Source organism: Streptomyces narbonensis (assembly GCF_014649015.1).
In the GTDB taxonomy this organism is placed as follows: Bacteria; Actinomycetota; Actinomycetes; order Streptomycetales; family Streptomycetaceae; genus Streptomyces; species Streptomyces narbonensis.
On the sequence record NZ_BMSF01000001.1, the window covers coordinates 799,946 to 848,830 of the forward strand.

The 48,885-nt window shown below is 74.1% G+C and carries 32 protein-coding genes and 1 pseudogene (1 of these 33 running past the window's edge); 24 read left to right on the forward strand and 9 right to left on the reverse strand.

The window, feature by feature from the left end:
- Together IE124_RS03490 and IE124_RS03495 are read left to right on the forward strand one after the other, a co-directional pair.
- Positions 1–1,039, forward strand: the 3' portion of a protein-coding gene (locus IE124_RS03490) for an acyltransferase domain-containing protein (RefSeq protein ID WP_189504599.1). The gene continues 92 nt to the left of window position 1, outside the view; only the last 1,039 of its 1,131 coding nucleotides appear in the window; its start codon lies beyond the left edge, outside the window; it ends in the stop codon at positions 1,037–1,039.
- Between the two features lie 26 nt (positions 1,040–1,065).
- Positions 1,066–2,037, forward strand: a complete 972-nt coding sequence (locus tag IE124_RS03495; protein ID WP_229832076.1) for an aromatase/cyclase — start codon at positions 1,066–1,068, stop codon at positions 2,035–2,037.
- A gap of 124 nt (positions 2,038–2,161) precedes the next feature.
- On the opposite strand, the gene IE124_RS03500 is transcribed toward IE124_RS03495, so the two are convergent.
- The 6 genes from IE124_RS03500 to IE124_RS03525 all read right to left on the reverse strand — a co-directional run bounded on the left by IE124_RS03500 (position 2,162) and on the right by IE124_RS03525 (position 8,123).
- Positions 2,162–2,419 (reverse strand): acyl-CoA carboxylase epsilon subunit, encoded by a 258-nt coding sequence (locus IE124_RS03500; RefSeq protein WP_189504604.1) that lies wholly within the window; start codon positions 2,417–2,419, stop codon positions 2,162–2,164.
- 274 nt (positions 2,420–2,693) lie between these two features.
- Positions 2,694–3,656: a nucleotide disphospho-sugar-binding domain-containing protein gene (locus IE124_RS03505; protein ID WP_189504605.1), complete on the reverse strand. Its 963-nt coding sequence runs from the start codon at positions 3,654–3,656 to the stop codon at positions 2,694–2,696.
- Between the two features lie 104 nt (positions 3,657–3,760).
- Positions 3,761–4,537 (reverse strand): AfsR/SARP family transcriptional regulator, encoded by a 777-nt coding sequence (locus tag IE124_RS03510; RefSeq protein ID WP_189504607.1) that lies wholly within the window; start codon positions 4,535–4,537, stop codon positions 3,761–3,763.
- A gap of 166 nt (positions 4,538–4,703) precedes the next feature.
- Positions 4,704–5,309 (reverse strand): response regulator transcription factor, encoded by a 606-nt coding sequence (locus tag IE124_RS03515; protein WP_189504609.1) that lies wholly within the window; start codon positions 5,307–5,309, stop codon positions 4,704–4,706.
- Between the two features lie 209 nt (positions 5,310–5,518).
- Positions 5,519–7,768, reverse strand: a complete 2,250-nt coding sequence (locus IE124_RS03520; protein WP_189504611.1) for a TOMM precursor leader peptide-binding protein — start codon at positions 7,766–7,768, stop codon at positions 5,519–5,521.
- 37 nt (positions 7,769–7,805) lie between these two features.
- Positions 7,806–8,123: a hypothetical protein gene (locus IE124_RS03525; RefSeq protein WP_189504614.1), complete on the reverse strand. Its 318-nt coding sequence runs from the start codon at positions 8,121–8,123 to the stop codon at positions 7,806–7,808.
- A gap of 354 nt (positions 8,124–8,477) precedes the next feature.
- Here IE124_RS03525 and IE124_RS03530 point away from each other — a divergent pair, with 354 nt between their 5' ends.
- The gene (locus IE124_RS03530; protein WP_189504616.1) at positions 8,478–9,719 is read left to right on the forward strand and encodes a histidine kinase; all 1,242 of its coding nucleotides are present in this window, start codon (positions 8,478–8,480) and stop codon (positions 9,717–9,719) included.
- A 14-nt stretch (positions 9,720–9,733) separates the two neighbouring features.
- Here IE124_RS03530 and IE124_RS03535 read toward each other — a convergent pair whose 3' ends face one another.
- Positions 9,734–10,234 carry a DUF6059 family protein gene (locus IE124_RS03535; RefSeq protein ID WP_189504618.1) on the reverse strand — a complete coding sequence of 167 codons (501 nt, stop codon included), beginning with the start codon at positions 10,232–10,234 and terminating at the stop codon, positions 9,734–9,736.
- Between the two features lie 282 nt (positions 10,235–10,516).
- Between IE124_RS03535 and IE124_RS03540 the strand changes: the two genes are divergently transcribed.
- The 14 genes from IE124_RS03540 (at position 10,517) to IE124_RS03605 (ending at position 39,567) form a co-directional block, all read left to right on the forward strand.
- Positions 10,517–11,242: an alpha/beta fold hydrolase gene (locus tag IE124_RS03540; protein WP_189504620.1), complete on the forward strand. Its 726-nt coding sequence runs from the start codon at positions 10,517–10,519 to the stop codon at positions 11,240–11,242.
- Between the two features lie 127 nt (positions 11,243–11,369).
- Complete coding sequence (locus tag IE124_RS03545; protein ID WP_189504622.1) at positions 11,370–13,145, forward strand: acyl-CoA dehydrogenase family protein; 1,776 nt, start codon at positions 11,370–11,372, stop codon at positions 13,143–13,145.
- Positions 13,142–14,020, forward strand: coding sequence for a 4'-phosphopantetheinyl transferase family protein (locus IE124_RS03550; protein WP_189504624.1), 879 nt, complete (start codon positions 13,142–13,144; stop codon positions 14,018–14,020). Before IE124_RS03545 ends, IE124_RS03550 begins: the two co-directional genes overlap by 4 nt.
- Before the next feature lie 193 nt (positions 14,021–14,213).
- Positions 14,214–14,480, forward strand: coding sequence for an acyl carrier protein (locus IE124_RS03555; protein ID WP_189504626.1), 267 nt, complete (start codon positions 14,214–14,216; stop codon positions 14,478–14,480).
- On the forward strand, positions 14,477–15,529 hold the full coding sequence (locus tag IE124_RS03560; protein WP_189504628.1) for a 3-oxoacyl-ACP synthase III family protein: 1,053 nt from the start codon (positions 14,477–14,479) through the stop codon (positions 15,527–15,529). Before IE124_RS03555 ends, IE124_RS03560 begins: the two co-directional genes overlap by 4 nt.
- Positions 15,529–17,394 (forward strand): HAD-IIIC family phosphatase, encoded by a 1,866-nt coding sequence (locus IE124_RS03565; RefSeq protein WP_189504630.1) that lies wholly within the window; start codon positions 15,529–15,531, stop codon positions 17,392–17,394. Before IE124_RS03560 ends, IE124_RS03565 begins: the two co-directional genes overlap by 1 nt.
- A complete protein-coding gene (locus tag IE124_RS03570; RefSeq protein ID WP_189504632.1) occupies positions 17,387–17,677 on the forward strand; it encodes an acyl carrier protein in 291 nt (96 codons plus the stop codon). Before IE124_RS03565 ends, IE124_RS03570 begins: the two co-directional genes overlap by 8 nt.
- The gene (locus IE124_RS03575; RefSeq protein WP_189504634.1) at positions 17,674–18,429 is read left to right on the forward strand and encodes a 2-oxo acid dehydrogenase subunit E2; all 756 of its coding nucleotides are present in this window, start codon (positions 17,674–17,676) and stop codon (positions 18,427–18,429) included. Before IE124_RS03570 ends, IE124_RS03575 begins: the two co-directional genes overlap by 4 nt.
- On the forward strand, positions 18,426–19,742 hold the full coding sequence (locus tag IE124_RS03580) for an FAD-dependent monooxygenase (RefSeq protein ID WP_189504636.1): 1,317 nt from the start codon (positions 18,426–18,428) through the stop codon (positions 19,740–19,742). Before IE124_RS03575 ends, IE124_RS03580 begins: the two co-directional genes overlap by 4 nt.
- Complete coding sequence (locus tag IE124_RS03585; protein ID WP_229832077.1) at positions 19,735–25,968, forward strand: type I polyketide synthase; 6,234 nt, start codon at positions 19,735–19,737, stop codon at positions 25,966–25,968. Before IE124_RS03580 ends, IE124_RS03585 begins: the two co-directional genes overlap by 8 nt.
- Before the next feature lie 69 nt (positions 25,969–26,037).
- Positions 26,038–35,070, forward strand: a complete 9,033-nt coding sequence (locus tag IE124_RS03590) for a type I polyketide synthase (protein ID WP_189504639.1) — start codon at positions 26,038–26,040, stop codon at positions 35,068–35,070.
- A 75-nt stretch (positions 35,071–35,145) separates the two neighbouring features.
- Positions 35,146–37,539, forward strand: a complete 2,394-nt coding sequence (locus IE124_RS03595; protein ID WP_189504641.1) for a type I polyketide synthase — start codon at positions 35,146–35,148, stop codon at positions 37,537–37,539.
- Positions 37,536–38,324, forward strand: coding sequence for a thioesterase II family protein (locus IE124_RS03600; RefSeq protein ID WP_189504643.1), 789 nt, complete (start codon positions 37,536–37,538; stop codon positions 38,322–38,324). The genes IE124_RS03595 and IE124_RS03600 overlap by 4 nt, the downstream gene beginning before the upstream one ends.
- 205 nt (positions 38,325–38,529) lie before the next feature.
- Positions 38,530–39,567 (forward strand): ketoacyl-ACP synthase III family protein, encoded by a 1,038-nt coding sequence (locus IE124_RS03605; RefSeq protein ID WP_189504645.1) that lies wholly within the window; start codon positions 38,530–38,532, stop codon positions 39,565–39,567.
- Between the two features lie 7 nt (positions 39,568–39,574).
- On the opposite strand, the gene IE124_RS03610 is transcribed toward IE124_RS03605, so the two are convergent.
- Together IE124_RS03610 and IE124_RS03615 are read right to left on the reverse strand one after the other, a co-directional pair.
- Complete coding sequence (locus tag IE124_RS03610) at positions 39,575–39,928, reverse strand: YrdB family protein (protein WP_189504647.1); 354 nt, start codon at positions 39,926–39,928, stop codon at positions 39,575–39,577.
- 50 nt (positions 39,929–39,978) lie between these two features.
- Positions 39,979–40,782 carry an AfsR/SARP family transcriptional regulator gene (locus tag IE124_RS03615; RefSeq protein ID WP_189504649.1) on the reverse strand — a complete coding sequence of 268 codons (804 nt, stop codon included), beginning with the start codon at positions 40,780–40,782 and terminating at the stop codon, positions 39,979–39,981.
- Positions 40,783–41,062: 280 nt separating this feature from the next.
- On the opposite strand from IE124_RS03615, the gene IE124_RS03620 reads away from it, so the two are divergent.
- The 7 genes and pseudogenes from IE124_RS03620 to IE124_RS03650 all read left to right on the forward strand — a co-directional run.
- Positions 41,063–42,991 carry an HAD-IIIC family phosphatase gene (locus IE124_RS03620; protein WP_189504651.1) on the forward strand — a complete coding sequence of 643 codons (1,929 nt, stop codon included), beginning with the start codon at positions 41,063–41,065 and terminating at the stop codon, positions 42,989–42,991.
- On the forward strand, positions 42,988–43,212 hold the full coding sequence (locus IE124_RS03625; protein ID WP_189504653.1) for a phosphopantetheine-binding protein: 225 nt from the start codon (positions 42,988–42,990) through the stop codon (positions 43,210–43,212). Before IE124_RS03620 ends, IE124_RS03625 begins: the two co-directional genes overlap by 4 nt.
- 190 nt (positions 43,213–43,402) lie before the next feature.
- A complete protein-coding gene (locus tag IE124_RS03630; protein ID WP_189504655.1) occupies positions 43,403–44,905 on the forward strand; it encodes an MFS transporter in 1,503 nt (500 codons plus the stop codon).
- 115 nt (positions 44,906–45,020) lie between these two features.
- On the forward strand, positions 45,021–46,031 hold the full coding sequence (locus IE124_RS03635) for a hypothetical protein (protein WP_189504658.1): 1,011 nt from the start codon (positions 45,021–45,023) through the stop codon (positions 46,029–46,031).
- 25 nt (positions 46,032–46,056) lie between these two features.
- Positions 46,057–47,124 (forward strand): annotated as a pseudogene (gene pdhA, locus IE124_RS03640) (pyruvate dehydrogenase (acetyl-transferring) E1 component subunit alpha); the annotation flags it as partial.
- A 2-nt stretch (positions 47,125–47,126) separates the two neighbouring features.
- Entirely contained in the window at positions 47,127–48,107 is a 981-nt protein-coding gene (locus tag IE124_RS03645) for an alpha-ketoacid dehydrogenase subunit beta (protein ID WP_189504662.1), read from the forward strand.
- Positions 48,108–48,137: 30 nt separating this feature from the next.
- Positions 48,138–48,885: biotin/lipoyl-containing protein (locus tag IE124_RS03650; protein ID WP_189504664.1), on the forward strand; the 748-nt coding region annotated here is incomplete at its 3' end.

Sequence of the window (48,885 nt, forward strand, 5' to 3'; positions counted from 1 at the left end):
CGGCACCGAGGCCGTCTTCACCCGGGTCGTCGACGAGGTCCTGGAGCTCCTCGGGGCCGAGGGGCGTCGGGTGCGGGACGACTGGCTGGCCGAGCGGCCCCTCGTCGACCTCGACGACGTCACCCGCGCCCAGCCCCTGATCTTCGCCCTCGACATCGCCTACGGCGCCCTCCTCTTCTCCTGGGGCGTCCGGCCCGCCGCGCTCGTCGGGCACAGCGCCGGCGAGTACGCGGCCGCCGTTCTCGCCGGGATCATGAAGCTGCCCGACGCGGTGGCCGCGCTCGACGCCCGCGTACGGGCGCTCGCCGCCGCCCCGCGCGGCGGGATGGCCTCGGTGGCCGCCAGTCCGGCGATGCTCACCCCCTGGCTCACCTCGCAGGTCGTCGTCGGCGCGGTCAACGCGCCCCTGCAGACGATGATCGCCGGACCCGAGCCCCAGCTGACCGCCGTCACCGACGCCCTGACCGCCGGGTCGGTGACCTGGATGCGGGCCAAGGCCACCACCGGCTTCCACAGCCCGTCCGTCGAGGCGGCCTGCGCGAGCACCCGGCCCGCGTACGAGCGGATCGACTTCAAGGCGCCGAGGACCGTCGTGGTCTCCGGTTACACCGCGCGGCCGCTCGCCGAACCGCAGCTGAGCGACCCGGACTTCTGGGCGATGCAGCCCGCCAGGACCGTCCTCTTCCACGCGGCGCTCACCCATCTCCTCGACGGCGCCGGGCCCGTCGGCGGCGGACCCTTCCTCCTCGTCGAGGCGGGCCCCGGGGAGGGCCTCTCCCTGATCGCCCGCCGCCACCAGGCCGTCACCCGGAACGGATCGGCTGTGGTGCCCCTCTCCCCGGTACGGGCGGGTGCGCAGCTCGATGCCGGGCAACTGGCTGTCGTGGCAGGGAAGCTGCGGGACCGCGGACATCGGCTCGGCCGCCGGGCCCCCGCCCCCGTGGAGCCCGCAGGCCCCGGAGGCCCCGAGGGCGCCACCGCCCCTTCCGCACGGCAGCGAGAGGACCAGAGATGGACAGCGAGAGCGGGCGCCGCGTAGTCCTCGTCCCCGGAAGGAAGAGCTCCTTGACCACCACCGACGGCCCGGCCGTCCACGTCATCCGCCACGAGACGGCCGTCGCGGCCCCGCCCGAGGCGGTCTTCGCCCTGGTGGCTGACGTGACCCGGTGGCCCCAGGTCTTCGGGTCCACCGTGTACGCCGAGGTGACCCGGGACGACGGCACCGAACAGGCCCTGCGCAGCTGGGCCTTCGTCGACCGTGAGGTCCGCTCCTGCGCCTCCCGGCGGACCCTGGACCGGACCGCGCGCACGATCGCCTTCCGTCAGGACGCCCCGACGGCGCCGCTGGCCGCGATGGGCGGCGAATGGCGCGTGGAGGCCGGTCCGGCGGACGGCTGCCGGGTGGTCCTGCTGCACGACTACTCCGTCCTGGACGACGAGCCCGGGACCGTCGAGCGGGTGGCCGCGGCGGTCGAGGCCACCGGTGCGACGGAGCTCGACGCCCTGCGCACCACCGCCGAGCAGGCCGCCGCCGCGGGCGGCGACGGGGGCGAGCTGACCTTCACCTTCAGCGACGGCGGGCGGATCCAGGGCTCCGCTCGCGACGTGTACGCGTTCCTCGACCGCGCCGACCTGTGGCCCGGGCGGCTGCCGCACGTCGCCGTCACCCGCCTGACCGAGCAGGAAGGGGGCGTCCAGGTCCTCGACATGGACACCCGCGGCCCCGACGGCTCCCTCCACAACTCCCGTGCCGTCCGCGTGAGCTTCCCCGAGCGCGGACTGCTCGTCCACAAGCAGCTGAAGGTGCCGACGCTCATGGCCTGCCACACCGGGCGCTGGACCGTCGTCCAGCACGGGGAGGAGGTCACGGCCACCTCCTGGCACACCGTGACCCTGGATCCGGCCGGCGTCCGGCAGGTCCTCGGCGAGGCCGCGACGCTCGCCGACGCCCGGTCCCTGGTGCGCCACGCCCTCGGGACGAACAGCTCCACCCTGCTCCGGTACGCCAGGGCGCACGCCGAAGCCGCCAGGGCGTGAAGCGATGGGCACCCCGGGGCTCCGTACGCGCCGGCCGTGCCGTACACGCCGAACGCGCCGCACGGGATGTGAGGGCATCCCGTACGGCGCGTACGCGCGTGGAGGCGGCCGGCCGGCCGCGCGGTCAGCGGCCCCGGGGCACCGAGCGCCAGGAACCGGCCGCCTGCGAGGTGTGCGACCTGCTCCAGCGCGCCGTGCGGTCGGTCCTGGCGCTCGCCGCGCGGGGCGGCTCGCGGTGCAGCGTCGCCAGCAGGGCGGCGGTCACGGCGGCGACCTCCTCCGGGGTGGGGTTGCCGCTCAGGATCCGCAGGGGGCGGGCCGGCGTGGCGGTGGAGTCCGCGGTGTGCGGCGGCAGCGGGAACGGGGTCGAGGTGACGGTCATGGCGATGGCCTCCTGCGGGGAGGGGCGGACCCCTCGGGCGGATTCACGATGGGTGGGCGGTAAGGCGGTAGGGCGGTGTGCGGGGCGGGCGGCCCCGCGAGGTGTGCGCGGTCGGGCGGGACTGCGGGTGTACGCGGTCGGGTGCGACGGCGGGTGTACGGGGTGGGCCGGGCGGCCTCCGGGGCCTGTCCGGCTCCGGAAACGGGCAACGGCAACGGCGCGGGCACTGGCAGCGGCACGGGCACTGGCAACGGCGCCGGCGCCGGCCGGGGGCTCAGCGGGCGGCGAGGTCCTCCAGGCCTCCGGCGAAGGCCTCCGGCGAGGGCAGGGCGGCCATCGCCGAGCGCAGCCGCTGGGCGGTCGCCAGGGCCCGGCCGCCGTAGAGGAGGTCGGCGAGATGGCGGCGCAGCCGCAGCGAACTCCCGGTCTCCCGGGGGGCCTCGGCGGTCACGAGCCGGCGCCCGGCGCCGATCCGGTCCAGCCGGTCGCCCGCCGGGCGGCTGTCGGCGAGCACCAGCTGCGTGACGCCGTGGGCCGCGGCCTCCAGGGTCACGTCGGGGCCGCCCTCGTGGGCGACGGCCACACAGGTCGACAGGACCGGGCCGAGCAGGTCCGGATCCGCGAACCGGAGCGGGGAGCCGGGCCCGCCGAGGAAGCCCAGGGCGCCGACCACCCTGGCCCGTTCGGCGGTGGGGAGGAGGACGATCACCTCGACGTCGAGGCCGAGCGCGGCGCGGGCGACGAGGAGCAGCCGCTCGGGCGTCCAGCTCTCCGGCGAGCCGGCCGGGCCGGGACGCAGACACACCCGCAGCAGGTGGTGCGGCTCGCGCAGCTCGTACGGCAACTGTCCGGCGTGGGAGGTGGGCTGGCGTACGGACAGGGCGTCCGGCTCGGTGCCGGGGCCGGGCCCGCCGCGCAGCCCCGGCGGGCAGGGGTCGATGCGGACCGGCGCCGGTCCGTCGGAGCTCCGGTGGTCGAGCGGCGTCCATCGCACGACCCGCCCGTCGGGGAACGCCGCGCGGGCGCCGTCCTCCGGTGCGCCGTCCTCGGCGGACACCACCAGGTCGGGGTGCCAGCCGGGTGCGGGCGAGGACGTGCCGCGCAGCGCCGAGGAGAGCGGGGTGCCGGGCGGCCCGGCGGTGCGGACCTCGTGACCGGCGGCCGCGCAGGCCTCTGCGGCGGCCGTCATCGCGAGCAGATGCGAGACGGATTGCCGCGCGGTGAACAGGACGCGCATGGGTTCCCCTTCCGGCCGCGCAGTGCGCTTGATGCGCACGCTCATGCCGACCAGGGGACCCCCAGGCGGTCCAGCCTCGTTAGGGGGACGGTGGAGCCGGTACGTCAGGCGTGGTGAGAGGCCTGTCCGGCGAGCTCCCGGAGCTCCTGGCCGAGGCGCAGGAGGTCGGGTGAGGGGAGCAGTCCGAAGCGCTCGTCGAGGCGCGCCGTCACCGTCTCGTACACGCTGAGGGCTCCCGACACCCGGCCGGAGCGGGCCAGCGCGGTCATCAGGAGTCCGTGCAGCGCCTCGTGGTGGGGGTGCTCCTCGACCAGCGCGGACAGCTCGGGCAGCAGGCGCTCCCCGGCGCCGAGCCGCAACTCGGCGGTCAGGCACCGCTCCAGCACGTCCGTGCGGCTCTGCTCCAGGCGCATCGCCTCCAGGCCGAGGGCGGGGCCGCCCTGGACGCCGTCGAGCGCGCGTCCCTTCCAGAGGGCGAGGGCCTCCCGGAGCCGGGCGGCGGCGGTCGCGTCGTCACCGGTCTCGAAGGCCGACTGCCCCTGGGCGCACAGCCGGTCGTAGGCGTGGACGTCCACCGCGCCCTCGCCGGCGAGGAGCGCGTAACTCCCGTGCCGCGTCACGAGGACGTCCCGGCCGGCGCGCGGGTCGTCGAGCGCCTGGCCGATGAGGGTGCGGAGCTGGAGCACGTACGTCTGGACCGTCATGTGCGCCTTGGGGGAGGCCTCCGCCCCCCACACCTCGTCGACGACGGCGGAGACCGGCACGGCCTGGCCCGCGTGGAGGGCGAGCAGCGCCAGGATGCGGCGGGGCTTCCCGGCGCTCGGGGCGATCGGTACGCCGGCGAGGGCAGCGGAGAACGGACCCAGCATGTCGATCTTCAATCGATGCCTCCTCCTGGTCGTGGATTCCACCGTCGCACGCCCCCGTGACGGTGGACCAGTGAGGCCGGAACGAGTCGGGCGTGAACCGCTCCCGGTCGGACCGTGACGAATTCACGGTCCGAGTCCACGACGTGTCCCGGCCCGGATCACGGACCGTGCGGGGGGCTCACAGCCAGCCGGAGGTCTGGGCGATGCGGATGGCGTCCACGCGGTTGCGGGCACCCAGCTTGTAGACCACCGCGGTGAGGTAGTTCCGGACGGTGCCGGACGAGAGGTACAGCGCGGCGGCGATCTCGTCGACGTCGTCGCCGTCGGCCGCGAGCCGCAGGACGTCCGCCTCGCGCGGGGTCAGCGGGGACTCGGCGGCGCCGAGCGCGGCGAGCATGAGCTGCGGGTCGAAGACGCGCTCGCCCTTGGCGATGGCTCGGATCGCCTCGGCGAGCCGGCCGGGCTCCGCGTCCTTCAGGAGGAAGCCGTGCACCTGCGCGTCCAGGGCCCGGCGCAGGTTTCCGGGCCTGCCCAGGCTGGTGAGGATCAGCACCCGGGCCGCGGCGCCCCGCCGGTGCAGGTCCTCGGCCGCCGCGATGCCGTCGACACCGGGCAGCTCGATGTCGAGGATCGCGACGTCCGGCTGCAGTTCCTCGACGCGCGCCACGATCTCGCTGCCGGTCTCCAGCTCGGCGACGACCTCGATGTCGGGCTCCAGGGAAATCAGTTCCACCAGAGCACGGCGCAGCATGCGCATGTCCTCGGCGATCAGAATTCTGATCAAGCTTCGTTCCACCCCCCGTGGACTGGCGTTGACTCTGCCGACTCTGTCGACGGGGATGGAGCGTACTGGCTATTTTTCATCGCCGCGCGGGGGTGGGACGGCTGGATTCGTCCGAAGATCGAGGCGGCCGCTCCACGGCCGCCTCGATCGTCATCGACGGTTCACTCGTTCGTCAGGACGTACTGGCGAGTAGCCGGGCCCGGTGCGGCTCAGAGGAACAGCGGGACCGGGTTCAGCTGCTCGTACGGAGTCGGTACGGCCAGCCTGCCGAGGCTCACGGGCACGTCGAAGAGCCGGCCGGGCGCGAAGCGGTCCCAGAAGTGGCGCATGCCGGGCACGATCACCTTGACCACCGGGAGCCCGACGTCGGGCCGGGTCTGGTCGAGGACGAGCAGTTCCATGCCGCGCTCGCGGACCGCCGCGCCGATCGCGGCGACGTCGTCGCGGAGGTCGGCGCGCGGTGCGTACGCGAAGTCGGCGGGGCCGCGCAGCGGGGCCCCGGGGTCCGGCAGCAGGTAGGGGTGGGCCGCGGTGGTGGCCGTCCGCCACCAGCTCAGCAGCCGCTCGTCCTGGCAGCCGTAGCCGGTGCCGTCGGCCCGGACCTCGGCGACGGACGGCATCATCTGGTTCGCCTCGGCGAGCGCGCGGCACAGCGCGACCTTCGGGTCGAAGTGGGCGCCGAAGCCGAACAGGATGTCCTCGGCGGGCTTGTCGGTGCGCCGGGTGACGGCGGCGAAGGTCGGAACGCCGAAGTCGGCGGTGACGTCGAGGACCCACACCTCGCGGCCGAGCGAGGCGTGCAGCGCCCGCATCCGGTCGATCCAGGGCTCGTCGAAGGCGTCGAGGTCGACCGCGGGGTGCCGGGTGCGGTTGTACCACCAGAGGGCGACCGCGTCCCGCTCGACCAGCTCCAGGAAGCCCTGGACGATCGCGTCCTCCCGGCTGCTGCCGGCGGCGTTGCCGTTCGAGTCGGCCCGGACGTGGCCGAGGCCGGGCGGGCGCGGGGCGTCGAAGTAGAGCAGCGCGGTGGGCAGCAGCCGGTGTTCGCCGTGGGTCAGGCTCCAGACCGGCGTCCAGTCGACGGGCGCGTCCTCGTCGAAGGGCTCCATGCCCTGGCGGGGGTCGTACAGCTGGCAGGCGGCCGGGTGGACGGCCCGGTCCGCGACCTCGCGAAAGCTCGCCCGGACGGTCGGCTCGTCGCCCTCGTACATCCCGGAGTGCCGCTCCAGGGACTCGCACAGGGCGCCGACCCGGGCGTCGAGCTCGGTCATGCCCTTGCCGCCGCTCTCGCTGCGCAGCTGGGAGGCGGGACCGGTCAGACCGCGCGGTCCCCGGGCGTGGTTGTGCCCGGCGCGGAAGGAGTTGAGGCCGGCGGGGCCGCGGGTGTCGCGCTGCACGGCCTTGACGACGCCGGTGATGGGGCTGATGAGGTGCTCGTACCGCCGCAGGGTCTGCTCGGCCGTGGCGGAGCGGTGGCCCGAGCCGGTGAGATCGGCCTTGGGGCGGGATTCCACGGTGACGGGGGAGAGGACCCGGCGCGTCACCAGGCCCGGATCGCCGCACCCCGGGCACTGCGGGCGGGCCCGCAGCGCGTGCACCCGGGTCGTGAGGCTGAAGGTGTCGAAGGTGAGGACGCCGTCCTGGCCGGGATGGCGGTGCCCGCCCAGCCACTTGACACACTCGGCGACGGCGAGCTGATTGCCGAGGAGGAGACTCGCCGGCGTCTCGGCCGGCGGATGAGCGACCGGCCGGCCGAGCGCGCGGCTCAGATGGGTCTCGGCGCCGCGGTGGCCCGAGATCCGGTGGGACAGGCACTGCCAGCAGGGGCCGTCGTCGGGCCGGAACAGCGGGCCGATCCAGGGGGTGGTGCCGTGCGGTTTCGCGAGCAGCCAGGGCGTGCCGGCCGCGCGGTGCTCCGCGTCGACCTCGGCGAGCTCGGGGTCGAGGTAGTTGTCGCAGACGACGAGGGTGAGCTGGGCGGGGACACGGCCGCCGATGCCGTCCCCGCCCTGCCCGCCGTCCGTGCCTGCGCGGTCGTACGTGGCGTCCGTGCCGTCCGTGAGGAGCAGGCCGGACGCGGTGCAGGCCTGTTCGGCGGACCGGGAGTCGGCGCCGCCGACCGCCCGGACCCGCACGGCCGAGAGGGATAACGGGCCCGGCGCGCCGGCCAGTTCCCAGTAGGCGGCGGCCGCCGCCGCCGTGGGGTTCGCGGGCACCGGGTCGCGGGTCAGGAGGTCGGCCTCGTTGAGGCGGCCGACCGCCAGGGCCACGTCCCGTGGCGAGCAGTGGGGAGAGGCGTCGGCGACGAGGGACCGGAAGTCCCTGGTGCCGTCGAGGAGCGGAGCGACGACCGCGACCCGCGCGTCGTCGAAGGCGGTGATGCCCCGTTCGGAGATGACGTACGTCGCTTCACCGGGCACCACTTCGGCCCGCAGATGCTCCTTGAACCCCATGCGCATGCGTGTGCCCCTCCCCTTACGTGTCGGACGTACGGATTCAGTGAGCGGTGGAGGGCAGCGGAGCCAGGGCGGCGGCGGGGATGGCGCGGATGCAGAGGGTGAGGAGGGTGGTGCCGTCGGGGGCTATCGCGGCGTACTCCTCCGTGACGGCGCCGAGTCCGGTGGTGGCCGGGATGACCGGAGCGGTGGCGCCCTCCTCGAGGTCGATGCCGGACTCCTTCAGCACGGCGTCCGGGTCGCTCGCGTAGCGGGCGGCGAAGGCCGGGTCCACGAAGGTGTGGAGCATGAGCTCGGCGAAGGCCAGCTCCTGCTCGATCGAGCCGATCTCAAGGGCCGTGGCGACAGACTGGTTCATGGCAACTCCCGTGATGTCAGCGGTTGGTGAGGGCCGTGTGAGGCTCGATAGGAGTAGACGAAACTTCGCGACTTCTCCACAAGTGATCGCTTCACCCTCACCGACATGAGATTTTCACCACGGTGACAAATCACTTCTGTTGGCGGATCCGACCGCCATTCGGACATCCGGACGACCATAATCCGGGCACGCAGCGACATGAAGCGGATCCGTGTGGTTATGATCCGGCCATGGGTGGCCCCGGGGGAGGGGCCGACAGGGGGGCTGGATCCGATGACAGCACAGGGCACCTCTCGCCTGAGACTCACCGCGCTGCGGCCATGTGCCACAGAACGGGCCAGTGGCAAAAGGGAGTTGTCGGCCATCAGTTCAGCCGCTCCCGCGCCTCGGATCGCCAATGTCCTGGTCGTGGTGGTCTTCCTCGGCTATTTGCTGATGCAGGCGGTCAATGTCCTCGAAGCCGCTCCGGGGACGTCGGAGCTGGCCGCCTGCCTCGCCATTCCGCCGGTGCTCGCCGCCCTCCAGTACGTGCACTTCGCACCGCATCTCGCGCTGCTCAGACAGCGGCTCCACCCCTGGTCCCTGATCCTCCAGGCGATCGTCACCTTCGTGCCGTTCGCCCTCTTCGGGTGGCACTGGGGAGGCATGGCGGGCTTCCTTGCCGGATCGTTCCTGCTCCGGCTGTCGCCGGCCCTGGGCTGGGTGCTCTACGGCCTCACCGTGGTCGGCGTCATGGCCATCTCGACGACCGAACAGCTACGGCCCGTCGACATCGCCTACATGGGCGTCTCGACCGCCCTCACCGGCCTGGTCCTGTACTCCATGGCCCGGCTCGCGATGCTGGCCACCGCCATCCACGACTCGCGCGGCGAGCTCGCCCGCATGGCCGTCGCCCGGGAGCGGCTCCGCTTCGCCCGGGACCTGCACGACCTGCTCGGCTACAGCCTCTCCTCCATCACGCTGAAGAACGAGCTGATCCAGCGGCTGATCGTCAGCAACCCCCAGCGCGCCTGCGAGGAGGTCACCGAGGTCCTCGTCATCTCGCGGCAGGCCCTGGCCGACGTCCGCGAAGTGGCGCGCGGCTACCGGGACATGTCGCTCCTCGTCGAGGCCGAGTCCGCCGGGTCGGTGCTGAAGGCGGCCGGCATCAGGGCCGAGATCGAGGTGGAGTGCACGGGGCTCTCATCGATCGCGAACACGATCCTGGCGACCGTCCTGCGGGAGGGCGTCACCAACGTCCTCCGGCACAGCCAGCCCCGGAACTGCTCCGTCACGGCGGGCGCGGACCCCGAGCGCACGGGGTTCTGCCGGCTGGAGATCGTCAACGACGGGGTGGGCCAGCGGGGGCTCGTCGTCTCCGACAGCACCGGCACGGGGCTCACCAACCTGGCGGCGCGGGCCGCCGCCGTGGGCGGCCGGCTGCGCAGCGGGGTGGACCCCGAGGGCACCACCTTCCGGCTCGTGGTCGCCGTTCCGGCCGACGCGGCCGCCGTGAAGGACGGTTTAGCCCTTCTGACGGAGGATCCCCGGACGGCCTGCGCCGACGAGCCCGCGGCGGCCGAGCGGCCCACCCTGGAGTCCCGACGCAGCGCCTGACCGGGGAGCGGGCGTCAGACGCCCTTCAACTGCCGGGCCAGGCCCCTCTCCAGCTCGCTGAGCGGTACGTCGACGCAGAGCCGCTCCGGATGTCCGGGCGGCGGGCCGGGCGGGGTGCCGAGCCTCCTGGCCGGTCTGCCGGCCGTCCCGCCCGTCGTCCTCCTCGCGGGGGTCCTGGCCGCGGCGGGGCGGGTGACCCGGTCTTCGGCCCGGTCACCGGCGGGGTTCCCGGTCGAGTCCCGGTGCGGGCCGGTGGGCGGGGTCCGGCCGGTGGGCGGGGTCGGGGCGGTGGCGACGGCCGTGGCCGTCGTGCCGGACCCGGACCCGGTCTCCGGGCCCTGCTCCTCGGTCCGGGGGCCGTGCTCCGCGGTCTCGCCGGCCTCTCCGTACAGGATCCGCCGCAACTGGTCCTCGGGCAGGGGCAGCCAGAGGGCTCCGAAGGCCACCAGGGCCCGGTAGCAGCCCCGGGCCACCCGTACCACGTGCCGCAGGGCGTGGTTCAGCACTCCGTGCACCGCTCGACCTCCGTCTCCGTCCGTGGGCGGCGGCCGGGGCCGGGGGAACCCTCGGGCCGCCGCCACCCCCGGAGCGTCGTCCGCACCGCTCACGTCCGGCTCGAACGCGGGTGGAACGGCGTCGGGACCCCCGCTTCAGAGGGAGTGCCCGGAGGCTCCGACGAGATTCGAGCGGGCGGTGTCAGCATGCTCCCCAGGTTGTCCTGCCGTGAGCCGACCGGACACCTCACACCGGCCGCCGTCAGGGCGACGCCAGGCCGTGGCCGCCGAGAGGAGCGAGGGATGGCCGTGCGCGACATCCGTCGGGGGCCGGTGCCCGCGAGCGGTCCCGACCCGGTCTGGTGGAGCGGCGGATCGGACCCGGAAAGGCCGCTGGTGCTCGTCGTCGGCGGGGCGCTGGGCGGCGGCCCGGAGTGCACCCGGCTCCTGTGCCGGCTCGTGGCCCACGGCCACGCGGTGGTCGCCGCGCGCCTGCCCCGGCCCGTGCCGTGCGCCGAGTGCACGGCGGCTTCCGTCTCCCGGCTGATCGACCGCCACGCCCGCACGGCCGACACCCGGCGCGCCCGCGTGATCGGCTTCGACCTCGGCGGACGCCAGGCGCTCGCCGCCGCCGCGACCGACCACCGGATCGCCTCCGTCCACCTCGTCGGCACCCCGGTCTCCCGTCTCTTCGAGGAACCGGACCGGATCCTCGACCTGCCCCCGGCGACGGTCGACGCGCTGGTGTCCGCGACCGGGGCGGCGGGCGGTGAGCAACTCCCGTACCTCCTGAAGGGCCTGGCGCTGCTCCCCGAGCAGCTGTACGAGATCCGGGGCCAGGTGTGGGTCGGGCACGCCCCCGACGACCCGCTCACCGCGCCGCAGGACCTCGCCCTGCTGAAGCTGACCCTGGAGCGCTCGGTGTTCCACGCCTTCGGCGCGACCGGGGGGACGACGCCGCGCGGCGGGGCCGTGCACCGCTGGCTGGTCGACGGGGTGCGGAGAGCGGGTGCGCCGCCGGTGCGCTGACACCTCGTACGCCGTACCCCCCGGGGCCACGGCACGGGTCGACTCACGGTCAAGGCTGTCTCCAGCGTCTTTCGACATGGTGCGAGGGATTGTCCGCCGATGCCCCCTCTGACGCCCTGGGGTGACCATGTACGAACCCGATGAACTGATCGCCGCCGCACTCGGTGCCGATCCGCAGTGGCAGCCCGACCGGCTGACGCGTGCCCGCTCCCGCCTGGCCGAGATCGAAGACGGTCTCGGCGACCCCTGGAGCCCTGACAACCCCGTCGGCCTCGCCGCCGTCCTCGCCGCCGACGACTCGGGGGACAGCTCCGTCATCGGCATCCGACGGTTCCAGAACCTCGGCATGCCGGCCGAGATGGTGCCGGCGGAGCTCGGCGGCAAGATGGCCGGTGTCGACCTGCTCGGCCTCGTCATGCGGCCCTTCTTCCGCCGCGACCCGGCCCTCGCCTTCAGCCACGGCTTCACGCCCTTCCTCGGCGCGCAGATGGTGTGGCTCAACGGGGACGCGCGCCAGCGCTCCCGGATGGCCAACGTCGTCCTGCGCGGCGGCATGGTGGGCGTGGCCTGCCAGCGCTTCGAGCACGAGAGCGAGTTCCACGCCCAGGAGTTCACCGCCGCCTGGGCCGAGGACGGCATGCTCCGCCTCAACGGCAGCAAGGGCGCCATCAACAACGCCCACACCGCCGAGCTGATCGTCGGCTTCGTCTCCACCGGCGACGGCGCCACCGACTACTCGATCCTCATGTTCGACCCGGCCTCGGTGCCGCCCTCGCGGGTGCGCGCGCTGCCCCGGCACCGTACGACCGGGGTCCGCGGGGTCCAGGCCGCCGGCCTCGAGTTCCTCGACTGCCCGCTGCCCGGCGAGTCCCTCGTCGGCACCTGGGGCGACGGCGTGGCGCTCAGCCTGCGTGCCTACCCGGCCGTGCACGCGGCCTTCCCCTCGATGGCCATCGGCCTCGCCGACACCGCCCTGCGCTCCGCCGTCCGCGCCGCCCAGGAGCGCGACTACGGCAGCCAGGGCGTGGTGGGCGACGCCTCGGCGCGCTCCGCGATCGCCGGTACGTTCGCGGACCTGCTGATCGCGGACTGCCTGTCCCTGACGGCCGCCCGCTCCACGCACCTGCTGCCCGAGCAGTGCGACGTCCTCGCGGCGGTCACCAAGTACATCGTCCCGAAGATCGTCGGCGAGGCGCTCTACGACCTGTCGGCCGTGATGGGCGACGCGTTCCACGCGGAGAGCGGGCACGACGCCGTCTTCCGCAAGCAGCTGCGCGACCTCTCGACCATCACCTTCGGGCACGTCAGCAGCGCGATCTGCCAGTCCGTCATCGCGCCCTACCTGCCCGCCCTCGCCTTCGTCGACCCGGACGCCGCCACCACCCCCGCCGACCTCTTCCGGCTGGAGGTGCCGCTGCCGCCGCTCGACGGCGAGCGGCTCTCCGGCTTCGGCGGCGACGACCGACTCCTCGACTACCTCGGGCACGCCGCCGGGCGGCTGCCCCTCGCGCTCACCGGCCTCCCGCACGCCGACCTGCTCACCGGCCTCGTGGCCGGACTGTGCGAGGAGGCCGCCGAGATCCGCCGGGAGGCCGCCGCGCTCACCGGCGACGACGACGGGCTGCTCTTCGACACGCGCACCTTCCCGCTCAGCGAGCGGTACGCGCTGCTGCTCGCCGCCTCGGCCTGCGTCGGCGTCTGGCTCAACGCGGGCGTCGGTCCCGACGAGTTCCTCGACGAACCGACCTGGCTCGTCCTCGCCCTGCACCGGCTGCTGCGCCGCATCGGCCGTTCCGTACCCCCGCTGCCCCGCGAGATCGAGGCCCTCACCTGCGAGGAGGTCCTGGCGCGGGTCCGCGTCCCGCAGAGCCTCGACCTGCTGCGCACCGGACTCGCGGGATGAGCGCAGCAGCGCCCGACCGGGGCTTCGCGCCCGCGCCCGGCCGGGTCTTCCCGCCCGAGCCGAGCCGTGTCGGCGGCCCGGCCGGGCCGTGGGCACACCTGCTGCGTGATCTGGAGAGCTCCGGCTTCGGCATGGTGCACGCCTCGCTCGACGAGTGGCGCGCCCAACTGCCGCCCGAGGACGAGCGCAAGGAGCTCCTCGGGCGTGACTGGGAGCGGTACAGCAAGCTCGCGGGCGTCCATCTGAGGGAACGGTTCCTCGCCACCCGCATGCTCATCCGGCACACCGCCGCGGTCGCCCTGGGCACGGAACCGTACGCCCTGGAGCTGCGCTACGGGCTCAACGGCCGCGTCCACCTCCGGGGCTACGACCAGATCGACGTCAGCCTCAGCCACACCGCCGACCTGCTCCTCTGCGGCATCACCTCCCTCGGCGTCGTCGGCATCGACACCGAGCCGGCCGGCCGCCGCCTCAGCGGCCAGGACGTCGAGCGGCTGATGTGCACCGAACCGGAACGCAAGAGGATCGCCCGCGCCCCCGAGGAGGAGCGCAACGGGCAACTCCTCAGCCTGTGGACGCTGAAGGAGGCCTACAGCAAGGCGCTGGGGCAGGGACTGCGCTTCCCCTTCGCCGAGTTCGGCTTCCGCATGGAGGAGGGCGAGGGAGGCCGTACGGGCCACGCACGGCTCGAACGCGCCGACGGGACGCTCGTCGAGGACCACACCTGGCGGTTCGCCACCTGCGAGGTACCCGGGGGCCACGTAGCCGCCGTCGCCCTCCAGGACACCCGGCGCTCCGGCCGGCCCGACACCCGGGCCAGCACCGCCCTGAACCGCCAGATCCTGGCCGCCATCAAGCGGTCCAGGCCCGCCTGACCTGGATCTACCTGCACTCAAGGGGCCGTCGAGTCACCCCCGCCAAGGTAGAGGAGCCGGTGGGGCCCCCTCGGGATCCGAGGAGGTTTCACACCGCAGGCGCCCGGGACGGGGCAGAAGGCCACAAGCTCGCTGCCCCGCCCCCGATCGCGCCGGAGCGGATGAATCTGCCGTGGTGAAGGGGTAATTGACGATGGCACAACTCACCCTGCGGGAGCTGGGAGAGATCCTTCTCGAGTTCCAGTTCCAGGACCGGGATTCGCCGGGCGTCCTCGACACCGGCAGCCTCGACGTCGTCTTCCAGGATCTGGGCTACGACTCGCTGGCGCTGCTCCAGACCACCGGCCGTATCCAACGCGAGTACGGCGTCGAACTGGACCGGGACGGGGTGGCCTCGGCGGAGACGCCGCGCGCACTGCTCGACCTGGTCAACACCACATTGACTGGAGCGACGGCATGAGGCTCACCGGATTCAGCGAAGTGCTGCCGGGCGAACCCGTCACCAATCGGGACATGGCCGAGCGGTTCGGCCTGCACGAGAAGTGGCTGGACATGATGACGGGGAACCGGACGCGCTACTTCTGCGCGACGGACTCCCCACCCTCCGTACCCAAGAGCACCGGCGACCTCGCCGTCGCCGCGGCCACCGCGGCCCTCGCGGACGCCGACGTGGACGTCGCCTCGCTCGACTTCCTCGTCCTGACCACCGCGTCGCCCGACCACCTGATGCCGGCCACCGTCAACCTGGTCGCCGACCGCATCGGGCTCAACGACGTCCCCACCTTCCAGCTCATGTCGGGCTGCGCCGGCGCCCTCACGGGCCTCTACACCGCCCGCGCGCTCCTCGCCTCCGGGCTCCGCCGCGGCCTCGTCATCGGCGCCGACACCTGCCTCAACTTCTTCCCCTCCAGCGGGCAGATCGAGGCCATGTCGCCGGCCGAGCTCATCAACTTCGCCCTCTTCGGCGACGGCGCCGGCGCGGCGGTCGTGGACGCCGACCCGGACGGCCCCGGCCTGCTCGTCGAGCACCTCTTCCTGCGGACCACCGGCATGGGCCGCAAGCCCGCGCAGACCGCCCGCTGGTTCGGCATCGAGGGCGCCCCGCTCCTGGAGGGCCCCGACGGCCCGTACCGCGAGTCCTGGGGCGAGGAGGACTACAAGGCCATCGAGCACCACGTGCCCGAGCACGCCGAGTCCATCTTCAAGGAGCTCACCGCCGAGACCGGCTGGCAGCTCGACGAGGTCGAGCACGTCCTCCTCCCGCAGCTCAACGGCGTCATGACGGACTCCATCCGCAAGCGCCTGGGCGTCCGCCCCGAGCAGGCCGTCAACTGCGTCGCGGACACCGGCAACAACGGCAACGCCGTGCCCTTCATCCAGCTCAACCGGGCGATGCGGCGCATCCGCTCCGGCCTCGGCGTCGAGGGACGGCTCCTCGTCGCCAACGTCGAGTCCTCCAAGTGGATCACCTCGGGCCTCGCGCTGCGCCACCAGAACGGAGCCCGGTGATGACCGGCGACGCCCTCACCGAACTCCGCGCCCTCAAGCGCGCGGGCATCGCCGACTCCGCCGAGCGCGTCCCCGGACTGCTGCGCTCCCTCGACGACGCCCTCGACCGCGAGGCCGCCGGGATGCTCCTCGGCGGCCGGGCCGTCAAGGCCGCGCTCGCCGCCACCGGCCGGTACACGCCGGTGGCCCTCGGGCTCCTCGCCGGCTCCACCGTCGACCCGCTGCCCCACCTGCTGACCGCCGCGCTCCTCGCCGAGGGCGTCCAGCCCGAGACCGGCACCACCGGCTTCAACCAGTGGCGGTTCGAGATCCTCTCCGGGGCCCCGAACCTCAAGGAGCTCGCCCCCGCGGTCACCGCCTGCCTCCTCGACGACACCGCCGTCTTCGAGAAGGTCGCCGATCCGCTGGACGCCGCCGAGGTCGAGGCGCGCTGCGCCGCCCTCCCCGCCGAGCTCGACGCCTGGCTGACCGCCTTCGAGGGCGCGCCCGGAGGCGTCGCCGTACTCAACACGCTGCCGCTGTCCGCGCTGCGCCGCGACCGGTACGTCGACTACGCCACCAAGGCCCGCGTCGAAGCGGCCTGGCACCGCATGAACGCCGGGATCCTCGACCTCGCCGGCCGGCCGAACGTCGTGGTGCTCGCCACCGACGGCCTCGCCGCCAGGGCGGGCTCGGCCGCCGCCACCGACCGCATGCGGCACATCGCCGGCCACGCCTGGAGCCAGGAGTTCCTCGACGCGTACGCCCGCGAGGTCGCCCGGGTCGTCCTGGCCCGCCTCGGCCGCGCCAGGAAGTGCCTGGTCCTCGACCTCGACCACACCCTGTGGGGCGGCGTCGTCGGCGACGACGGGATCCCCGCGCTGAAGATCGGCGGCTCCTTCCCGGGCTCCGCCCACGCCGAACTCCAGGCGCTCGCCAAGGACCTGTCCCGGCAGGGCGTCCTGCTCACGGTCTGCTCCAAGAACGACGACTCCGTCGCCCGCGAGGCCGTGGCCACCCACCCCGACATGGTCCTCGGCCCGGACGACTTCTCCGCCTTCCGCGCCAACTGGGACCCGAAGCCCGGCAACGCCGCCTCGATCGCCGCCGAACTCAACATCGGCATCGACTCGATGGTCTTCGTCGACGACAACCCGGCCGAGCGCGGCCTCATGGAGGCCCAGCGCCCCGAGGTCGCGGTCGTCGCCCTGCCGGACGACCCCGCGGGGTACGCCTCCGCGCTCGCCCGCGCCGGCCTGTTCAACCAGTTCGCCCTCACCGACGAGGACCGCGTCCGCGGCTCGCTCTACCGGGCGCGCGCCCAGCGCGACGAACTGCTGCAGACCGCCGTCAGCGTCGAGGACTACCTCCGCGAGCTGGCCTCCGAGATCACCGTCGAGGAGTACGGGACGCTCAACGCCGCCCGCATCACCCAGCTCTTCGGCAAGACCAACCAGTTCAACCTGACCGGCGTCCGCTACGGGGCCGACGAGGTCGCCCGGCGGGTCGAGACCGGCCAGGCCGCCTTCTTCGGCGTACGGGCCACGGACGCCTTCGGCGACAACGGGCTCGTCGGCGCGCTCGCCCTCGTGCGGGAGACGGACGGCGACTGGACGATCGAGAACTTCGTCCTCTCCTGCCGGGTCTTCTCCCGCTCCATCGAGCAGGCCGTCGTCGGCCTGGTCCTGCGCGCCGCGCGCGACGCCGGGGCCCCCGGCGTCCGAGGCCGGCACGTGCCCACGGCCAAGAACGGCCGCTTCGCGGACTTCTACCCCTCCCTCGGATTCACCGGGCAGGACGGCGACTTCCGCCACGACCTCACTCAACTCGCCGAACTGCCCGACTGGGTGGCGGTCGGCACCGGCGAAGGGAAGTTCCATGCCTGAGGCGACCCCCAACGAGCCCACCGAGCACGACCGGGACGCCGCCGTGGCGTTCGTCGTCGAGGCCGTCGCGCAGCTGCTCGACGTCGACGAGGACACCCTCGCCCTCGACGCCCCGCTCGAGGCCATCGAGGGCTGGGACTCGGTCAACCAGCTGCGGATACTCGTCTACCTGGAGCGCGAGCTCGGCGCCTCGCTCGACTACGACCGGTTCACCGCCGCCGAGACCCTCGGCGAGCTGGCGTCCCTCGTCGCCGACACCGAGGCCGCCGGAGCCCGGACATGAGCGCGGTCACCGCCCCGCTGCCCGCCGCCCGCAAGCAGACGCTGGTCTTCCTGGAGGACGCCCGGCGCACCTCGCACGTCTATCTGATGACCGAGGTCGACGCCACCGCCCTCCGGGCCGCCCGCGCCCGGGCCGCCACGCCGGTCAGCTACGTCAGCTACGTCGTCAAGGCCACCGCCGAGGTCCTCGCCGACTACCCGGACGCCCGCGCCGTCATCCTCGGCGGCCGCTCCCCGAAGCTGACCACCTCGCCCGAGGTGCACGCCAAGGTGCTCTTCGACAAGACCGTCGAGGGCCAGCGGTGCGTCGTCTCCGGCATCGTGCGGGACGTCCAGGCCCTCGACGTGACCGCCGTCCAGTCCGCCATCGACCTCTACAAGACGGCGGACGTCGACGACCAGGGCCCCTTCGCGAACATCAAGCGCCTCCAGCGGCTGCCGCTGCCGGCCTTCCGCGCCGTCTACCGGACGATGATGCGCAACCCGGTGCGCCGCGCCGCCCTCCAGGGCACCTTCGCCGTGACCTCCATCGGTCACGAGCAGGTCGGCGCGATCCTGCCGCTCATCACCGGAACGCTCGGCCTGGGCGTCGGCCACATCGCCGACGCCCCCGTGGTGCGCGACGGCGCCGTCGCCGTCGCGCCCGTCTTCACCCTCTCGCTCGTCTTCGACCACCGCGTACTCGACGGCGCGATGGCCGCCGAAATCCTCGCGGGCATCAAGAACCGCCTGGACAACTGGGAGTTGGCATGACCGAAACCGCCCACCAGGGCAGCTCCGCCGGAATACCCGACGAGACCGACGTCCTGATCGTCGGAGGTGGTCCCGCCGGCTCCCTGCTCGCCTGTCTGCTGGCCCGCCGGGGCATCAGCACCGTGCTCGTGGAGAAGCAGACCAGCCTGGAGCGCAGCTTCCGCGGCGAGACGATCGCCGCGCCGTCGGTGGCCTCGCTCAACGCGCTGGGCTTCGGACCGGCCCTGCGCGCGCACGGCTTCCTGGAGACCACCGCCGTCACCACGATCGCCGAGCAGCGCAAGGTACTGCGCGTCGACTACAGCAAGTTCAAGGGCCTCCCGCTGCCCATCGACATCCCGCAGCCGGGCCTGATCCGCATCTTCAACGAGCACACCGAGGGCCTCGCCGGCCACGTCTATCTCTCGGGCTGGAGCTTCGGCTCGCTCATCGAGGACGCCGGTACGGTCCGCGGCGCGGTCCTCACCCGGCGCGGCGAGAAGGTCGCCGTGCGCGCCCGCCTCGTCATCGGCGCCGACGGCCGCTTCTCCAAGGTCCGCAAGGCCTCCGGACTCGTCGCCGACGTCCAGCCGATGGCCCGCGACTTCCTCTCCTTCCTGGTGCCCCGCCCGCCGTCCTGGGGCAGCGAGGCCCAGCTGGTCATCGAGGGCGACCGCCACCTCGTCATCCTGCCGACCTTCCCGGACTCCCTGCGCATCGGGCACAACCTGCCCAAGCGCGGCCTCGGGGACCTGCGGGCCGCCGGCTTCGACGCGTTCAAGCGCGGCATCATGTCGATCTCCCCGGAGCTCGCCCCGCTCGTCGACGAGCACCTGCACACCTGGGACGACACCGGCTTCCTGGAGATCTTCACCGCCGAGCTGGAGGAGTGGGCCCGCGACGGCCTGCTGCTCATCGGCGACGCCTCGCACACCGCGACCCCCATCCTCGGCCAGGGCGTCAACCTGGCGATGCAGGACGCCATCACGATCGTCCCCGTGATCGCCGCGTCCCTCGCCAAGGGCGGCCGGGACCAGGTCGTCACCAAGGCCGAGCTCGCCGACTTCGTCGCCAAGCGCCGCGCCCACAAGATCCACGTCACCGGCTTCCAGCGGATGCAGGAGGCCCAGCTCGCCGTCGGCGACCCGCGCGGCATCAAGCTGCGCAGCCTCCGCTTCCGGCTTCTCAACAACCTCCCCGGCAAGTACCGGATCTTCAACAAGGTCATCAACGCGCGCCACGAGATCGACCCCGTCGACCTCGCCGCCGCCAGGACGGCCCCCAAGCCCGTACGCACCGGCGCCAAGGCCCTCCAGGAGGCCGGCCGTGACTGATCTGCCCACCTACGAGGACCCGGAGCGGCTCGTCGCCGTCGTCGGCATGGCCGGAAAGTTCCCCGGCGCCCCCGACGTCGACCGCTACTGGAAGCTCCTGACCGCGGGGGAGGAGGCGGTACGCCCCGTACCGCCCGAGCGCTGGGACACCACCGCGCAGCTCGACCCCGTCAAGAAGATTCCCGGCATCGCCGGACTCATCGACGGCGTCGACCAGTTCGACCCCGGCTTCTTCGGCATCTCCCCGCGCGAGGCCGAGGAGCTCGACCCGCAGCAGCGCCTCATGCTGGAGGTCGGCTGGCAGACCCTGGAGGACGCGGGCATCCCCGCCTCCAAGGTCCGCGGCACCCGCACCGGCGTGTACGTCGGCGCCCTCTGGCACGACTACGAGCTGGCCCGCAAGGAGCGCGGGGTCCTCACGACCCAGCACACCGCCGTCGGCAACGGCCTCGACATCATCGCCGCCCGGCTCTCGTACTTCCTCGGCCTCCGCGGCCCCAGCCTCGTCGTCGAGACGGGCTGCTCCTCCGGCCTCGTCGCCCTGGACCTCGCCGTCGCGGCCCTGCGCTCCGGCGACCTCGACGGCGCCTTCGTCGGCGGCGTCAACCTGATCCTGATGCCGGACATGTCCATCGGCCTCACCCACTTCGGCGGCCTCTCGCCCGACGGCCACTGCCGGGCGTTCTCCGCCCAGGCCAACGGCTTCGTCCGCGGCGAGGGCGCCATCAGCCTCTACCTCAAGCGGCTCGACAAGGCCCTCGCGGACGGCGACCGGATCCACGGCGTCATCGTCAACAGCGCCGTCAACAACGACGGTGGCGGCCACAGCCTCGTCTCCCCGAACGTCGAGGCCCAGACCGAGCTGCTCCGCCGCGTCTACTCCGAGGCCGGGGTGAACGTCGACCGCCTCTCGTACGTCGAGGCCCACGGCACCGGCACCCTGCGCGGCGACCCGATCGAGGCCGAGGCGCTGGGCACCGCGCTGGGCACCGCGCGCGGCGCCGAAGCCGGCCCGCTCCTCATCGGCTCGGCCAAGTCGAACATCGGCCACCTGGAGGCGGCGGCCGGCCTCGCGGGCATCGTCAAGACGATCCTCGCCCTCAAGCACCGCACCATCCCGCGCACCCTCCACGTGGACGAGCTCAACCCGAACATCCCGTTCGACGAGCTGAACCTCAAGGTCGCCACCCAGCCGTCCGCACTCGCCGACGAGGACACCTGGTTCGCGGGCGTCAACTCCTTCGGCTGGGGCGGCACCAACGCCCACGTCGTGCTCCGCACGCCCCCGACCGCCACGGCCCCGGCCACCGCCGAGCCGGGCCCGCTGCTGCTCCCGCTCACCGGCCACAACGACGCCGCGCTGCGGCAGCGCGCCGCCGACCTCCTCGACGTCCTCACCGAGAACGCGGACGACACCGACGCGACCGTCCGCCTCCTCGCCACCCTCGGCCAGGAGCGCGACCACTTCCCCGCCCGCACCGCCGTCGTCGCCGAGGACACCGCCGAACTCGTCGACCGGCTGCGGGCGTTCACCGAGCAGCCCGAGGCCGAGCTGCCCGGCACCTTCACCGGGCGCGCCAAGGAGCGCGGCAAGGTCGCCTTCGTCCTGCCCGGCCAGGGCTCCCAGTGGGCCGGCATGGGCAAGGACCTGTACGCGCGGTCGGAGGTCTTCGCCGAGACCGTACGGCGCTGTGCCGAGGCGCTCGCCCCGTACGTCTCCTGGGACCCGACGGCCGTCCTCTCCGGCGCCGCCGGCGACGAGTGGCTCGACCAGAACGACCAGGTCCAGCCCACCCTGTGGGCCATGTCCATCGGCATCGCCGAGATGTGGCGCGCCGCCGGCGTCGAGCCCGACGTCGTCATCGGCCACAGCCAGGGCGAGGTGACGGCCGCGACCATCGCCGGACACCTCTCGTACGAGGACGGGGCGCGGATCATCGCGATCCGCAGCGCGCTCGCCAAGCGCACCGCGGGCCGCGGCCGGATGCTCGCCGTCGACCTCGACGTCGAGGGCGCCCAGAAGGCCCTCGACGGCTTCGAGGACACCGTCTCGCTCGCCGTCAACAACGGACCCACGTCCTGCGTGCTCTCCGGCGACACCGACTCCGTCCTCATGCTCCGCGAACTCCTGGAGGCCGACGGCACCTTCTGCCGCCTGGTCAACGTGGACTACGCCTCGCACTGCCACCACATGGACGAGCTCACCGACGAGCTGATCGAGGCCCTCGCGCCGATCCGCCCCCGGCGCGGCGCCGTCCCGCTGATGTCCACGGTCGTCGGCCGCGAACTCGACGGCTCCGAGCTCGACCCGGCGTACTGGGCCGCCAACCTGCGGCAGCCGGTGCTCTTCGCCGACGCCATGGGCAAGCTCCTCGACGCGGGCGTCACCCACGTCGTCGAGATCAGCCCCCACCCGGTGCTCTCCCCGGCCGTGGAGCAGCTCGTCGCCACCCGTACGGAGCCGGTCGCCGTCCTCGGCAGCCTCCGCCGCAAGGAGGGCGCCCTCGGCGACTTCACGCAGGCGCTCGCCCGCGCCTACGTCCAGGGCCTCGCCCCCTTCGCCGCGCTCCCGGCCCGCGCGGGCGCCGCCGTGCCCGCGTACCCCTTCCAGCGCTCCCGCTACTGGCTGCCCGACGCCGTGCGCCGCAGCAGCGGACCCGGCGGGCTCGCCTTCGAGTTCGCGCCGGCCTCCACCGAGCAGGACGTCCACGAGGGCCGTACCGAGCTCTCCCTGAACGAGCTGCCGTGGCTCCGCGACCACCAGGTCTACGACGCCGTCGTGCTGCCCGGCGCCGCGATGCTGGCGCTCGCCGTGGCCGCCGCCCGCGCCCGTACCGGTGAGAACCCGGGGGCCCTGGAGTCGGTCCGCTTCCGCAGCGACCTCACCCTCACCGACGAGCCGGTCCGCGTCGGCGCCGTCTGGCGCGAGGACGGCGCCGCCTCCGCCGGCTTCACCCTCAGCTCGCTCGCCGCCGGGGCCGACGGCTGGACGCGGCACGCCACCGCCCGTGTCGGCGGCGCCACCGCCTCCGACCTGCCCGCCTTCCCCGGCCGCCCGCAGGGCGCCGAGGACATCGAGCCGGACGCCTTCTACGCGGCCTGCGGCGAACGAGGCCTCAACTACGGCCCGGCGTTCCAGGGCGTGCGCACCCTCGCCGTCGCCGAACGCGAGGCGCTCGCCGAGGTGCGGCTCCCGGACCGCTGCCTCGCCGGCGTCCGCCCCGGCGAACTGCACCCGGCCCTCTGGGACGCGGCGCTCCAGCTCACCCTGGCGCTGCTGCCCGGCGACGCCACCGTCGTCCCCACCGCCGTCCGGCGCGTCGACTACGCGCTGCCGCGCGACGGGCACGTCTCCGTGCTCCTCGCGCACGCCGTCCGCAACGCCGACGGCACCTTCGACCTGGTCTGCTACGACGAGGACGCCCAGCCGCTGCTCCGCATGGCCGGGCTCGCCTTCCAGACCATCGAGACGGCGACCGCCGAGGGCGTCGACACGGCGCGGCTGCACCGCTTCGCCTTCCGGCCCGCCGAGGCCCCCGAGGCCCCCGACCGCGCCGCCGGACACTGGGTCGTCTCCGACGCCTCGGGCCGGGGCGGGCTCCTCGCCGCCGCGCTCACCGCCGCCGGTGCCACCGCCGAGGTCCTCCCGGCCGAGGGCGCCGACCTCGCCGCCGCCCTGAGCGGCAGCGGAAGCGCCGCCGGCCTGGTCTTCCTCGCACCCGGCGCCGACCGGGGCCTGGAGGCGCAGCGCACCGGGCTGCTCACGCTCGCCGGGACCGTCAAGGCGGTCACCGCGCTTCCCGTGCCGCCCCGGACGTTCGTCGTCACCGACGGCGCCCAGACCGTCTCCTCCGACGACGCGCCCGACCCGGGCGCCGCCCTCTACTGGGGCTTCGGCCGCGTCCTGCGCCGCGAGCACCCCGAACTCGCCGCCACCCTCGTCGACGTCCGTACCGGCGCCGACGGATGGGCGGAGGAGTGCGCCCGCCAGCTGCTCGTCGCCGACGCCGAGGACCAGGTCGTCCTGCGCGGCACCGACCGCCACGTCGGCCGGGTCGTGCGCGGCGAGGAGCAGGAGGCCACCGTCACGGCGCCGTGGGCCGGTCCCGCGCAGCCGTTCCGGCTGAGCCCCGACGGCACCGGCCTCTGGGAGGGCCTCGGCTTCCGCCCGTACACCAGGACGGCGCCCGCCGCCGGCCAGGTCGAGGTGGAGGTCACCGCCGCCGCGCTCAACTTCATCGACGTGATGAAGGCGATGGGCACCTACCCCGACACCTCCGCCGGTGCGGGCCTCATCGGCGGCGAGTGCGCCGGTGTCGTCGCCGCCGTCGGCGAGGGCGTCACCGGTCTCGCCGTCGGCGACCGGGTCGCCGCCTGCGGCTTCGGTGCCGTCGCCTCCCACCTGACCGTGCCCGCCGGGCACGTACGTCGGATCCCCGAGGGCCTGTCCGACGCCGAGGCGGCCGGACTGCCCCTGGTCACCGCCACCGCCTGGTACGCGCTCGCCGAGCAGGCCCGTCTGGAGGCCGGCGAGACCGTACTGATCCACTCCGCGGCCGGCGGCCTCGGCCTCGCCGCGGTCGGCGTCGCGAAGGCGCTCGGCGCCACGGTCATCGCCACCGCGGGCACCGAGTCCAAGCGGGCCGGACTCCGGGCCCTCGGCATCGACCACGTCTTCGACTCCCGCGACCTGTCCTGGGCCGAGGACGTCGACCTGGTCACCGGCGGGCGCGGTGTGGACGTCGTCCTCAACTCGCTCTCCGGCGCCGCGATCGACCTCGGCATCGCCGCGCTCGCCGAGGACGGCCGCTTCGTCGAGGTCGGCAAGAAGGACATCTACAACTCCCGCACCATCGGCCTCCGCGACTTCGCCAAGGGCATCAGCTTCGCCGCCGTGGACGTCGCCGGGCTCATCACCCGCCGCCCCGAGCGCTTCGCCAGGCTCCTGGCGACCGTGTGGGAGAAGGTCGCCGACGGCACCCTGCCGCCGCTGCCCGTCACCCCGTACGCCTTCGACCGGGCCGCCGAGGTGCTCCGCACCATGGCCCGCGGCGAGCACACCGGCAAGCTGGTCCTCACCGACCCCGGCCGGGTCGCCTCCGTCGTACCGGAGCCGCTCCCCGGCGGGCGGCTGCGCCCCGACGCGAGCTACCTCATCAGCGGCGGTCTCGGCGCGCTCGGCCTCTCCCTGGCCGAACACCTCGCCGACCACGGCGCCCGCAGCCTCGTCCTCCTCGGCCGCTCCGCGCCCGGAGAGGCCGCGCTGCGGCACATCGAGGCGCTACGGGTGCGCGGCACGACCGTCACCACCTTCCCGGTGGACGTCGCCGACCGGGAGGGCCTCGCGGCCGTCCTCGACCGCGTACGGACGGAACTGCCGCCGCTGAGGGGCGTCTTCCACGCCGCCGGCGTCCTCGACGACGCGGTCGTCGCCAACCTCACCGGCGCCCAGCTCGACAAGGTCCTCGCCCCCAAGGTGGACGGCGCCCGCCATCTGGACGCCCTCACCGAGGACGATCCCCTCGACCTGTTCGTCCTCTTCTCCTCGGTCGCCGGCCTCGTCGGCAACCCCGGACAGGCGGGCTACGCGGCGGGCAACGTCTACATGGACGCCCTCGCCCAGGCCCGACGGCACCGCGGCAGGCCCGCACTGGCCGTCCAGTGGGGCCCGTTCGCCGACATCGGCCTCGCCGCCGACGAGGCGATCCGCGGCGAACGCCTCGCCGACCACGGCATGACCGGCTTCACCGCCGCCGAGGGCTGGCAGGCCCTCTTCCACCTCCTGGACGCCCCGGGGCAGGTCGCGTCGTACGTCCCCCTGGACGCACGGCACTGGTTCGACGCGTACCCGGAGACGGCCGCACAGCCCAGCTGGCGTGCCATCGCCGAGCTCGCCAAGGACGGCGCCACCGCCGGCGGCGGCGCCGAGGAGTTCCTCGGCCGGCTGCGCGGCTCCTCCGACACGGAGCGGCCCGTCCTCGTCGAGGGCAAGATCCGTGAACTCGCGGGGCGTGTACTGCGGCTCGAGGAAAGCTCCATCGACCGTGAAGCTCCCTTCAAGTCACTTGGGTTGGACTCACTGATGAGCCTGGAGCTGCGCAACCGCCTCGAAATGGCCTTCGGGATGAAGCTCTCGCCCACGCTGCTGTGGACCTACGGAACCACGGCGGCCCTGGCGGGAATGCTCACCGGACGCCTCGGAGCGACCGAGGACGCCCACCCGTAGGGCGCGTGGAGCTCCGCCCGGCTCCTTGAAACCAGTCAGTACGACATGCCGACCGCGAGGGACCTTCTTGTGACGACGCAACCGACCCATGAGGAATCGGCAGACCGGAAGACCGGTGCCGGGCGAAGCTCCACCACCCCGCTCAGCCGCGCGATGGACACCATCAAGCGACTGCGCGGAGAACTCGAAGACGCCCGTTCCGGGCAGAGCGGACCGCTCGCCGTCGTCGGCGTCGGACTCCGCCTGCCCGGCGGCATCGTCGACCTCGACGGCTACTGGGACGCCCTGTCCGAGGGGCGCGACCTGGTCGCCCCGATGCCCGAGCACCGCAAGGGCCCGTTCGCCGAGGAGTGGGAGACCCTCCCGCGCCGGGGCGGCTACCTCGACGAGGTCCTGGAGTTCGACGCCGGGTTCTTCGGCATCAGCCCCCGCGAGGCCCGCAGCCTCGACCCCCAGCACCGCCTCCTCCTCGAAGTGGCCTGGGAGGCCCTGGAGGACGCGGCCTTCGCGCCGGAGTACCTCTCCGGCCTCCGCACCGGCCTGTACGTCGGCGTCACCGGCCAGGACTACCGCGACTGGCAGCCCGCCGGCCAGGAGGACGCCTACTGGCTCACCGGCAACGGCCACTGCTTCGCCGCCGGCCGGATCGCCTACACGATGGGCCTGATGGGCCCGGCCGTCGCCGTCGACACCGCCTGCTCGTCCTCGCTCACCGCCGTCCACCTGGCGGGGCAGGCACTGCGCCGCGACGAGTGCGACGTCGCCATCGCCGCCGGCGTCAACCTCATCCTGTCGCCCCGCTCCACCCGCCTCATCCAGCAGACCAACTCCCTTTCCCCGGACGGTCTCTGCAAGACCTTCGACGCCCGCGCCAACGGCTTCACCCGCGGCGAGGGCTGCGGCGTCGTCGTCCTCAAGCGGCTCTCCGAGGCCCTGCGCGACGGCGACCGGGTGCACGCCGTGATCCGCGGCAGCGCCGTCAACCAGGACGGCCGCTCCACCGGCTTCACTGCCCCCAACGTCCGCGCCCAGATCTCCCTCATCCAGGCCGCGCTCGACGACGCCGGCCTGACGCCCGCCGCGATCGGCGCCCTGGAGGCCCACGGCACCGGCACGGCCCTCGGCGACCCGATCGAGGTCGAGGCGATCGTCGAGGCCCTCGGCCGCCGCGACGGCGGCGCGCCGCTGCGCATCGGCTCCGTCAAGACGAGCATCGGCCACCTGGAGGCCGCCTCCGGCATCGCCGGACTCATCAGGGGCGTCGCGTCCGTCAAGCGCCGCGCGGTCCCGCCCGTCGTCCACCTGGACACCCTCAACCCCCGCATCGACATCGCGGACACCGGCATCGAGTTCCCGCGCGCCGAGACCCCCTGGACCGGCGAGGACGGCGCGGGCGACTGCCTCGGCATCAGCTCCTTCGGCATGAGCGGCACCAACGCCCACGTGGTCCTGGGCCCGCTGACCACCGACGAGCTGGCACCCCCCGCGACCGGCGCCGCTCCCGCGACAGGCTCCGCGCCCGTGACCGGCTTCGAGATCACCGCCCGCAGCGAGGACGCCCTGCGCGCCTGGGCCGGCCGGCTCGCCGACCGCGTCGCCGACCTTCCCGAGGACGCCTACCCGGCGTTCGCGTACACCGTCACCGAGGGCCGCGCCCGCCACGCCGTGCGCGCCGTGATCACCGCCGGGGACCCGGCGGCCGCCGCCCGAGCCCTGCGCGCCCTCGCCGGCGGCACCGACTCCGAGGCCGTCCGCCTCGACGCCGCCGCCCCCGCCGCGCTCCCGCGCCACGTCGCCGACCTCCCGGCCTACCCCTGGGAGCGGGTCCGGTACGCACCGGAGACCGCCGCCCCGGCGACGATCCGCACGGCCGACACCGCCGTGGAAGCCGCGGTCGCCGCCCCGGCCGATGCCACGGAGCCGCTGCCCGCGCTCGGCGTCGAGTGGATCCCGTACACCCCGGCCGCGACCGCCACCCGCCCGCTCGTCGTGGCCGGTGACGACAGCGCCGCCGTCGCCCTCCTCGCCGAGGCCGCCCGCACCGCGGGCCGCACCGTCGCCGCCCTCGACACGCTTCCGGCGACGACCGAGGAGTGGACCCGGGCGCTGGACGGGGTCTCCGCCGACCTGCTGCTCGCGCTCGCCGCCGCCCCGCTGCCCGGCACGCTCGACGCCGACGCGCCCACCGCGCACGCCGCGGCCCTCTGCGCCGCCGCGACCACCGCCGTCCGCGCCGTCCCCGCCGGCACCGGCCGGGTCCACCTCGTCACCGCCGGCGTCCGCCAGGTGACCGGCTCCGACCCGATCGCCGCCACCGACCACGGCGTCCTGCACGGCCTCGCGCCGGTCCTCGCCCTGGAGTTCCCCGACACCTGGGGCGGCATCCTCGACCTGCCGGCCGCCCCGACCGCCGCCGACGCCACGGCCGCCGTCACGGCCCTCGCCGACGGCTCCGCCGAGGACCTGATCGCCGTCCGCGACGGCGCCGCCCACACCGCACGGCTGCGGCCCGCCGCCGCACCGCTGCGCCCGCTGCCCGTCCGCCCCGACGCCACCTACCTCCTCACCGGCGGACTCGGCGCCATCGGCACCGGACTCGTCCGCGACCTCGCCGCCCGCGGCGCCCGCCACCTCGTCCTCCTCGGCCGCCGGCCGCAGGACGAACTCCCCGCGGAGGCCCGCGAGCTGCTCGCCGAACTCGCCGGGACCGGCGTCACCGCCGCCTACGTGCCCGCCGACACCGGCGACGCCGCCCGCCTCACCGAGGCCCTCGCCGTCCTGGAGGGCATGCCGCCCGTCCGCGGAGTCGTGCACGCCGCCGGCAGCATCGACCGCCTGCCGCTCGCCGAGGCCGACGCGGACACCTTCGCCACGGCCCTCGCCGGCAAGTTCACCGGCGCCGCCTGGCTGCGCCTGCTCGCCGCCGACTGGGAGCTCGACTTCCTCGTCCACCTCTCCTCCGTCTCGGCGGTCTGGGGCACCGACGGCTACGGCGCCTACGCCGCCGCCAACGGAGGCCTCGACGCCGTCGCCGCGCTCTGCGCCACCGAGGGCATCCCGGCGACCAGCGTCGCCTTCGGCCCCTGGGACCTCGACGGCATGGCGAGCCCCGAGGCCCGCGCCCTCCTCGCCCGGATGGGCGTCAGCCCCGTCGCCCCCGCCGAGGGCTTCGCCGGACTCGCCGGAAACGGCGCGGGCGCGCACACCGTCGCCTGCCGCCTGGACGCCGAGCGGTTCCGCACGGTCATGAACTCCGTACGCTCCAGGCCCCTCTTCGACGGCCTCACCGGAGCGGACACGGCCCCGGACACCACGTCCGACACCCCCGCCGAGACCCCGGCGGCCGCCTTCGCCCGGGAGCTCGCCGAGGCCCCCGAGCACCGCCGCGCCACCCTCGTCACCCGCCGCACCCGCGAGGTCCTCGCCGGGATCCTCGGCCACGACGACCCGGCCGCGCTGCCCGAGACCACCGGCTTCCTCGACCTCGGCCTCGACTCGATCATGGCCGTGGACGCGGCCGCCGCGCTCACCGAGACGCTCGGCGTCGACGTCGGCATCGGTGACGTCTTCGGCCACCCGACCGTCGAGCGCCTCTCCGCCGAGCTGACCGGCCGCCTCGCCGGCCGCACCACGGCCCCCGCGCCCCGCAAGACCCCGGCGGCCCGCCCCGTGCAGGCCCAGGCCGTGCAGGTCACCCCGGCCGCCGAGGCCGACCGCCCCGACCAGGAGCCCATCGCCATCGTCGGCATGGCCGGCCGCTTCCCCGGCGCCGACTCCGTCGAGGAGTTCTGGTCCCTGCTCGACGAGGGCCGCGACGGCGTCGGACCCGTCCCCGCCGACCGCTGGGACACCGGCACCCTCCACGACCCGGCCGGCGCCCGCCCCGGCTCCATCTCCACCGACCAGGGCGGCTTCCTCCGCGACATCCGCCGCTTCGACGCCGCCTTCTTCGACGTCCCGGCCCGCGAGGCCGAGAGCCTCGACCCGCAGCAGCGCCTCCTCCTCGAAGCCGCCTGGCACGCCCTGGAGGACGCCGGGACCGACCCGAAGTCCCTCGCCGGCAGCCGCACCGGAGTCTTCGTCGGCATCTCCAACTCCGACTACGCCCGCGTCCTGGAGAGCGGCGGCCTGGAGCCCCTCGACGCCTACTTCGCGACCGGCACCGCGCTGAACGCCGCCGCCGGCCGGCTCTCCTACTACCTCGGCGCCCAGGGCCCCGCCCTCGCCGTCGACACCGCCTGCTCGTCCTCGCTCGTCGCCCTGCACCTCGCGGTCCGCTCCCTGCGCTCCGGCGAGACCGACCGGGCCCTCACGGGCGGCGTCAACGTCATCGCCGCACCCTCCTGCTCGGTCGCCGTCAGCCGCGCCCACATGCTCGCCCCCGACGGCCGCTGCAAGACCTTCGACGCCTCCGCCGACGGCTTCGTCCGCGCCGAGGGCTGCGGAGTCCTCGTCCTGCGCCGGCTCTCCGACGCCCTGCGCGACGGCGAGCAGGTCCTCGCCGTCATCCACGGCAGCGCCGTCAACCAGGACGGAGCCTCCTCCGGCTTCACCGCCCCCAACGGCACCGCGCAGCGCCAGGTCATCCGGGCCGCGCTCGAGGACGCCGGCGTCGAAGGCTCCGAGATCGGCTACCTGGAGGCCCACGGCACCGGCACCTCGCTCGGCGACCCGATCGAACTCGAAGCCGCCTGGGACGTCTTCGGCCCCGGCCGCCGCCCCGGCGAGCCGCTGCTCATCGGCTCCGTGAAGAGCAACATCGGCCACTGCGAGTCCGCCTCCGGCATGGCCTCCGTCTTCAAGACGGTCCTCGCCCTGCGCAACGGCCGCATCCCCGGTGACCTGCACTTCGAGAACCCCAACCCGCACGTCTCCTGGCGCGACATGAACGTCCGCGTCGTCGACTCCCGCGCCACCTGGGCCCGCAGCGAGGTCCCGCGCCTGGCCGGCGTCTCCGGATTCGGCTTCTCCGGCACCAACGCCCACATCGTCATCGGCGAGGCCCCCGCCGTCGAGACGCAGCCGGCCCCGCCGCGCGACTCCGCCGACGGACTCCTCCTGCCCCTCTCCGCCCCCGACGCGGCCGGCCTCGACCGGCTCACCGAGCAGTGGCGGCGGACCCTGGAGGAGACCCCCGAGGAGGCGCTCGCCCAGCTCACCGCCACCGCCGGTGCCGGCCGCGCCCACCTCCCGGTGCGCCGCGCCGTCTTCGGCCGCGACCGCGAGCAGCTGCTCGCCGCGCTCGCCTCGGCGACCCCGGCCTCCGGCCCCGCCAAGGCGCCCAGGGTGGCCTTCCTCTTCTCCGGCCAGGGCGCCCAGTACTTCGGCATGGGACGCGAACTGTACGAGACGGAGCCGGTGTTCAGCGCGGTCTTCGACGCCTGCGACCAGGCCCTCGCCCCGCACCTCGGCGACTCGCTCCTCAACCTGGTCTTCTACGGCGACGACCCGACCGTCGTCAACCAGACCCGCATCACCCAGCCCGCCCTCGTCGCCCTGGAGCTGGCCCTGGCCGCGCTCTGGGAGTCCTGGGGCGTCCACGCCGTGGCCGTCATGGGCCACAGCGTCGGCGAGATCGCCGCGGCCGTCCACGCCGGGGTGATGAGCCTCGACGACGGCATGACGCTGATCGCCCACCGCGCCCGGCTCATGCAGTCCACCGAGCCCGGCGGGATGCTGTCCATCCCGGAGGACCCGGAGACCGTCGCCGCCTGGGCCGCCGAGGCCGGAGTCGACGTCGCCGCCGTGAACGGACCGCAGTCCGTCGTCGTCGCCGGCCCCTCCGACCGGCTCGACGCCCTCGCCGAACGCCTGCGGAACCAGGGCGTACGGTGCAGGCCGCTGACCGTCTCGCACGCCTTCCACTCCCGCCTCATGGACCCCGTCCTCGACGAGTTCCGACAGACCCTCGCGGGCCTGGAGTTCGGCGCCCCGAAGCTCCCCGTCATCGCCAACGTCACCGGCACCGAGGCCGGGCCCGACACCTTCACGCCCGCCTACTTCGCCGACCACATCCGCCGGCCCGTCCGGTTCGTCGAAGGCGCCCGCGCACTCGGCACCCTCGACGTCGACGTCCTCCTCGAAGTCGGCCCCGACCGCACCCTGGTCAACCTCGTCCGGGCCGCCGGACTCACCCCCGACGGCGGCTCCACGCCCTCCCTGCGCCGCGGCGGCCAGGACCGCGCCGTCCTGCTCGGCGCCGCCAAGACGCTCTACGAGCGCGGCCAGCGCCTCGACTGGGAGAAGATCACCGGCCGTCGAACCGACCGGGCCGACGCCCCCCGCTACCCCTTCGCCGACACCGAGTACTGGACCACGGCGGGCAGCCGCGCCACCGGCGGCACCTTCGCCGCCTCACCGGCCGTCCGCGCCGGCGCCGGCCGCCACTGGGGCGCCGAACTCCGCTCGCCCGGCCTCACCGGCCGCGCCTTCTCCTTCGAGCGCAGCTCCGGCTTCCCCGCGTACCTCACCGACCACCGCCTCTACGGCACGGTCGTCACCCCGGCCGCGTCCCACCTCGCGACCGTCCTCTCCGCCCTCGGCAACGACGGCAGCCCCGTCGTCGTCCGCGACCTGATCTGCCCGCGGGCCCTGGTCATCAAGGACGGCGAGGAGTACGAGGCGCAGATCGTCGTCGACCGGCCCACCGACGGAGCCGGCGCCGAACTCTCCGTACAGAGCCTCCTCGACGCCGAGCGCGGCGTCTGGCAGAAGCACATCGGCGGCCGCTACTCCGCCACCCCGGACGCCCACCAGCCGCCCGCCGAGAGCCGGACCGCCTTCATGGAGTCCAGCGACCGACACCTGACCCGGACCGAGTTCTACGACTACTTCCGGGAGCTCGGCTACACCCTCGGCCCGTCCTTCCAGTGGATCGACGAGGTGTGGATCCGCGGCGACGAGGCCCTCGTCCGCTACACGATGCCCGCCCTGCCCGACGACCCGGCCGGCTACGAGCTCTACCCCGGCCTGATCGACTCCTGCTTCCAGTCCATCGCCGTCTTCCTCGTCGACGACGGAGCCGTCGAGGCCCCCTCGCTCGCCATCCCGTTCGCCGCGAAGGAGCTCTCCTTCCACGGCCGCCCGCTCACCGAGAACGGCGAGCTGTGGGGCCGGGTCCGCGTCCTGCGCGCCGAACCCCTCCCGAACGACCGGCTGCGCGTCGAGACCGCCGACCTCCACCTGTACGCCAGGGACACGGCCACCGGCGCCGAGCACAGCGTCTTCACCGCCGACCAGTTCCGCATCCGGCACGCCTCCCGCGCCGTCCTGGAGGCCAGCCTCCGCGGCGACGGCCTCGTCCACACCCTGGACTGGGCGGCGCTCCCCGAGACCCCGGAGGCCGGCGGCACGCTCGACGTCCTGGTCCTCGCGGACGGCGACGGAGCCCCCGAGCTGGTCACCGCGCTGACCGGCGCGGGACACCGCGCCCTCGTCCACACCGGCGAACTCCCCGCCCACCCCGAGGCCGACCTCGTCCTCGACGCCCGCTGGGCCACCCCCGGCACCGGCGACGCGGGCGACGCCCTGCACGCGGCACAGACCCTCGCCGCCGGACTGCGCGCCCTCCCGCAGACCCTGCCGTACCTCCTGGCCGTCGACGGCTCCGCCGGACGGGCACCGCTCCGCGAGGCCCTCTTCGGCATGGCCACCGCCCTGGAGGCCGAGCAGACCGACCGCCGCCTCACCCGGGTCCGGCTCGACGCCGCGCACTCGGCGGGGCGCCTCGCGAAGCTGGCGGGCGCACTGCCCACCGAGACCCGCCTCGCCCTGACCGAGGACGGCGTACGGGCCGCCCGGCTCGTCAAGGTCCCGGCCGAACCCGACGGTGACCGCCCCGCCGGCGGCGCCCTCGTCACCGGCGGACTCGGGGCCCTCGGCCTCGCCGTCGCCACCTCCCACGCCGCCCGCGGCGGCGACCGGATCACCCTCATGGCCCGGTCCGCTCCCGGCGAGACCGAGCAGGGCGTCATCGACGGACTGCGCAACTCGGGCGTCCGCGTCACCGTCGTCCGCGGCGACGTCACCGACCCCGCCGACTGCGCAGCCGCCGTCGCCGCAGCCACGGCCGACGGACCGCTCGGCACCGTCTACCACCTGGCCGGCGTCAACGCCGACGCGGCCTTCGGCTCCCTCACCGACGCCTCCTACGAGAAGGTCTTCCACGCCAAGGCACGCGGCGCGGACGTCCTCGCCGAGGCGATCACCGGCCACGACCCGCAGGCCCTGGTGCTCTTCTCCTCGGTGTCCGCCGTGCTCGGCGCCGCGGGCCAGGCCAACTACGCCGCGGCCAACGGCTACCTCGACGGACTCGCGGAGCACCTCCGCGACCGGGGCATCCCGGCCGTCAGCGTCAACTGGGGCCCCTGGGTCCCGGAGGCCAAGGGCGGCATGGCGGCCGCGGCGGCCGTCGAACGCGCCGCGGGCCGGCTCGGCATCCGCGCCCTGTCCGACGCGGACGCGGCCAACCCGCTCGCCTTCGCGACCGACGCCCCGCTGGCCCGCCTCGTGGTCGTCGGCCTCGACCCCGCCCGGTACGCCGAGCAGAACGCGGGCCACGCCCGCGCCGCCCTCGTCGCCGAACTCACCGGCCCCGCCCCGGCCGCGGAGCGCGCCGAGGCCGACAACGCCGAACCCGCCGGCTGGATCACCGACCGGCTGCGCGGCACCGACGAGGAGGAGCGCGAGCACGAACTGCGCACCGCCGTCCGCTCGCTCGTCGCACGGATGCTCGGCTCCGACGACGGACTCCCCGCCGACGGCTCCGCGGACGCCGAGGGCTTCTCCGAGCTCGGCCTCGACTCCATCATGGCGATCGACCTGCGCAGCGCCCTCGCCCACGCCATGGGCAAGGACCTTCCGGCGACCGTCGCCATCGACCACCCGAGCGTCCTGTCGATGAGCGAGTTCCTCCTGGCCGAGGACGCCGGCTCGCCGGCCGCCCTCGCCGCCACCCCCGCACCGGCGACGACGCCGGTGTCCGCCCTGGTGCCCAGCACCGCCGACACCCCGCAGGCCGGGCCGTCGTCCGAGGAGCTCGACGAGCTCTCCCTCGACGATCTGCTCGCTGCCGTCCACGACGACCTCTCCCAGGAGCGGTGAGCAGGCGATGAAGGCGATACCGATACCGACGTCCACCCCGAACACGGCGACGCACGCGAACGCAGGAGCAGAGTGATGGCGACCGGCCCCGACACCGCAGCACTGCGGCAGGTGATCCAGGACCAGCTGAAGCTGTCCCGCCGTCTCAAGGACCGCGTGGCCGAGCTGGAGGCCCGCACCCACGCCCCCGTGGCCGTGGTCGGCACCGCGATGCGGCTGCCCGGCGGGATCGACACCCCCGAGGCGTACCGGACCTTCCTGTACGCCCCCGACCCCGACAGCCGGGCCCTCGGCCCGATCCCCGAGGACCGCACCGGCCTGCGGTCCGTCTACCACCCGGAGCGCGGCAAGGAGGGCCACTCCTACGTGGACCGCGCCGGGTTCCTCGACGACATCGCCTCCTTCGACGCGGCGTTCTTCGGGATCTCGCAGCGCGAGGCCGAGACCATGGACCCGCAGCAGCGCATGCTGCTCGAAGTGGCCTGGGAGGCCCTGGAGCGCGGCGGCATCGCCGCCCGCCGCCAGGACCGGATGCCGATCGGCGTGTTCGTCGGCGTCATGGCCTCCGAGTACGGCCGCAGGTTCGTCCACGACGGCGACTACACCCGCATCGACCCGTACCACAGCACCAGCAGCGGCCACTGCTTCGTCGCCGGCCGGATCAGCTACGCGCTGGGCCTCTCCGGCCCGGCGACCAGCGTCGACACCGCCTGCTCCTCCTCCCTGGTGGCGGTCCACCAGGCGGTACGGGCGCTGCGCGGCGGCGAGTGCGACTACGCGCTCGCCGGCGGCGCCAACCTGATCCTCGGCGCCGACCTCATGGTCTCCCTGTGCCAGGGCGAGGCCCTCTCGCCCGGCGGCAGGTCCCGGAGCTTCCTCGCCGACGCCGACGGCTACGGCCGTGGCGAGGGCGTCGGCATGGTCGCCCTGATGCGGCTCGACGACGCCCTCGCGCAGGGCCACCCGGTCCTCGCGGTCGTCCGCGGCAGCGCCGTCAACCACGACGGGGCCTCCTCCGGTTTCACCGTGCCGAGCGGCCCCGCCCAGCAGGAGGTGATCCGCGCGGCCCTGGCCGACGCCCGGGTCGCCCCCGGCGCGGTCGGCTACATCGAGGCGCACGGCACCGGCACCGCCCTCGGCGACCCCATCGAGGTCGGCGCCCTGGACGCCGTCCTCGGCACCGGCGCGGGGGAGCGGACGGCCCCCGTCGCCCTCGGCAGCGTCAAGGCGCGGCTCGGGCACCTGGAGGCCGCGGCCGGCATCGCCGGCGTCCTGAAGCTGGTCCTCATGCTCGGCGACGGCACCGTCCCGGCGGGCGCCCAGCCCGGCGACGGACGGCTCAACCCGCTCATCCCCTGGGACCGGATCGCCCTCAACGTGCCCCGGGAGACGGCGCCCTGGGCAGGCGCCCCCGAGGAGCGCACGGCCGGCATCAGCGCCTTCGGTCTCTCCGGGACCAACGCGCACGCCGTGCTCTCCTCGTACCGCCCGGCGCCCGCCGCCCCCGCCGACGTACCGGCGGACCACCCGGAGCTGCTCACCCTGTCCGCCAAGGACCCCCGGGCGCTCGCCGAGCTGTCCGGGCGGGTGCAGGAGGCGCTGACGGGACTCGACGCCGCCGGTGTCGCCTCCCTCTGCCACACCCTGCGCGCCGGCCGCGTCCACTTCGGCCACCGGCTGGCCGTCGTCGGCACCGACGCGGCCGCCCTCGCCGACGCCCTCGCCGACGGACAGCCGGCGGACGGGGTGCGCTCCGCCGACCGCGTCGTCCTGGAGACCGGCGCCGACACCGCCGCCCTGGACGGCGCGCTGACCGAACTGGCCCGCCACTTCCCCGGACTGGGCGAGGCGACCGGCAAGGAGGGCACGCCCGCCGCCCGGCTGCGGGCCGTCCTGACGCTCCTCGGCGTCAAGACGACCCTCGCCGGCGGCGACACGGGCGCCCCGGGCGCCCGGATCACGGCCGGCGGACAGAGCCTGACCCTCGTGGGCGCCACCCCCGAGGACGCGCCCCGCCTCCTCACCGAGGCGCTGGCCGCGCTCTACCGGGGCGGCGCGCCCCTGCGGCTCGACCGCCTCGGCGCCCCCGGCGCGGTGTTCACCGACGCGCCGACCTACCCCTTCCAGCGCAAGCGGTTCTGGATCGAGGAGACGGCCCCCGAGCCGTCGCACCCCGTGACGGTCGCGGTCACCCCGACGCGCACCGCGCCGCTCGACCGGGCCGAGATCGGCGCCTATCTGACGACCGAGCTCGCCGTCGTGCTCAAGGCGGACTGCGGCCTCGACCCCGACGTGCCGTTCTGCGACGTCGGCGGCGACTCCTTCACCGCGATGCTCCTCACCAAGAGCGTCGAGCAGCAGTACGGGGTGGACCTGCCCACCCTCGACTGCCCGGTGGAGATGCCGGTCGCCGATCTCCTCGACCACCTCAGCGACCAGGTGTGCGTCGCGATGGGGGTGGACAAGTGACCGTCGGCAGAAGCCCGTTCCTGCGGCCGCGGCCGGTCGACGACCCGGCGGTCCGGCTGATCGGCTTCCACCACGCGGGCGGATCGGCGGCCGTCTACTACCCCTTCGTCCGCCATCTGCCCGCCGACTGGGACCTGCTCCTGCTCGACCTGCCCGGCCGCGGCCGGCGGGCGACCGCCCCCCAACTGGACGAGATGGCCGAGGTGGTGGAGACCGTCGTCGCCGACGTCCTGCCGTGGGCGGACGACGACGCGCCGTTCGCCCTGTTCGGCCACAGCATGGGGGCCGTCGTGGCCCTGGAGACGGCCAGGGCCCTGGAGGCCCTGGGCCGCTACCCGGTGTGGACCGGGGTGTCGGGGCGCGTCGCGCCCCGGCACCCCGGTGTCGGGGCCGTACCCCTGCACACCCTCGACGACCCCGCGCTCCTCGACGTGATGCTGGAGCTGGGCGGCATGCCCGAAGGGGTCACCGAGGCCCCCGACTTCCTCGAACGGTTCCTGCGGACCGTCCGCGCGGACCTGAAGGCCGTCGACAACTACCGCCCCGCCCCGGGCCGTACGCCGCTGAACTCGCCCCTGACCGTGTTCGGCGGCACCCAGGACGCCTGGGCCCCCGCCTCAGCGATGCACATGTGGCGCCGCGAGACGGGGGCGAGGTTCTCCCAGAAGTTCTTCCCCGGAGGCCACTTCTACTTCCTGGACTCCGGCTTCCCGGCCCTCACGGACCAGGTGATCGGCCAGATCGAGACCTTCCTCGACCTGGCGGACGACGCCCAGGTCGCCTAGAGCCCGTCCGGCGGATCCCGGGCCCGTCCGACGGATCCCGGTCCAGTCCGGCAGATCCCGGGCCCGTTCGGCGGATCCCGGGCCTGACCGCCGGATCCCAGGCCGGTCCGGCGGAACACCACCGGCCCCGCCCCCGCGCCCGTCCGGCGCACCACGCAACACAGCAGTCACACCACACACGTTCGAGAACAGAGGGAGCACGCGGATGCGCTGGGACAACCTGTACGTCGCCGGACTCGGGGCCTACCTTCCGGAGCAGGTGGAGACCGTCGACGAGGCCATCGCCGCCGGCCGCTACAACGGGGCGGAGGCGGAGGCCAACGGCTTCCGCGCCGTCCGCGTGGCCCGCGCCGACGAGCCCGGCCCGGTCCAGGCCGCGCACGCCGGACGCCAGGCGGTGGAGCGGGCCGGGATACCGCACGAGCAGTACGACATCGTCCTGCACGGCTGCATGGGCCACCAGGGCCAGGACTTCTGGACCCCGGTCAACTACGTCCAGAACGAGACGGTCGGCGGCACCGGCCTCGCCGTCGAGATCCGGCAGGGATCCAACGGCGGCCTCGCCGGCCTGGAGCTCGCCGCCTCGCACCTCGCGAGCCGCCCCGCGCCCGCCGCGGCGCTCGTCACCACCGGCGACGCCTTCCGGCTGCCGTACTTCGACCGCTGGGGCTCCGACAGCCAGCAGGCCTACGGCGACGGCGCCGGCGCCGTCGTCCTCTCCAACCAGGGCGGTTTCGCCCGCCTCCGGTCCACCGCGACCTACACGGACTCCTCCCTGGAGCCCATCTACCGCGGCACGCAGGGCTGGACGGACGGCCCCTTCCTCGACGGCAAGCCGGTCGACCTGCACACCCGCAAGGCCGACTACCTCCTCAAGGAGGAGGGCGCCTACGACCGCGCCATCCAGCAGATGACGAAGAACGCCTCCCAGGTGCTCCAGGAGGCGCTCGACGACGCGGACATCAAGCTGTCCGACGCCCGGTTCTTCGTCCACGCGAACATCGCGAAGACGATCGTCCAGTTCTCGTTCTACTCGCTGCTCGGCGTCCAGCCGGAGACCACCACGTACGAATGGGGCCTCGACTACGGCCACATGGGCGCCGGCGACCAGCTCATCGGCATGAACCACGTCGCGGAGGCCAGGAACCCGCAGCCCGGCGACTTCCTCGTCACCATGGGCGTCGGCGTCGGCTTCATGTGGACCGTCGCCGTCCTGGAGTTCACCGAGGCGCCCGCCTGGTGACCCCGTATCACGCCCCCGGGTACTGATTCCAGAGGAACCGCAGACCCGCGTTGACCAGGAAGATCCCCGCGAACGCCGCCGCCCAGCCCTGCCTCCCCGAGGCGGCCAGGGCGGCGGCGCCGCTTCCGAACCACAGCGCCTCCAGGAGCACCCGGCCGCCGCCGTACACCGGATAGGTCGCCTTCGGCGAACCGAACAGCGCCCACACCGCGATCAGGGCGGCCGGCGCGCCGATCGCGAGGAGCGTCTTCAGCCACAACTTATCCGTCGTGCTGAGCGCCCACATGATGGACGCGGCGTACACCGAGAGCTCCAACAGGAACATGACCAGCATGTTGAAGGCCTTGAGGGACGAGAGCATGAGGGACTCCTAGGACGTGCGGGGGCGGGGGTTCCGCGCTGGTGGGCAGATCAGACCGTCAGGTCGGTACGGGACGTGAGGCGGGTCAGCCGCGGGTCGGAGCTGAGGATCGCCCGCTGCAACTCCTGGAGCCGCGGCGAGGGATCCACCCCCAGCTCCTCCACGAGGCAGCCGCGGAGCGCGGTGAACGCCTCCAGCGCCCGCCACTGCTGACCCGACCGGTAGAGCGCCGTCATGTACAGGGCGCAGAGGTTCTCGTGCATCGGGTGGCGAGCGGTCAGCACCGCCAGCTCGCTCAGCAGCGCGTGGTGCCGGCCCAGCGCCAGATCGGCCTCGACCCGGGACTCCACGACACACAGGTGGCTCTCCTCGAGCCGGGTGACCTCCACGCCGAGCCGCAGCCCGTGGTGCACGTCGACCAGCGCCCGGCCGCGCCACACCGCGAGCGCCTGGCGCAGCAGCCGGGAACCCGTCTCCCGGTCGCCGAGGTCGAGCGCGCGCCGCCCGGCGGCCGCGAGCCGCTCGAAGGCGTGGACGTCGACCTCCTCCGGCGTGATGTCCAGGAGGTAGCCGCCGTACCGGGTGGCGAGCACGTCCTTCGCGCGCAGCGGCCCGTCCGGCGGCAGCGCCGCCTCGATGCGCTTGCGCAGCTGGAGGATGTACGTCTGCAGCGTGGTCTGCGCGCTCCGCGGCGGCTCCAGGTCCCACAGCTCCTCCATGAGCGTGGGCACCGGCACGATCTGGCCGGCCTGCAGGGCAAGCAGCGCGAGGATCTGGCGGGGCTTCCCCGCGGTCGGCAGGAGCGCGACCCCGTTCTCCGATGCCTCGAAGGACCCCAGGACCTTGATGTCCATGCAGCTTCACCCCTCCACTACTCGCCAGCTCTCATGGTGGTACCGAGTCTGGTCCGCCCGCCTGCCGGGCGACAGTGCCCAGGTCACCGGCCTCCCATGAACTCCGAACGTGCCGATCCATGAGAAATGCACGGGCCCGTACGGGGCACGGGGCAGGGCCCGGTCGGGGCCCGGGGCGAAGCGCTGGACGCGAGTGCGAGTGCCGCTCAAGCGCCGCCGCCGACGATCTGTCCGTACCCGTGGGGGGAACAGGCCCGGCGGCACGCGTGAGGAGACGACATTGACCACGGTATCCAGCCCGGCGGTGCGCGAAACCCGCAAGTCTCCGCTGGAGACACTGCGCGCGCTGCGCGCCGACGGCACGCTCGCCGCCGACTACCCGTCCGTCGCCCCCCTCCTGGCCGCCATGGTGTCCGGCGGGGCGGAATCCGACCTCCGGCGGGCCGGCAACCTCCTCGTCCAACTCGACCGGCAGTCCGTCCTCGCGGCCCGCCCCGAGACCGAGACCGCGGTCGTCGCCCTCACCGGACACTCCACGATCGGGGGCGTACGCGCCCCGCTGACCGCCGAGTTCGCGCGCCACGGCGTCCTGGTCGAGAACCGGCTCGGCGACTTCGACTCGTACCTCCGCGACCTGCGCGACCCGACGAGCGCCCTGCACGCCCCGGACGTCGACCTCGCCCTGTGGATCCTCGACCCGCAGACCCTCGTCGACGAGATGGGCACGCCATGGCGAGCCGACGACCTCGTCCGGACCGCCGAGCGCAAGCTCGCCCAGATCGGGAGCCTCGCCACCGCCTTCACCCGGAACAGCACGGCCGCGCTCGTCCTCAACACCGTGCCGCTGCCCCGGAGCGTCACCCACCAGCTCATCGACCACGAGTCCCGCGCCCGCGCCGGCATCGCCTGGCGCGACTTCAACAGCGGACTCCTGCGCCTCGCCCTCGGCAACCCGCGGATCCACGTCGTCGACCTCGACCCGATCGTCGCCGCCGGCGTCCCGCTCGACGAGCCCCGCATGGCCGCCTACGCCAAGGCCAGCCTCGGCGACGACCTGCTCGCCGGCTATGCCCGGGAGGTCGCCCACCTCTCCCGAATGCTGCGCGGCCGGACGAAGAAGGTCCTCGTCGTCGACGCCGACAACACCCTCTGGGACGGGATCCTCGGCGACGACGGCCCGGACGGCATCGCCGCCGCCACCACCTTCCGCGGCGAGGCCTTCGGCACCTTCCAGCGAGCCGTCCAGCAGATCGGCTCCCAGGGCATCCTGCTCGCGATCAGCAGCAAGAACGACCATGAGCCGGTCGTCCAGGTCCTCAAGGACCACCCCGACATGGTGCTGCGCGAGCGCGACTTCGCCCGCGTCAACGCCAACTGGCAGCCGAAGGACGCCAATCTGCGGGACATCGCCGAGAAGCTCAACCTCGGCATCGACAGCTTCGTCTTCGCCGACGACTCGCCCTTCGAGTGCGGCCTCGTCGCCGACAGCCTCCCGCAGGTCGCCATCGTCCGCCTCGACGAAGAGCCCGCCCTGCACATCGAGAAGCTGCTCGCCGACGGATGGTTCGACACGGCCCGCCTCACCGACGAGGACCGGGCCAGGGCCGCCCTCTACCGCACGGAGAGCGAGCGCGCCGAACTCCAGGAGAACTCCGGCTCCCTGGAGGAGTACCTCCAAGGCCTCGGCGTCCGCGTCCGGCTCACCTGGGCCGCCGCCGGAGACATCGACCGCGTCGCCCAACTCTCGCTGCGCGCGAACCAGTTCAACCTGACCACGGTCCGCCTCGGCGTCGAGGACGTGACCGCCCGGGCCGGCGACCCGGACCACCTCGTCCTCACGATCCGCTCGGGCGACCGATTCGGCGACAACGGAGTCGTCGGAGCCGTCTTCGCCCGCAGCGCCGCCGACGGCACGGAACTCCACGTCGACAACATGCTGCTCTCCTGCCGGGTCTTCGCCCGCGGCATCGAGCAGGCCACCGTCGCCGCCCTCCTCGCCCACGCCAGGGCCACCGGCGTCCGCACGGTGCACGCGAGCTACCGGCCGACCGCCAAGAACAGGAACGTCCGGGACTTCTGGCCCTCCATGGGCTTCGCCTCCACGTCGACGACGGACGACGGACTCCGCTTCCGCCACGACCTGGCGGACCTCCCCGCCGTCCCCGCCCACATCCTGCTCGACTCCTCCCTGGAAGGCACCGCGTCATGACCAAAGAGGACTTCATCCACCTGGTGCGCGACGAACTCGACCTGCCCCTCGGCGTCGACGACCTCTCCGCGGACTTCGACCACGTCGTGAGCTGGGACTCGATGCACATGCTGCGCCTCGTCACCGCCGTCGAGCGCGAGACCGGCACCCGCGTCCCCGTCGGCAGGCTCCTCGCCGACCGCAGCCTCGGGGCCATATACGAGCGCGTCAGCGCCGCGTGACGCACCCCGCGACCGACCGCGCGCCGCACCCCGCGACCGACCGCGCGCCGCACCGCGCGACCGACCGCGCGCCGCACCGCGCGACCGACCGCTCGACCCAGTGCGTGACCCACCGCCCGACCCAGTGCGTGACCCACCGCGTGAACCGTCGCGCGGACCGCCGAGGAACCAAGAAGAAACAGGAGAGAACATGAGTATCGACGCCCGGGAAACCGCTCGGGACACCCGGCTCGCGTCGCCCGAGGCGCCGGTCCGACCGTCCCCCGTCACCCCCAAGGCCCCGGCCGCCGGCAAGCGCGGACTCGTCCTCGCCGTCGTCGCCGTCGCCCAGCTCGTCTGTGTGCTCGACTCGACCATCGCCAACGTGATGCTGCCCCAGCTCCGCGCCGACCTCGGTCTCAGCACCTCGGGTCTGCAGTGGGTGATGAACATCTACATCCTGCTGTTCGGCGGCCTGATGCTCCTCGGCGGCCGGCTCACCGACGTCTTCCCCCGCCGCACCATGCTCGTCACCGGCATCGGCCTCTTCACCCTCGGCTCCCTCGCCGCGGCCACCGCCGACAGCGGCGGCATGCTGCTGGCAGGCCGCGGCATCCAGGGCATCGGCGCCGCCGTGCTCTCCCCGGCCGCGCTCTCCATCCTCGTCACGACCTACCCGGAGCCCGGTGAGCGGGCCAAGGCCCTCGGCATCTGGGGCACCGTCATGGGCGTCGGCGCCAGCCTCGGCACCCTGCTCGGCGGCGCGATCACCGACATCAACTGGCGCTGGGCCTTCCTCATCAACCTCCCCATCGGCCTGCTGCTGATCGCCGCCGCGTACGCCTACGTCCCGAAGATCGCCCGCACCGGCAGCCGCCCGCCGGCCGACGTCCTCGGCGGCATCACCGGCACCATCGGCCTGCTCGCCCTGGTCTTCGGCATCGTCACCGCCGGCGAGGACGGCTGGACCGACCCGATCGCCACCGGCGCCCTCGCCGCCGCCGTGGTCCTGCTCACCGTCTTCGTACGGGTCGAGAGCAAGGCGAAGGCCCCGCTGCTGCCCCTCGGCCTGCTGCGCCGCCGCTCCGTCGCCACCGGCACCATCGCCCAGCTGATCACCGCCGGCCTGATGCTGCCCTCGTTCTTCATGCTCCCGCAGTACATGCAGCTCGGCCTCGGCTACAGCCCGATGGAGGTCGGCCTCGCGTACATCCCGACCTGCCTCGCCATGCTCGTCGTCTCCGGCGCCGTCCCGGTCCTCATCGCCAAGTTCGGCCCCCGCGTCCCGTACGTCATCGGCACCGCCATGCTCGCCGTGATGCTGGTCCTGATGCTCGGCGCCGAGACCACCAGCAGCTACTGGGCGCTCCTGCTCCCCGTCACCGCCCTGCTCGGCGTCGGCCTGGTCCTGTGCGTGATGACCGCCCCGGTCGTCGGCACCGCGGACGCCTCGGACGCGGACGCCGGCACCACCTCGGCCGTCCTCAACGCCTCCTCCGAGATCGGCGGCGCCCTCGCCCTCGCGATCACCGCCACCGTCGTCGGCTCCCGCCTCACCGAGCTCACCGCCCAGGGTGTCGGCACCGCCCAGGCCTTCACCGAGGCCCTCCAGCGCGGCTTCCTGGTCATGTTCCTCTGGGTCGCCGCCAACGTGGTCATCGGCCTCTTCGGATTCGCCGGCCGCCCGGCGACCGAGGCCGCGCCGAAGTCCTGACCAGTGCCGCCGGGCGGACCCCCACCCGCCCGGCGGCCCCCACCCTCCTCCGTGCCCGCCCCCACCGGGCCGAGGAGGTCCCCAGCCCGCTCTCTCCGCGCAGAGAGGCAGACAGATGCTGCAGCAACGCCACCGGTCCGTCGCACGGTCCGCAGTCCAGCACCCCACCTCCCGGCCCGCCGTCACCGCCACCCCGGACACCACCGCCCCCGCCGCCGGCCCCGCCACCTCCGGCGGACCCGTCGCCCTCCTCGTCGGAGCGGCGGCACCCCACCGGCACCCGAGCGAGGCAGCCGCCAACTCCACCCTCCTGGAGGCCTGGTCGAGCGGGGTACGCACCTGGGTCCTCGACCGCGCGGAGCTGCTCGCGGCCCGCGGCCCCGAGGCCCGGACCCTCTCCGACGAGTCGACCGGCCTCGCCGGCGTCCACCCCGACGCCTGCGTCGCCTGGGCCCGCGACCGGCACGCCGCCGGCCACCGCTTCGACCTCGTCCTCGGACTGCGCGAGGACGTCCAGCTCGCGGTCGCCGACCTCGCTGCCGCACTGCACCTGCCCGGCAACCACCCGGACGCCGTCCGCCGCGTCCAGGACCCCGGCGCCCGGCTCACGGCCCTCGCCGCCGGCGGCTTCCTCGTCGACCAGGACCGCGACCGGACCCCCGAGGGCACCGCGCTCAGCGCCGTCGGCGCCTTCGTCTCCGGCCGGCCCCACGTCTTCCTCCTCGCCGCGCCCGCCAAGGACGGCTGGGCCCCCGTCACCGGGCTGCCCCACACCCACCAGGCCCTCGCCGCCGAGGCGGCCGCGGCCGTCCTCCACCTCGGACTCTGCTTCGGCGTCTTCCGGGTGGACCTGCGCGTCACCGACCGGGGCATCGCCGTCTCGGACGTCCGCCTCACCCTCGAAGCCCCCGGCCTCCAGGCCCACCTGGCCCGGACGCTGCCCTGCGTCGAGCTCTTCAACCTCGTGTACGACGACGCCCTGGGCCGCACCGCGGCCCTCCCCGCGACGCCCCTCGCCCCGGCCGCCAAGCCGCCCGCCCCCTCGACGGTGCCTCCGTTCGTCCTCCTCGCGGGCGAGCCCGAGGGAGCGGCGGAGGAGCCCCACATATGCCGCGGCACCGACTGAGACCCGGAGATCCCGAATGACCACCGAGCTCGTCCAGCTGCTCACTCCCGAGGGCCGCCGGGTCCACCATCCCGAGTACGCCGTCGACCCCAGCGCGGCGGAACTCCGCGGCCTCCACCGCGACATGGTGCTGGCCCGCCGCCTCGACGCCGAGGCCGTCACCCTGCAGCGCCAGGGCGAACTGGCCCTCTGGCCCTCACTGCTCGGCCAGGAGGCGGCGCAGATCGGCTCCGCCCGCGCCCTGCGGCCCAAGGACCACGCCTTCCCCAGCTACCGCGAACACGGTGTGGCCCTGGTCAGGAACCTCGACCCGGCCCACCTCCTCTCGCTCTTCCGCGGCGCGAGCAACGGCAGCTGGGACCCGGCGGAGAACAACTTTCACCTCTACACCCTCGTCATCGGCTCGCAGGCGCTGCACGCCACCGGCTACGCGATGGGCGTCGCCAAGGACGGCGCCGACACCGCCGTCATCGGCTACTTCGGCGACGGCGCCTCCAGCCAGGGCGACGTGGCGGAGGCCTTCACCTTCGGCGCGGTCTACGACGCCCCGATCGTCTTCTTCTGCCAGAACAACCAGTGGGCCATCTCCGAGCCCACCGAACGCCAGACGCGCGTCCCGCTCTACCGGCGCGCCGCCGGCTTCGGCTTCCCCGGCGTCCGCGTCGACGGCAACGACGTCCTCGCGTGCCTGGCCGTCACCCGCGCCGCCCTCGACCACGTACGGACCGGCTCCGGGCCGATGCTCGTCGAGGCGTTCACGTACCGCATGGGCGCCCACACCACCTCCGACGACCCGACGAAGTACCGCGACGAGGCCGAGGTCGAGGAGTGGCGGGCCAAGGATCCGATCCTGCGGCTCCGCCGGCTGCTTGAGCGCGAGGGCCACGCCGACGAGGACTGGTTCGCCGCCCTCGACGAGGAGGCGGAGACGCTCGGACGGCGCGTCCGCGAGATCGTCAGGACGATGCCCGACCCCGACCCGTCGGTGATGTTCGAGAACGTGTACGCGGACGGGCACGCGCTCGTCGACGAGGAACGTGCCCGGTTCGCCGCCTACCAGGAGTCCTTCGCGGACGCCGGACGGAGCAACTAGTCATGGTCACGAAGAGTCTTCCCCTCGCGAAGGCGCTCAACGAGGCCCTCCGCGCCGCACTGGAGTCCGACCCCAAGGTCCTCCTCATGGGCGAGGACATCGGCAAGCTCGGCGGTGTCTTCCGCGTCACCGACGGCCTGCAGAAGGACTTCGGCGAGAGCCGCGTCATGGACTCGCCGCTCGCCGAGTCCGGCATCGTCGGCACCGCGATCGGCCTGGCCCTGCGCGGCTACCGGCCGGTCGTGGAGATCCAGTTCGACGGCTTCGTCTTCCCCGCGTACGACCAGATCGTCACGCAGCTCGCGAAGATGCCCGCCCGCTCGCAGGGCAAGGTGCGCCTGCCCGTCGTCATCCGCATCCCGTACGGCGGCGGCATCGGCGCGGTCGAGCACCACTCCGAGTCCCCCGAGGCGCTCTTCGCGCACGTCGCGGGCCTGAAGATCGTGTCGCCCTCGACACCGTCCGACGCGTACTGGATGCTCCGGCAGGCCATCGAGTCCGACGACCCGGTCATCTTCTTCGAGCCCAAGCGCCGCTACTGGGACAAGGGTGAGGTCGACACGGAGGCGGTTCCCGGCGAGCTCCACAAGGCGCAGGTCGCCCGCGAGGGCACGGACCTCACCCTCGCCGCCTACGGCCCGATGGTGAAGACCTGCCTCCAGGCCGCCGTCGCGGCCGAGGAGGAGGGCAGGTCGATCGAGGTCGTGGACCTCCGCTCGGTCTCCCCGATCGACTTCGACACGATCCAGGCCTCGGTCGAGAAGACCGGCCGCCTCGTCGTCGTCCACGAGGCCCCCGTCTTCTTCGGCTCGGGCGCGGAGATCGCCGCCCGGATCACCGAGCGCTGCTTCCATCACCTGGAGGCCCCCGTCCTGCGGGTCGGCGGCTACCACGCGCCGTACCCGCCGGCGCGCCTGGAGGAGGAGTACCTGCCGGGCCTCGACCGCGTACTCGACGCCGTAGACCGCTCGCTGGCGTACTAGGAATTCCGGCGTACTAGGAAATAAGGAATCATGGCGATTCGCGAATTCAGGATGCCCGACGTGGGGGAGGGGCTCACCGAGGCCGACATCCTCACCTGGTACGTCAAGCCCGGCGACCCCGTCGTCGACGGGCAGGTCGTGTGCGAGATCGAGACGGCGAAGGCGGCGGTGGAACTCCCCGTCCCCTTCGACGGGGTCGTACGGGAGATCGGCTTCCCCGAGGGCGCGACGGTCGACGTCGGCGCCGTGATCATCTCGGTCGACACGGCGGGCGCGGCAGGCCCGCAGGACCGGGCCGTGGCAGCGGCACCGGTCGTCACGGCCGCCGCCGTCGGTGTCACCGCCGACGCGCCGGCCCGGACGGAACGCCGGCCCGTCCTGGTCGGCTACGGCGTCGTGGAGTCCTCCGGGAAGCGCCGCCCCCGTAAGACCGCCAACGGCACGGCCCCCGGCAGCCGCGGGCCCGCCGCCGGCCCGCGCCCGCTGGCCAAGCCGCCGGTGCGCAAGCTGGCCAAGGACCTCGGGGTCGACCTGACGGCCGTCCGCCCCTCCGGCGGCGGAGGCACGATCACGCGCGCCGACGTGCACGCCGCCGCCGTGGTCGACATCGGCACCCGGGAGATCGTGGAGCGACCGGTCCCGACTCCGGTCCCGACTCCGGTCCCGACTCCGTCCCCGGCCGCGGCGACCGACGCCCGGGAGACCCGTACCCCCGTCAAGGGTGTGCGGAAGGCGACGGCGGCGGCGATGGTGGGTTCGGCGTTCACCGCGCCGCACG

Bases quoted from the DNA above. Each gene is read 5' to 3' on its own strand.
- IE124_RS03505 (WP_189504605.1), bottom strand. From the start codon at position 3,656: ATGCGCGTCCTGTTCACCGCGCGGCAATCCGTCTCGCATCTGCTCGCG.
- IE124_RS03570 (WP_189504632.1), top strand. From the start codon at position 17,387: ATGCCTGAGGCGACCCCCAACGAGCCCACCGAGCACGACCGGGACGCC.
- IE124_RS03645 (WP_189504662.1), top strand. From the start codon at position 47,127: ATGGTCACGAAGAGTCTTCCCCTCGCGAAGGCGCTCAACGAGGCCCTC.
- IE124_RS03635 (WP_189504658.1), top strand. From the start codon at position 45,021: ATGCTGCAGCAACGCCACCGGTCCGTCGCACGGTCCGCAGTCCAGCAC.
- IE124_RS03550 (WP_189504624.1), top strand. From the start codon at position 13,142: ATGAGCGCAGCAGCGCCCGACCGGGGCTTCGCGCCCGCGCCCGGCCGG.
- IE124_RS03580 (WP_189504636.1), top strand. From the start codon at position 18,426: ATGACCGAAACCGCCCACCAGGGCAGCTCCGCCGGAATACCCGACGAG.
- IE124_RS03520 (WP_189504611.1), bottom strand. From the start codon at position 7,768: ATGCGCATGGGGTTCAAGGAGCATCTGCGGGCCGAAGTGGTGCCCGGT.
- IE124_RS03605 (WP_189504645.1), top strand. From the start codon at position 38,530: ATGCGCTGGGACAACCTGTACGTCGCCGGACTCGGGGCCTACCTTCCG.
- IE124_RS03595 (WP_189504641.1), top strand. From the start codon at position 35,146: ATGGCGACCGGCCCCGACACCGCAGCACTGCGGCAGGTGATCCAGGAC.
- IE124_RS03545 (WP_189504622.1), top strand. From the start codon at position 11,370: ATGTACGAACCCGATGAACTGATCGCCGCCGCACTCGGTGCCGATCCG.
- IE124_RS03555 (WP_189504626.1), top strand. From the start codon at position 14,214: ATGGCACAACTCACCCTGCGGGAGCTGGGAGAGATCCTTCTCGAGTTC.
- IE124_RS03500 (WP_189504604.1), bottom strand. From the start codon at position 2,419: ATGACCGTCACCTCGACCCCGTTCCCGCTGCCGCCGCACACCGCGGAC.
- IE124_RS03610 (WP_189504647.1), bottom strand. From the start codon at position 39,928: ATGCTCTCGTCCCTCAAGGCCTTCAACATGCTGGTCATGTTCCTGTTG.
- IE124_RS03625 (WP_189504653.1), top strand. From the start codon at position 42,988: ATGACCAAAGAGGACTTCATCCACCTGGTGCGCGACGAACTCGACCTG.
- IE124_RS03540 (WP_189504620.1), top strand. From the start codon at position 10,517: ATGGCCGTGCGCGACATCCGTCGGGGGCCGGTGCCCGCGAGCGGTCCC.
- IE124_RS03560 (WP_189504628.1), top strand. From the start codon at position 14,477: ATGAGGCTCACCGGATTCAGCGAAGTGCTGCCGGGCGAACCCGTCACC.
- IE124_RS03525 (WP_189504614.1), bottom strand. From the start codon at position 8,123: ATGAACCAGTCTGTCGCCACGGCCCTTGAGATCGGCTCGATCGAGCAG.
- IE124_RS03575 (WP_189504634.1), top strand. From the start codon at position 17,674: ATGAGCGCGGTCACCGCCCCGCTGCCCGCCGCCCGCAAGCAGACGCTG.
- IE124_RS03615 (WP_189504649.1), bottom strand. From the start codon at position 40,782: ATGGACATCAAGGTCCTGGGGTCCTTCGAGGCATCGGAGAACGGGGTC.
- IE124_RS03565 (WP_189504630.1), top strand. From the start codon at position 15,529: ATGACCGGCGACGCCCTCACCGAACTCCGCGCCCTCAAGCGCGCGGGC.
- IE124_RS03630 (WP_189504655.1), top strand. From the start codon at position 43,403: ATGAGTATCGACGCCCGGGAAACCGCTCGGGACACCCGGCTCGCGTCG.